Annotated in this window: 47 protein-coding genes and 4 tRNA genes (2 of these 51 running past the window's edge); 12 read left to right on the top strand and 39 right to left on the bottom strand. The window is 40.1% G+C overall.

Annotation, left to right across the window (positions count from 1 at the left end):
* The 4 genes from SC428_RS09000 to SC428_RS09015 form a co-directional block, all read right to left on the bottom strand.
* Nucleotides 1-273, bottom strand: the beginning of a protein-coding gene (locus tag SC428_RS09000) for a tetratricopeptide repeat protein (RefSeq protein ID WP_070927804.1). Its footprint begins 519 nt before the window's first position; only the first 273 of its 792 coding nucleotides appear in the window; the start codon lies at nucleotides 271-273; its stop codon lies beyond the left edge, outside the window.
* Between the two features lie 246 nt (nucleotides 274-519).
* Nucleotides 520-1,296, bottom strand: coding sequence for a helix-turn-helix transcriptional regulator (locus tag SC428_RS09005; protein ID WP_140182081.1), 777 nt, complete (start codon nucleotides 1,294-1,296; stop codon nucleotides 520-522).
* A 13-nt stretch (nucleotides 1,297-1,309) separates the two neighbouring features.
* The gene (locus SC428_RS09010; RefSeq protein ID WP_318707174.1) at nucleotides 1,310-2,503 is read right to left on the bottom strand and encodes an MFS transporter; all 1,194 of its coding nucleotides are present in this window, start codon (nucleotides 2,501-2,503) and stop codon (nucleotides 1,310-1,312) included.
* A 178-nt stretch (nucleotides 2,504-2,681) separates the two neighbouring features.
* Nucleotides 2,682-3,458 carry a helix-turn-helix transcriptional regulator gene (locus SC428_RS09015; RefSeq protein ID WP_283126628.1) on the bottom strand — a complete coding sequence of 259 codons (777 nt, stop codon included), beginning with the start codon at nucleotides 3,456-3,458 and terminating at the stop codon, nucleotides 2,682-2,684.
* Nucleotides 3,459-3,859: 401 nt separating this feature from the next.
* On the opposite strand from SC428_RS09015, the gene SC428_RS09020 reads away from it, so the two are divergent.
* Entirely contained in the window at nucleotides 3,860-4,096 is a 237-nt protein-coding gene (locus SC428_RS09020) for a helix-turn-helix transcriptional regulator (RefSeq protein WP_318707177.1), read from the top strand.
* 104 nt (nucleotides 4,097-4,200) lie between these two features.
* Here SC428_RS09020 and yigL read toward each other — a convergent pair whose 3' ends face one another.
* The 4 genes from yigL to pldA all read right to left on the bottom strand — a co-directional run bounded on the left by yigL (nucleotide 4,201) and on the right by pldA (nucleotide 8,969).
* Nucleotides 4,201-5,010: a sugar/pyridoxal phosphate phosphatase YigL gene (yigL, locus tag SC428_RS09025; RefSeq protein ID WP_070927814.1), complete on the bottom strand. Its 810-nt coding sequence runs from the start codon at nucleotides 5,008-5,010 to the stop codon at nucleotides 4,201-4,203.
* Nucleotides 5,011-5,023: 13 nt separating this feature from the next.
* Nucleotides 5,024-6,019 carry a lysophospholipase L2 gene (gene pldB / locus SC428_RS09030; protein ID WP_070927815.1) on the bottom strand — a complete coding sequence of 332 codons (996 nt, stop codon included), beginning with the start codon at nucleotides 6,017-6,019 and terminating at the stop codon, nucleotides 5,024-5,026.
* 18 nt (nucleotides 6,020-6,037) lie between these two features.
* Entirely contained in the window at nucleotides 6,038-7,864 is a 1,827-nt protein-coding gene (recQ, locus tag SC428_RS09035; protein ID WP_318707180.1) for an ATP-dependent DNA helicase RecQ, read from the bottom strand.
* 211 nt (nucleotides 7,865-8,075) lie between these two features.
* Complete coding sequence (gene pldA / locus SC428_RS09040; RefSeq protein WP_070927819.1) at nucleotides 8,076-8,969, bottom strand: phospholipase A; 894 nt, start codon at nucleotides 8,967-8,969, stop codon at nucleotides 8,076-8,078.
* A gap of 244 nt (nucleotides 8,970-9,213) precedes the next feature.
* On the opposite strand from pldA, the gene SC428_RS09045 reads away from it, so the two are divergent.
* From SC428_RS09045 to SC428_RS09060, 4 genes are all read left to right on the top strand, one after another.
* Entirely contained in the window at nucleotides 9,214-9,684 is a 471-nt protein-coding gene (locus SC428_RS09045; protein ID WP_070927821.1) for a thioesterase family protein, read from the top strand.
* 303 nt (nucleotides 9,685-9,987) lie between these two features.
* Complete coding sequence (rarD, locus tag SC428_RS09050; RefSeq protein ID WP_318707184.1) at nucleotides 9,988-10,884, top strand: EamA family transporter RarD; 897 nt, start codon at nucleotides 9,988-9,990, stop codon at nucleotides 10,882-10,884.
* A 1,026-nt stretch (nucleotides 10,885-11,910) separates the two neighbouring features.
* On the top strand, nucleotides 11,911-13,263 hold the full coding sequence (locus tag SC428_RS09055; RefSeq protein ID WP_318707186.1) for an APC family permease: 1,353 nt from the start codon (nucleotides 11,911-11,913) through the stop codon (nucleotides 13,261-13,263).
* Nucleotides 13,264-13,400: 137 nt separating this feature from the next.
* Entirely contained in the window at nucleotides 13,401-15,122 is a 1,722-nt protein-coding gene (locus tag SC428_RS09060; RefSeq protein WP_318707188.1) for an amidohydrolase, read from the top strand.
* 315 nt (nucleotides 15,123-15,437) lie between these two features.
* On the opposite strand, the gene SC428_RS09065 is transcribed toward SC428_RS09060, so the two are convergent.
* The 11 genes from SC428_RS09065 to lptM all read right to left on the bottom strand — a co-directional run bounded on the left by SC428_RS09065 (nucleotide 15,438) and on the right by lptM (nucleotide 27,069).
* On the bottom strand, nucleotides 15,438-16,256 hold the full coding sequence (locus SC428_RS09065) for a hypothetical protein (RefSeq protein ID WP_318707190.1): 819 nt from the start codon (nucleotides 16,254-16,256) through the stop codon (nucleotides 15,438-15,440).
* A 498-nt stretch (nucleotides 16,257-16,754) separates the two neighbouring features.
* On the bottom strand, nucleotides 16,755-17,537 hold the full coding sequence (locus tag SC428_RS09070; protein WP_318707192.1) for a hypothetical protein: 783 nt from the start codon (nucleotides 17,535-17,537) through the stop codon (nucleotides 16,755-16,757).
* 619 nt (nucleotides 17,538-18,156) lie between these two features.
* Nucleotides 18,157-19,029, bottom strand: a complete 873-nt coding sequence (locus SC428_RS09075; RefSeq protein WP_318707194.1) for a hypothetical protein — start codon at nucleotides 19,027-19,029, stop codon at nucleotides 18,157-18,159.
* Nucleotides 19,030-19,257: 228 nt separating this feature from the next.
* A complete protein-coding gene (locus SC428_RS09080) occupies nucleotides 19,258-19,845 on the bottom strand; it encodes a 2OG-Fe(II) oxygenase (protein WP_070927835.1) in 588 nt (195 codons plus the stop codon).
* Between the two features lie 260 nt (nucleotides 19,846-20,105).
* Nucleotides 20,106-20,972, bottom strand: a complete 867-nt coding sequence (locus SC428_RS09085) for a hypothetical protein (protein WP_318707197.1) — start codon at nucleotides 20,970-20,972, stop codon at nucleotides 20,106-20,108.
* A 483-nt stretch (nucleotides 20,973-21,455) separates the two neighbouring features.
* Nucleotides 21,456-23,618, bottom strand: coding sequence for a DNA helicase II (uvrD, locus tag SC428_RS09090; protein WP_283126635.1), 2,163 nt, complete (start codon nucleotides 23,616-23,618; stop codon nucleotides 21,456-21,458).
* 68 nt (nucleotides 23,619-23,686) lie between these two features.
* The gene (yigB, locus tag SC428_RS09095) at nucleotides 23,687-24,403 is read right to left on the bottom strand and encodes a 5-amino-6-(5-phospho-D-ribitylamino)uracil phosphatase YigB (RefSeq protein WP_070927838.1); all 717 of its coding nucleotides are present in this window, start codon (nucleotides 24,401-24,403) and stop codon (nucleotides 23,687-23,689) included.
* Complete coding sequence (gene xerC, locus SC428_RS09100) at nucleotides 24,403-25,332, bottom strand: tyrosine recombinase XerC (protein ID WP_140187573.1); 930 nt, start codon at nucleotides 25,330-25,332, stop codon at nucleotides 24,403-24,405. The genes yigB and xerC overlap by 1 nt, the downstream gene beginning before the upstream one ends.
* Complete coding sequence (locus SC428_RS09105; RefSeq protein ID WP_070927840.1) at nucleotides 25,314-26,018, bottom strand: DUF484 domain-containing protein; 705 nt, start codon at nucleotides 26,016-26,018, stop codon at nucleotides 25,314-25,316. Before SC428_RS09105 ends, xerC begins: the two co-directional genes overlap by 19 nt.
* Nucleotides 26,019-26,034: 16 nt before the next feature.
* Nucleotides 26,035-26,859, bottom strand: a complete 825-nt coding sequence (dapF, locus tag SC428_RS09110; protein WP_070927841.1) for a diaminopimelate epimerase — start codon at nucleotides 26,857-26,859, stop codon at nucleotides 26,035-26,037.
* Between the two features lie 21 nt (nucleotides 26,860-26,880).
* The gene (lptM, locus tag SC428_RS09115) at nucleotides 26,881-27,069 is read right to left on the bottom strand and encodes an LPS translocon maturation chaperone LptM (RefSeq protein ID WP_070927843.1); all 189 of its coding nucleotides are present in this window, start codon (nucleotides 27,067-27,069) and stop codon (nucleotides 26,881-26,883) included.
* Between the two features lie 296 nt (nucleotides 27,070-27,365).
* Between lptM and cyaY the strand changes: the two genes are divergently transcribed.
* Nucleotides 27,366-27,683: an iron donor protein CyaY gene (gene cyaY / locus SC428_RS09120; protein WP_070927845.1), complete on the top strand. Its 318-nt coding sequence runs from the start codon at nucleotides 27,366-27,368 to the stop codon at nucleotides 27,681-27,683.
* A 3-nt stretch (nucleotides 27,684-27,686) separates the two neighbouring features.
* Here cyaY and SC428_RS09125 read toward each other — a convergent pair whose 3' ends face one another.
* Nucleotides 27,687-30,263 (bottom strand): class I adenylate cyclase, encoded by a 2,577-nt coding sequence (locus SC428_RS09125; RefSeq protein ID WP_070927846.1) that lies wholly within the window; start codon nucleotides 30,261-30,263, stop codon nucleotides 27,687-27,689.
* A 603-nt stretch (nucleotides 30,264-30,866) separates the two neighbouring features.
* On the opposite strand from SC428_RS09125, the gene hemC reads away from it, so the two are divergent.
* From hemC to hemY, 4 genes are read left to right on the top strand one after another with little or no spacing between them, the layout of a single operon-like run.
* Nucleotides 30,867-31,811: a hydroxymethylbilane synthase gene (gene hemC, locus SC428_RS09130; RefSeq protein ID WP_318707207.1), complete on the top strand. Its 945-nt coding sequence runs from the start codon at nucleotides 30,867-30,869 to the stop codon at nucleotides 31,809-31,811.
* Nucleotides 31,808-32,563, top strand: coding sequence for a uroporphyrinogen-III synthase (locus SC428_RS09135; protein WP_070927850.1), 756 nt, complete (start codon nucleotides 31,808-31,810; stop codon nucleotides 32,561-32,563). Before hemC ends, SC428_RS09135 begins: the two co-directional genes overlap by 4 nt.
* Nucleotides 32,564-32,565: 2 nt before the next feature.
* A complete protein-coding gene (hemX, locus tag SC428_RS09140; RefSeq protein WP_070927852.1) occupies nucleotides 32,566-33,792 on the top strand; it encodes a uroporphyrinogen-III C-methyltransferase in 1,227 nt (408 codons plus the stop codon).
* A 2-nt stretch (nucleotides 33,793-33,794) separates the two neighbouring features.
* Complete coding sequence (gene hemY / locus SC428_RS09145; protein WP_070927854.1) at nucleotides 33,795-34,988, top strand: protoheme IX biogenesis protein HemY; 1,194 nt, start codon at nucleotides 33,795-33,797, stop codon at nucleotides 34,986-34,988.
* Nucleotides 34,989-36,591: 1,603 nt separating this feature from the next.
* Here hemY and SC428_RS09150 read toward each other — a convergent pair.
* From SC428_RS09150 to trxA, 19 genes are all read right to left on the bottom strand, one after another.
* Nucleotides 36,592-36,668, bottom strand: a tRNA-Pro gene (locus SC428_RS09150).
* A gap of 40 nt (nucleotides 36,669-36,708) precedes the next feature.
* Nucleotides 36,709-36,794: transfer RNA gene (locus SC428_RS09155), tRNA-Leu, on the bottom strand.
* Between the two features lie 15 nt (nucleotides 36,795-36,809).
* Nucleotides 36,810-36,885 (bottom strand) — tRNA-His (locus SC428_RS09160).
* 81 nt (nucleotides 36,886-36,966) lie between these two features.
* Nucleotides 36,967-37,043 (bottom strand) — tRNA-Arg (locus tag SC428_RS09165).
* Nucleotides 37,044-37,196: 153 nt separating this feature from the next.
* Nucleotides 37,197-38,588 carry a bifunctional threonine/serine APC transporter ThrP gene (gene thrP, locus SC428_RS09170; RefSeq protein WP_140182119.1) on the bottom strand — a complete coding sequence of 464 codons (1,392 nt, stop codon included), beginning with the start codon at nucleotides 38,586-38,588 and terminating at the stop codon, nucleotides 37,197-37,199.
* Between the two features lie 378 nt (nucleotides 38,589-38,966).
* Entirely contained in the window at nucleotides 38,967-39,704 is a 738-nt protein-coding gene (gene wecG, locus SC428_RS09175) for a lipopolysaccharide N-acetylmannosaminouronosyltransferase (RefSeq protein WP_318707211.1), read from the bottom strand.
* A gap of 9 nt (nucleotides 39,705-39,713) precedes the next feature.
* Nucleotides 39,714-41,069, bottom strand: coding sequence for an ECA oligosaccharide polymerase (gene wzyE / locus SC428_RS09180; protein ID WP_070928575.1), 1,356 nt, complete (start codon nucleotides 41,067-41,069; stop codon nucleotides 39,714-39,716).
* On the bottom strand, nucleotides 41,066-42,148 hold the full coding sequence (locus SC428_RS09185; protein ID WP_140182125.1) for a TDP-N-acetylfucosamine:lipid II N-acetylfucosaminyltransferase: 1,083 nt from the start codon (nucleotides 42,146-42,148) through the stop codon (nucleotides 41,066-41,068). The genes wzyE and SC428_RS09185 overlap by 4 nt, the downstream gene beginning before the upstream one ends.
* Complete coding sequence (wzxE, locus tag SC428_RS09190; RefSeq protein ID WP_070928571.1) at nucleotides 42,145-43,395, bottom strand: lipid III flippase WzxE; 1,251 nt, start codon at nucleotides 43,393-43,395, stop codon at nucleotides 42,145-42,147. Before wzxE ends, SC428_RS09185 begins: the two co-directional genes overlap by 4 nt.
* Nucleotides 43,395-44,525, bottom strand: coding sequence for a dTDP-4-amino-4,6-dideoxygalactose transaminase (gene rffA, locus SC428_RS09195; RefSeq protein WP_140182127.1), 1,131 nt, complete (start codon nucleotides 44,523-44,525; stop codon nucleotides 43,395-43,397). The genes wzxE and rffA overlap by 1 nt, the downstream gene beginning before the upstream one ends.
* The gene (gene rffC, locus SC428_RS09200; RefSeq protein WP_318707215.1) at nucleotides 44,512-45,252 is read right to left on the bottom strand and encodes a dTDP-4-amino-4,6-dideoxy-D-galactose acyltransferase; all 741 of its coding nucleotides are present in this window, start codon (nucleotides 45,250-45,252) and stop codon (nucleotides 44,512-44,514) included. Before rffC ends, rffA begins: the two co-directional genes overlap by 14 nt.
* Complete coding sequence (gene rfbA, locus SC428_RS09205) at nucleotides 45,230-46,111, bottom strand: glucose-1-phosphate thymidylyltransferase RfbA (RefSeq protein ID WP_070928568.1); 882 nt, start codon at nucleotides 46,109-46,111, stop codon at nucleotides 45,230-45,232. The genes rffC and rfbA overlap by 23 nt, the downstream gene beginning before the upstream one ends.
* 9 nt (nucleotides 46,112-46,120) lie before the next feature.
* Complete coding sequence (gene rffG / locus SC428_RS09210) at nucleotides 46,121-47,188, bottom strand: dTDP-glucose 4,6-dehydratase (RefSeq protein ID WP_140182131.1); 1,068 nt, start codon at nucleotides 47,186-47,188, stop codon at nucleotides 46,121-46,123.
* On the bottom strand, nucleotides 47,185-48,447 hold the full coding sequence (gene wecC, locus SC428_RS09215) for a UDP-N-acetyl-D-mannosamine dehydrogenase (RefSeq protein WP_140182133.1): 1,263 nt from the start codon (nucleotides 48,445-48,447) through the stop codon (nucleotides 47,185-47,187). Before wecC ends, rffG begins: the two co-directional genes overlap by 4 nt.
* Nucleotides 48,444-49,574, bottom strand: coding sequence for a non-hydrolyzing UDP-N-acetylglucosamine 2-epimerase (gene wecB, locus SC428_RS09220; protein ID WP_070928559.1), 1,131 nt, complete (start codon nucleotides 49,572-49,574; stop codon nucleotides 48,444-48,446). Before wecB ends, wecC begins: the two co-directional genes overlap by 4 nt.
* 96 nt (nucleotides 49,575-49,670) lie before the next feature.
* Entirely contained in the window at nucleotides 49,671-50,729 is a 1,059-nt protein-coding gene (wzzE, locus tag SC428_RS09225) for an ECA polysaccharide chain length modulation protein (RefSeq protein ID WP_140182134.1), read from the bottom strand.
* A gap of 31 nt (nucleotides 50,730-50,760) precedes the next feature.
* Nucleotides 50,761-51,846, bottom strand: coding sequence for a UDP-N-acetylglucosamine--undecaprenyl-phosphate N-acetylglucosaminephosphotransferase (wecA, locus tag SC428_RS09230; protein WP_070928557.1), 1,086 nt, complete (start codon nucleotides 51,844-51,846; stop codon nucleotides 50,761-50,763).
* 1,499 nt (nucleotides 51,847-53,345) lie between these two features.
* Nucleotides 53,346-54,605: a transcription termination factor Rho gene (gene rho / locus SC428_RS09235; RefSeq protein WP_140182136.1), complete on the bottom strand. Its 1,260-nt coding sequence runs from the start codon at nucleotides 54,603-54,605 to the stop codon at nucleotides 53,346-53,348.
* Nucleotides 54,606-55,408: 803 nt separating this feature from the next.
* Entirely contained in the window at nucleotides 55,409-55,735 is a 327-nt protein-coding gene (trxA, locus tag SC428_RS09240; protein ID WP_070928555.1) for a thioredoxin TrxA, read from the bottom strand.
* Nucleotides 55,736-55,852: 117 nt separating this feature from the next.
* Here trxA and rhlB point away from each other — a divergent pair, with 117 nt between their 5' ends.
* Together rhlB and gppA are read left to right on the top strand one after the other, a co-directional pair.
* A complete protein-coding gene (gene rhlB / locus SC428_RS09245; RefSeq protein WP_070928553.1) occupies nucleotides 55,853-57,139 on the top strand; it encodes an ATP-dependent RNA helicase RhlB in 1,287 nt (428 codons plus the stop codon).
* An 11-nt stretch (nucleotides 57,140-57,150) separates the two neighbouring features.
* Nucleotides 57,151-57,671: the 5' end (the start) of a guanosine-5'-triphosphate,3'-diphosphate diphosphatase gene (gene gppA / locus SC428_RS09250; RefSeq protein WP_070928551.1), read on the top strand. The gene runs 985 nt beyond the window's last position; only the first 521 of its 1,506 coding nucleotides appear in the window; its start codon is at nucleotides 57,151-57,153; its stop codon lies off the right edge, out of view.

Genomic DNA, 57,671 nt, shown 5'->3' on the forward strand with positions numbered 1-57,671 from the left:
CATCGTACCTAATTGGAACTGCGCATCTGAATTGCCTCGATCTCCAGCTTTGATAAACCACTGTGCGGCTATTTTGGAATCTTGTGATACGCCTTCACCTTTAAAATAGCGTTGGCCAAGTAAGTATTGAGCATCTGCATCACCTTTCTGTGCTAGCTGTGTGATCTGCTCGATTGTCTGTTGAGTCGGAGTGGAGGTGTTCGAGGTGGTGGCAAGTAATAGTGAACTATAACAAACAGAACCTAACAATAATGCTAACGCGACTTTTTTCATCCTAAACAACCCTCAACAGTGCAAAAAAACCGACTGAGAAAACAGTGTGATCCTTTGTTATCGACAACCCACGACTATGCAATAGGGGGCTTTGTAGACAACTAGCTAATAGTTTAATGCCACTTTTACCCAGAAAGAATAGGAAAAGTAGCGTAATCTTAAAAAAAGCATTTTTCGTTGATGTAACAGTGAATATGATATGGGTTAGGTAAGAAAATGTTCACCTACCCTCACCCATTAGCGCTTCTATTGTTTAGTGAAGAATAAATCTAAACATGCAGTTGTGATCCCATGCTCATTCAGTGCTTTAAATAATCCACTTGATGATGCATTGGGGCAACCCAGTTTTTCTTTGATAGTTTGTATGCGCTGATGTTCCGTCATAATAGAACAACCTTGAATATAACTAATTTCTTTTGTTCTACATTGTGATAGCAACATACGAATTGTTAGCATCTCTTTTTGCGTTAAACGAATATTGCCAAACCGCATATGATTATGAATATTGGATAAGTCACTTGGCTGTCCATCAGCAGCAACTACTGTCGTTTCAGGTGGAACAATCTTTTCTCTTAGAGGCAAATCTATATTGTCTTTTTGTTGCCAAATTTTATGTGTGAAATCAGAGATCATCGGACGTATTTTAAATAAATTTAAAATATCTTTCGCCGTCAAATCATGTTTGCTATTCAAAGAGATTAATTCATAGACATTTCCAATTCTATGGCAAATATCCACTTTCATTTTATTATTTTTTATTCTAGAAAAAGTATTCATATATGCAGGGGAATAATTACTCCAAAATTGTATGTCTGATGATATTCGTTCACTTACCATGAGATCTAAATCATCAGCCCAATTCATTAGTATCCAATCATAATTACTATTGACGCTATTAATTTTTTTATTATCGAGATCAATTCGAATAAACGCCACATCATAGTCAGTAAAATAAAATACATTATTAAACTTTCTTTTAAAATTGGAACATGCATTTTCTAAAAAATCACTTTTAATATCCATAGTATATCCTTATTTAAATAGATTGCTTTACATGATAGTTTTTAGTTAAATAACCATACATAATATATGCCAAACAAATCAATGAAATAAATAACCCTATATATGCAATACCATAGTTTTTTAGGTAATTAACCGTTAATGGTGTTAAACCACCAATACAGGTTTGTGCAATATTATTGCCTAATGCCAATACCACCACATTACCTAATGAGCCAGAGAACAATACAGAGCTTGTTGCACTTAAAATCAAAGATGAGAATATGAGTAATAAAAATTGTGCAATGAAAACAAATGTAACATTAGTGCCTTCTAATAAATAGTAGAGAGGTATTGAAAGTAACATTCCGCCCCAAACTCCAACGCTAAAAATTTTTTCTGGTGAACTGTATTTATCGGTCCACCAACCAATTATGATAATCAATGAGATTAAAATACATGTAGACACAACCATGAATAAACTTTTAAAATCACCAAGATTTAAATGGGAAATAATTATTATGGAAGATATACTCTGCATATAAAAAATAACAGCACCAGGTATAGCAATAAAAATAACAGCAATAACACTTTTTATACTCAATTTATTCTTTAAGTTATTTATTGGTTGCTCTGGTAATTTAGCTCTAAACCAAAAACTAATAATAACATTAATTAACCCAAGAAATAATGGTATACGCCAACCAATAGTTTGCATTGTTTCTTGAGGTAACACCTTATCGAGTACAAATACCATACCTAAACAAATAGCAAACCCTAATAAACCACTACAAACAATCATAGCTGAAATTTTTGCACGTTCGTTTAGGCTTGAATCTTTAAATAAATATGTAACCAATGATGGATATTCACCTGCAAAGCTAAAAGATAATGCTAATTGAATAATAAGTATGGCTACTGGTGTATATGCTCCGAGTAATTCAATGGGTAAAAATGCCATAGATAATGTGGCTAGTCCCGTAATAAAACTCGTCAATATAAGAGCTGATTTCTTACCCACTTTCTCTGCATATAGACCAATAATATAACCGCCTATTGGCCTTGATAAAAAACGTAATGCAAATATTCCCCACACCATTTCAGTCGCTTGTTCATAGCCTAATCGATTTAATTCAGCACTTAAATAAGGTGAAATTGCTGCAAAGATGGCAATTTCATAAGATTCTAGTGCATTTCCCATTACAGCACCGAAGCGATATTTCCATTTCAAAATTAACCTCCATATTGTTATATTTTAAATAATTCGATTTGCAGTTAGGCGACTAGCTGAGCCTAGCCCAACATACTGTAACTTGAAGAATTTTGGGTATATGTCGATAATCATTCTATGAATACAAATATGACCTAAACTAGATGAAATATTTATCCCATTATCATTCATAGGGCTTCTATTGTTTAGTGAAGAATAAATCTAAACACGCGGTTGTGATCCCATGCTCATTGAGTGCTTTAAATAATCCACTTGATGATGCATTGGGGCAACCCAGTTTTTCTTTGATAGTTTGTATACGTTTATGCTCTGTCATAATAGAACAACCTTGAATGTAACTAATTTCTTTTGTTCTACATTGTGATAGTAACATACGAATTGTTAGCATCTCTTTTTGCGTTAAACGAATATTGCCAAACCGCATATGATTATGAATATTGAATAAGTCACTTTGCTGTCCATCAGCAGCAACCACTGTCGTTTCAGGTGGAACAATCTTTTCTCTTAGAGGCAAATCTATATTATCTTTTTGTTGCCAAATTTTATGAGTAAAATCAGAGAGCACTGGACGCATTTTAAATAAGTTTAATATATCTTTTACTCCAATATCTTTTTTAGTATTTATTGAAATAATTTCATATACAGGTCCTGTCTTATGGCAAATATCCACTTTCATTTTATTATTTTTTATCCTAGAAAAAGTATTTGCGTATGCAGAGGAGTAATTACTCCAAAATTGTATACCTGAAGATATTCGTTCACTTACTAGCAAATCTAAGTCATCATCCCAATTCATTAGTAACCAATCATAGTGGCTAGAAATACCATTAATTTTTCCCCTCTCCAAATCAATACGAATTAAAGAAACATCTGTCACCTTTAAGTCAAAAAAACATTCTATTTTATTTGTAAATTGCCGACAAGCGCTCTCAAGAAAATCACTTTTTACATTCATAAACTCTCCTTATTTTAAAAATTAACAAACAAATAATTACCTTAATAATAAAACCGTAATTAACAACATAATAAATAGAAAGCCAATTAAAAACGTCTACAGTTTAATGTAAACTCCGCCATCTTAAAAATAGAGCATTATATTTTCGATTGTCAAATAATTTTCTCATAGCCTCAATAAGTAACTAATTAAGAAAACCATAGACTATTATCATAAAAAACAAATGTAAAATGTTTTCTATATTCAAAGAGAATTGAAATAAATTAATATAACAATAATTGTACAGAATAATATTTAGGATGATTTTATAAATAAACACCCCTTAATTTATTAACGTAGAAAGATATATCAATAACTATCATATTAAATCTTACATTATTCATATTTTTATTGGAGAAGTTATGGAAAAAGATTGGCATCCAGCAGATATCATTGCTGCTATTCGTAAAAGAGGATCGACATTATCGCAAATATCACGTTCTGCTGGTTTAAGCTCTTCGACACTTAATAATACTTTAGTACGCCGATGGCCAAAAGGAGAGCAGATCATTGCTGAGTATTTAGAGATGAAGCCCGCGGAAATTTGGCCTTCTCGTTACAAGGAGAAAAATGATAACGGAATAAGTATTATTCAATGATTTAATGACACATGAAAAGATATTTTATGTTTATTGAATTTATACGAAATCGAGATAACCTTCATAATTATCTCGATTTTTTTAAGGAAAGTTAATAGTAATAACTAGCCATTTAAATATTTATTTCTTAAATAATGGGCAACTGCATCATCAGCATTAGAGCCAATAATTTCCAGTTGCGGTAATTCATCTTTTAACATTTGGTGTGCATTAGCCATAATGCAGCCTTTGCCTGATAGAGTCAGCATCTCTTTATCATTCATGCCATCACCAAATGCGATACAATCATGGACTTGATAGCCTTGAAGTGCCGCCACTTGCTGTAATGCCTCGCCTTTAGATACAACACCTGCCATGACTTCAAGACAGCTGCGTAGCGAAAAGGTGACATTAACGCGATCTTGCCAGCGTTCACGAATACGGTTTTGTAGATCCACCAACATATCGTGATCTTCACTGGTGTAATACACTTTACAAACATCCGAAGTATCAAAGTTATTACGATCAAATAGGTTATATTGAAAAACAGACTCTTTGAAAAACTCTTTTTGCTCTGGGCTTTCACGGTTAATAAACCAGTCATCACCACCATAGTAATTGGTGACAAGATCGGGATGATCAAATTCCATTAAACACAGCTCATGAGCGATATCAGGATCCACATTATGCTTAAAAATCAGTTCACCTTTAGTGTTATGCACTCGCGCACCATTAGATGTGATCATGTAAGCATCAATACCAAGACTATCTCTAATTTGTGCCACATCAACATGGTGACGACCAGTGGCAAATACAAAGTGGATATCTTGTGTATCAACGAGTTGTTTCAATGTTTCCTTGGTGAATGCGGTTAAATCATGATTGGGAGATAAAAGTGTACCGTCCAAATCAGAGGCAACAACAGGATATTTCATACTTAATTCCTAACTAATACTGCTCAAAAAAATCACAGATAGCATTCAGAGCCATAGCTCTAAGTGCATCCACTTCAAACAGGATTTCATGGTGTGCCCCTTCGATAACGAGAGGTAATTTTTCTTCTCTTCCTGTCTGCGCTTTTTGCCGACTTTGACAAAAAGCCTGTAGCTCTCGATTGCTGACCACTTTGTCTTCGCTGGCTTCTAACAGCATCAGTGGCACATCAATTTCTCCCGCTTTAGCAATTAGCTCATCGCCAATTGCAAAACTTTCTTTTAGCCAATGGTAAGTGGGACCACCAAGGCGTAATTCAGGGTAATCAGCGTAATAGCGTAAATAACGCCGATAACGTTCTTGACTGTGTGTCAGGACATTAATTAAATAAGGTAATGGCTGCCATTTGCCTGTCGAAACGGCATAATCCGTACGTACACTAGGATGCGATTCTGCCCTTTCGACAATAAAACTTGCCAGCCAATGCGGTATTGGCAAATTAATGCCAATCATGGGTGCACACAATGCCGCTGCATCAAATGTGACCTTATCGCGCAATAAATAACCCGCAAGTATAGCACTACCCATTGAGTGAGCTAAAGCATAACATTTGAGATAATGCCGACATTGCACTTCAAGTTCAACAAACTTGGCAAAATCATCAATATAGTCAGTAAACTTTTCGACATGGCCTTTTTGGGGATCATCTAACATGCGCCCCGATCGCCCTTGGCCACGATGATCAACAATGAATACATCAAAACCTAGGTGATAGAAATCATAAGCAATTTCAGGGTATTTAACATAACTTTCGCTACGTCCAGGAGAGATAACAATGGCTTTATCATGTTGCGCTCGAGTAAAACGCACATAACGGATCGGTAAGTCATCAACCCCTAAAAACTCAGCTTCTTCTCGCTGCTGCCAAAAATCTAAAAGAGGCCCGTTGGTAAATGCAGAAAATTGCGTTTCTCGATTTAACCAACTCTCTTTTAGCTTTTCAGGGGTCATTATGTGGTTATCCTTTCGTCATTCATAACCTTCAAGATGATCTCGGATTAATGCCATAAAAGCATCTCCAAAACGTTCAAGCTTCTTCTCTCCGACACCATTAATTAATAACAATTCCACAGGAGAAGTTGGGCAATGTTCTGCCATTTCAATCAAGGTCGCATCATTAAATACAACAAATGGCGGAATATTGTCTTCATCAGCAATAGATTTACGTAGTTTGCGCAACTTAGCAAATAATTTCTTATCATAGTTGCCTCGATAAACTTTGTTTTGCTGATTACGGCTTTTTGTCACTAATACACGTGGAACAGCAAGCAATAATGTCGTTTCACCCCGTAATATTGGCCTCGCAGCTTCTGTCAGCTGTAGAGCAGAAAAATGCGCGATATTCTGTGTGATCATGCCAAGATGGATTAATTGGCGGATCACGCTCACCCAATGTTCATTACTTTGATCTTTGCCTATACCATACACGGGTAATTTATCATGGCCTAAATCACGAATACGCTGATTATTTGCGCCACGTAATACTTCAACAATATAGCCAATACCGAAACGCTGACCAACACGATAAATACAGGAAAGAGCTTTTTGCGCATCCACCAGCCCATCGTATTGTTTGGGTGGATCTAAACAGATATCACAGTTACCACATGGCGTCTGTCGATTTTCGCCGAAATAATTCAGTAACACGAGGCGACGGCAAGTTTGTGCTTCTGCGAATGCTGCAATCGCATTCAGTTTATGTCGCTCAATATCCTGTTGCATACCCGCAGGTTTTTCTTCTAGGCAACGACGCAACCATGCCATATCAGCGGGATCGTAAAACAGCACCGCCTCGGCTTCGACACCATCCCGCCCTGCTCGCCCTGTTTCTTGATAGTAGGCTTCAATATTGCGCGGAATATCAAAATGGGCAACAAAACGCACATTGGATTTGTTAATCCCCATACCAAACGCAACCGTTGCCACGACGATTTGTAAATTATCTTTCAAAAAGGCGTCTTGTACCCACTCACGTTGTTGATTATCAAGCCCCGCATGATAAGCAGCGACGCTCAAACCGCGTTTTTGCAAGCGCTCTGCGGTATCTTCCACCTTACTACGGCTATTGCAGTAAACGATGCCTGCCTTGCCTTTTTGCCCTTTAATAAAAAACCATAGCTGGTCAAGTGGCTTATATTTTTCAACTAAAGTGTAACGAATATTTGGTCGATCAAAGCTGCTAACTTGAATCAGTGGGTCATGAAGAGCCAATAAACGAACAATATCGGCACGGGTGGTTTCATCGGCGGTTGCGGTTAGCGCCATGACAGGAACATTTGGAAAATGTTGCCTTAACTGACCTAATGCACGATATTCAGGACGAAAATCATGACCCCATTGTGAAATACAATGCGCCTCATCAACCGCTAATAAACCGATTTTCCAGCTGGCTAGCTGACTGAGAAAATAATCCGTTAATAACCGCTCTGGCGCGACATACAGTAATTTAAGTTCACCCCGTGCGCATGACTCCATCACTTCCCGCTGCTCTTGAGCCGTCTGAGAGGAATTCAAGCAAGCTGCATTAATGCCATGCAAACACAATTGGTCAACCTGATCTTTCATTAATGAGATCAACGGGGAAACAACTAAAGTCACACCCTCTTTAACCAGTGCAGGCACTTGATAGCACAAAGATTTCCCGCCACCTGTTGGCATTAAAACCAAACAATCACGGTTATCTAAAATGGCACGGATCACTGCTTCCTGCCCAGGGCGGAAAGACTGATAACCGAAAGTACTGTTGAGTATGCTTTCAGCAAGTGACAATTGGGAGATCACTTCAGCAGTAGACACGCGGATCCTCAAATTACAAACAGATAGCGCCCAATCGAGCAGCAAAATAGTAGCGGGTTCTACCCGTTATACTTCAAGTTGCAGCACCTTCCGTTAAGAAATAAGAACTGCACCTTGAAAGATTTAGGGTAGCACTTTTCAAGCATTCAACTCTATTTAAAACTTATACTTGAAGCAAAGCGGTTGTATGCTAGCAAATAACCGCTAACGACTAAAGCATATCATTCAACATTACACCAATACCAAAGCGTGTTTGTCTGTAATCGTAATCAATCATGGATTCGCCATAGCCACTAAATAATTGGGTATAAAACCTCACATGCTTAGTAATTGGATAGCTCCAGCCAAGCTCTGCGGCACCATAACCACTATTCCAGTTATAACGACCAGTTGCACTGATCACACTATCACCGAGTGCATAACCCACTTTTAAGCGATAATAGCCCATATATTTAGTAATGTGTTTATTGTCATCACTGCTGTCACTTTCAGGAAGGCGATACCACGGTTTTAAGTCAACCTGCCAATTACCATTTTGTGCCATTGCTCGTGCATAAATACGGTTCCAGCTACGCGATGTGGGATCTGAACGCCCATTTGATTCATGGTTAAAACCTGTTTCAAACTCACGTAGTGTCCAGCCACCTAGCTGATAATCCGTCGCCCAACCAATGAAGATTTGCGGCTCATAGTTAGTTTCACGAAATGGCGAAGATTCTTTTTTATTACTTAATTGCCACCAAGAACGTTGAGTATAGGATGCAGCTAGCACTGAGTTATCCCCAGCAATCCCCCGCCATAAAGGAAAGGCTAAGCTCAATTGAAATTTTACTTCATCACGTAATGCATCTTTACCCCAATCATAACTTTTGATCGCATCTTTATTCATTGAGGAGGTATAAGTGTAAATAATGTAGTTTGATTCATAAGGGTAGAGGACAAAAGGGTTATCGTAATTTTGTAGTAACCCTGAAATGATACTTCCTCTGACAGGAGAGTTATGGTTGGCTTCTGTGGGTGATGCCATATCCGTATTTTCGGCCGCCATCAATGAAACAGACCAACAACAGAGTACAGCTCCAAGTAATTTGTAAAGAACGCGCATCCTATCATTCCTATTCTGAAGTATACCCTAGATCATTCGAGTTGCAGGTAGGCGACTAGCTAAGCGTAGTCAACACCTCTGCAAATTGAAGGATGACGGGTATAGACTTAAAGGTAAAGTTTGTCTCATTCTACACGCAAAATCTTAGGGTTGCTGAAAGATTATTCATTGCTTTACTAGAGACATATTTTATACATAGTGTTAACTTATTATTTACATTTTTAAAGGATGAATAGGATTAAAGATGAATGACCGTACTTACACATTAGAAGAAGCAACCAAGCTCATGAGTGATGCGTTTATCTATAAAATGCCTTTTAATCACCTTTTGGGGATCAAATTGGCCCATATGACCGATGATTTTGTTCAATTAACCATTAATAATCGACCGGAGCTGATTGGTAATTTTACCCAAAATATCCTACATGGTGGCGTGATTGCGTCTATTCTCGATGTTGCTGGTGGAATGGTTTGTATTAATCGGATCCTTCAACGCATCACCCCTCTAGTGCATCAAGACATTGCAGATAAAATGTCTAAAATGGGCACGATTGATCTACGAGTCGATTATTTGCGCCCCGGTCGCGGTGAAACCTTTACGGCAAGTGCCAGTTTATTGCGAGATGGTAATAAAATTGCCGTCACTCGCTGTGAATTGCACAATGAACGTAACCAACATATTGCTACTGCGACAGCGACTTATCTGATTGGATGAAAATAAAAAGTAAAAATTTAGTTGCTCGGTAAACTAATAACTTGTAAAAAAACCCGCACAATGTCACATTATCGAGTCATAAATCGAGCCTATTTATATTCATGCTCGATTTATACTCGTCATATTTCAAGTTGCAGCGCTTTTCGTGAAAGTATAGTAGCTACGCTCACCTGCATTAGTCACATACTTCCGAATGCTCCTAGCGGCTCATTCACTTGTCGCCTTGCTGCACCTCGAATTATTTAGGGTATAAGAACCAAATTATTTTTAGCTATTTCTTTAAATTCAAATTCAGAGTCAATAATGAGCCAGCAAAATACCACCAAAGGCGTACTATGTGCCTTGGGAGCCTATTTGATTTGGGGAGTCGCCCCCATTTATTTTAAAACGATCCAACAAGTGCCGGCAGAAGAAATCCTGACTCACCGTATTATTTGGTCATTTTTCTTTATGTTGGTTTTATTAACTGCCACAAAACACTGGAGCTACATGCGCCAAGTGTTAAAGCACCCCAAAAAAATACTCATACTGGGTGCAACAGCGGTCACCATTGCTTCCAACTGGCTAATTTATATTTGGGCCGTTAACAATGGGCACATGTTACAGGCCAGTTTAGGTTATTTTATTAACCCATTGGTTAACGTGCTGTTTGGCATGCTATTTTTGCAAGAGCGATTCCGTCGCATGCAGTGGATTGCTGTAGGATTAGCACTGACTGGTGTTTTGATCCAGTTATGGCAATTCGGCTCTGTGCCCGTGATCGGATTAAGTTTAGCCGTCACTTTTGCCACCTATGGCCTGTTACGTAAAAAATTAGGTGTTGATGCACAAATTGGGATGACCTTCGAAACATTATGGTTACTTCCTGTAGGGATCATTTTCTTACTATTCTTTGCTGATAGTCCGACAAGCAATATGATGATGAATGATTGGCATTTAAATCTTTTACTGATCCTCGCAGGGATTATCACAACTGTCCCTCTTTTGTTATTCACAGAAGCGGCGAACCACTTGCGATTATCAACACTAGGTTTCTTCCAATACCTCGGTCCAACCATTATGTTCTTGCTTGCCGTATTTATCTATGGCGAACAAATGACACCCGAGCTATTGGTAACATTTGGCTTTATTTGGGTTGCATTAATTTTGTTTACCTTAGATGCACTTTACACTCAACAAAAGCTAAGAAGAACTGCCTAATAAATCTCGTTGATTAACCAACATGGCACTTATTGTTTTAATAACGATAAGTGCCATGTTTCATTTTATGGAACAGAAGTTATTAGTTTATTTTATCTATTTTCTGAATGCATAAACTATTAGTGTTAATTAAAATAACAACTTTAAACTAAATTCATTTTAAATAACTTATTTCTGATTAAAATAAATCATTATCATTTCCCTGAGAGAAATAATCTTCTGTAATTAACCCCTATTTTAGTTCCCACCGAACAAAAAAGCAATAATCCTTTATTTATCAACTTGTTAATGATGATCTATAAGTATTGATTTAATCAAAAAATTGGTTATGATGAGTTTTATCTAAAATCCGCTTCTGATTAATATCAGAAATAAAATCAACCCGTTGAATTAGCATAATATTTTTATTTTTCAAAATAAATGATTGCGTAATAAGCGCATCATCACTATATTGTACGCCGCTTGTATTCACCCCAGCGGATGGTGATGGTCCGATTCATCACTGACGTTTCATTAAAGTGCGCACGATGACATATATTAATTAGTGTCCTGGTGCGAGGTTTTCTGAAATTGGATACAGGTCGGTTCTAAAATTTAATTTAATACAATAATGTAGCACTATGACCGATGTTATAGGCCCTTCGTTATTTTGGATACAGTAAAATAATAATACTGTGATTCAAAATATACTCTAAATAATTTGAGGTTCAGGTAGGCGACAAGCGAATGATTCGCGAGAAGCATAGAAAACTATGTGACTGGCGCAAGTGAGCGATATCCCCCCTGCCACTTGAAGTATGACGAGTATATAACGGGTCAGCTACATGCAAGGTTCACTCTTGGATATACTCTAAAGCATTCAAGATGCAGGTAGGCGACAAGTGAAGACAGGCGGGAAGCATAGATAAACTATGTGACTCGGCGAGCTGAGCGTAGTCACTTATATTTCAACGAAAGTCCTGCAACTGGAAGTATGACGAGTATAAGAGTTGATGGTTGTTAAAGGCTTTTGGGAAGGGCTTAAACATGCAACAGAATACCGTTCAAATGAAACGTGTACTGACCACACCTGCGTTAGTTTTTTTCGGGTTGGCCTATATGGTGCCTCTCGGAATTTTCACCACCTATGGGCAAGTTACAGTGTTAAGTGAAGGTCATTTACCTATTGCTTACCTTGTTACATTAGCCGCTGTTCTATTTACTGCCATGAGTTATTGCCGTATGACAAGTGCACTGCCACTTGCAGGCTCCGCCTATTCATACGTACAAAAAACGTTTGGCGGCACACTGGGTTTCTTAGTCGGTTGGGCACAATTGCTTGACTACTTATTTCTACCGATTATCAACTATATCGCGATCGGGATCTTCGTTCACGAAGCTTTCCCCAATATCCCGATGCCAGTGATTATCTGTAGTACTATTGTCGTTGTCAGCCTGATGAATATCTTAGGGATCAAATTGGTTTCTTCGATGAATATGCTGATCATCGCGATGCAACTCATCTTTATTGCCGTATTTTTATACCTGAGTTTTAAGACTAACTTCGTACTCGATACTGATGCGTTATTAGCGCCTATAACGTTAGCTTCAGACCAAATGTCTGGGTTATTTGCAGGTGCTGCGGTACTCTGCCTAGCGTTTTTAGGCTTTGATGCCATTTCAACCATGGCAGAAGAAACCAAAGATGCACGTAGTGCGCTACCAAAAGCCATTATCTATACCGTATTTATTGCTGGTACACTGTTTGTGGTTATCTCTTATAGCGCACATTTAAGCTATCCAATGTGGCAAGATTTCATCCCAAATACCGATGTAGCGAGCCTTGCTGTCATGAAACAAGTGGGCGGTGCAATGATGGCATCGAGTTTTATTACCGCTTATGTGATTGGTGTATTTGCTTCTGCAATGACCTCACAAGCCAGTATCGTGCGTATTTTCTATGCGATGGGACGTGATGGTGTGCTACCGCGCTCTATCTTTGCTTACTTACATCCAAGGCTGAATACGCCTGTGTATTCCATTATTTTTGTCGCCATCGCTTCACTGCTGTCTTTGGTTTTGTCATTGAGCATGGTGGCATCCATGATTAGCTTCGGCGCATTAATCGCCTTTACCTTTGTGAATTTGTCAGTCATTAAGCATTTCTACATTGACCGCAAAGAAACCTTAGATGGTAAAAAATTAATTACTTGCCTGATTATGCCGTCAATTGGTGTCATACTGACTTTATGGCTATGGACAAGTTTAGATAAAGAAGCCTTTACCGTCGGCCTATGTTGGTTGGCAGCCGGTGCTATTTATTTAACCTTATTGACTCATGGTTTCAAACGTCGCCCTCCAGCAATTTCGGATGATGAGACGAATATGATCATTAATTAAACTCATGGCGTTACTCTAAATAATTCGAGTTGCAGCTGGGCTTAGCCAACAACGCTGCAACTTGAAGTATGACGAGTATCCCCTTTGCTATTTTGGCTCCATACAGGTTGAGCCCCTTGATAAAGACTGTGATAGAAATGAATAATAAAGTTGCTGATGTCATTTACTTCAACGGTTATATTTACACCGCCGATCAACAAGATAGCGTTGTAGATGCCATTGCCGTACAAGATGGCTATATTATCGCGAGTGGTACTTCAGAAGCGTTGCACCAGTATGTTGGGCCAGAAACCGAAAGTATCGATTTAGAAGGCAAAATGATGATGCCTGGCATCATTGATGGCCATATGCACCCATTTTGGGGAGGCATTCAGTTATTTGGTTGCCACCTCAACTATGAGTCCCTCACTATTGATCAAATCTTGCAGCGCGTCCAAGACCATTTAGATAAAGATCCCCGTACAGGAGAAAATGACTGGCTAAAAGTTACTGCATGGCTGCGTCAAGGCATGTTACCTGCGGGTATTGATATGTACCGCGAAGACATGGATAAATTGAAAACTAACCGCCCTGTGGTACTGTTTTCCAATGACTGTCATACACTTCTTGCTAACAGCCGTGCGTTAGAGCTGTTTGGGATCACCAAAGAGACACCTGAGCCACCTGATGGCAAAATTGGTAAATACGATAATGGTGAACTGAATGGTATTTTAGAAGATGCTCCTGCAATGCGTGCAGCTGACAGCATTCCTTCAATCCGTGATGACCAAGCCGTTGAAGTCGCAGAACTGGTGCAAAAAGTGCTTAACCAACAGGGCGTTACCACAGTTATGGATGCACGAGTCTCAGAGCAGCAGCTTGAAGCTTTCGCAGAATTACAACGTCGTGACGAACTCACACTGCGTTTCCAAGCCGCGCGTGAAATCACCCCTGACGATACACCAAATGTGGCTGCCGTCGCTGCTGCTGTTGATAAAGCGGTTGCTTTTGCAAAAAAATGGCACCAAGCAAATTGGACACCCAAGCCAGGCATCGGCCTGCGTAACATAAAAATGTTTGTTGATGGTGTTTTACAGTACCCAACCATGACGGCTTCATTGTTACAACCCTATCGAATCAATCAAGGCACTGACAGTGCGCCAAACTGGGTTGAAACAGATAACTACGGTGATCTCTACTTCACCGCAGAGATCCTTGATGAATTAATGGAAAAAATTGCAGCGGCTGGCTATGACCCACATTTACATACCGTTGGTGAAGGTGCTGTATCCATTGTTCTTGATGCAATTGAAAAAATGCGGGCGGCGCATCCAGAAAAAGATATCCGTCCAGGTTTAGCGCATAACGAATTAGTACATCCAAAGGACTATGAGCGTTTTGCTCGCTTAAAAACAATTGCCTGCTTATCGTTTCAATGGGCAGCTCCAACACCTGAGCTAGCGGCTTTTGAGTGCAATATGTTAGGTGAAGAACGCTTTGAACAACTAGAGCCGATCGCTAAATTTATTGATGCTGGTGCTGTTGTCGCATTTGGTAGCGATTGGCCTATTGATGATTTTGACGAATGGTACGACTTAAAAGTTGCTGCGACGCGTCGTGGCCGTGATATTAATGGTCAACCAGCGCCGCGCTTGGATAATGACCGTGATCTGACCGTGATCGAAGTCTTACGCTCAGCGACTATTGATTCTGCATTTGCCCAACATCGTGAAGACGTCATTGGATCACTCGAAGCAGGTAAATTTGCTGATATGATCGTGCTTGATCGTAATGTGTTTGAGATCCCTGCGGACGATATCGAAAATGTAAAAGTATTACGTACCATTATTGGTGGTAAAACTGTTCATGTAGCTTCATAACTCAGTATTTCCGCTCTAGAATAGAAACGTCATGTTTTAACATGGCGTTTCTTAATAAGAGAAGAATATATCTATATTGTTTAAGTATGAATAAAAACATTCATTGAATGTATTATGTCTAACAAAAAATTAAAACACATCTATTATATTTTCACATTCGTTTTTATCATGATATTCACATGTACTCTAAATAATTCAAGATCTAGCTAGATGACAAGTGAATGAGTCACTAGACGTATATAGAAAACGATGTGACTAGCGTGAGTGAACGTAGTCAACAACGCTGCAACTTGAAGCATGACGAGTATATATGAATTAATTTGCTTCAGTGAATACAGCAACACCTACTGATAAGTTATCACTTACACGAGCCTTATAAGAAAATAGAATGCCATCATGATGAGATGTAAAAGCGTTGGTAGCGCAACATAATTTTTCACAATTTGCATTTGATGACTCATTCAATCTCTCTTGACTATCTTGTGTATTCTCTAAACATGAAATACTTATCGGCAGAGAATTATCACCTAGACAAATCGATTCCGTTGTTCTTTTTTCATTAATTTTTGCAATTTCAACATCTAATTTATTTCCAATAGTCTTGATGTATCCATCAATAATCTTACTCACTTGCCTTAGATTTATAACTAAACGATTTGTTTTAGTAGACAAGTTAAATTCACCCATAAAACCAACCACTTCTGGTTCATCAAGGATCTTTGGTGTATCACCATTACCCATATTTAATTTTAAATCAAAACCTTGCATTAACAATTCCATTTCATCATCAATTTTTGACATTTCAATATTGAATTGTTCTGTTGAATAGTCATCTACATTTGCTAAAATCTTTTCTTTTATATTGAGTAATTCAATCCTCCTATCATTTAACTTCATATTATTTTTCGCATTTTTAATGAAATTTTTCATACGAAAGATATATTCAGAGCTAAATACTAATGGAACCGTACTTATTGATGAAACATATTGAAACTCCCTTGTATTAATCACTTTTTCTAGCTGCTGATTCATTCTGTTATCCATTACGGATATAAATTGTTTTATCTCACTAATTGTATACATTTCAATAGGTTTAAGATCATTAAAGGAATCTGGCATTAGATTACTTTGCATAATATATATCCTTATATGGATTAATTAACATTTTATATATTTAAAATGAAATCAATATTAAAAATTTACATTTAAATAAAATAAATAAAAAAATCAACCTTCTTCATATTCGCAAAAATACAGATAAAACCAAATAATTTCCGAATTAAAAAACCTCATCTTAAATAAGAGTAGTATTTATATTTCCTTTACGGAACAGAGAAATAATTGATTAAATTCAATCAATAAAAACATTATATCTGACTTATGAAATATTTATTTTTATAATACCAACCACCACCAACTTTATATTTTCAATATCCCATCCAGTAGTAACATAACCTTTAATTATATTTTGCTATAAAGCAACTTCGGTAATTATTTATTGCTATACTCTAAATAATTCGAGGTGCAGCTAGGCGACCAGTAAACGAATCGCTAGGAGCATAGAAAACGATGTGACTAGCATGAGTGAACGCAGTCAACAACGCTGCAACTTGAAATATGACGAGTATATACTCACATCCATGTTCCTAATCCATCATTGATAATGAATTCTAGTTTTGGTTGTATGCTTATGCTACCATCGTCTTCAACATTAAACATTTCCTCATTTGATTCAAAACCATTAGTAGCACCTAATAATAAATCAACTAATTCCTGTTTTATTATTCCATTTGTATGATAATCAGCATGTATTTTTTGTAGCTCTTTCAAATTATTCGATACATCCTTAGAAGCTTCGGCATATGCTACTTTGCTCGCTAAATATTTACTTAAATACTCTGAAAGTACTTTGAATTCTACATAATCTTTGAAAGCAATGCCATCACGAACTAGTGTATAAACCCCATCTATGTTTTTTATATGCGTTTGAGCATATGTATCCTGACCATCGAACTTAGTACTGTTAGCTTGCAGCTTGTCAAGGTTAGATATATTCGTTTTTAATTTATCTCCGTAGCTTACGTCTAAAGATATATTGATTAAATTATCTCTAATCATATCAATATCTGATATGATACTTTTCGATTTATTAATGTCATCACTTATGTTAACCATATGATAAATAACAGCACACTTGTTTCTAAAGTTAAAATTTTCAAATAGCTTGACTAGGTCATTTGTTGTAGGAGAAACGGGGGCAAGGGTTTTCAAAGGTACATTACTTACTACATAAACAAGCTTATCTATTTTTACTTTTAACGTTTCGCCCGCCATTAAAAAATCATTTAACGCCTCTCTTAATTTATCGATTGATTTAGTAAAATTATCAAAATGATTAATCCTTTTACTTTCCATATATCATGTTTCCCTTGAATAAATATTAATACACCAATGTAATCTTAACTATATATATCTATAGCTAATCAGACTCAAATAATATCGATTATCCTATAACTAATTTAATACAATAAAAATAAAACAACAAGTCTAGTTTTTCATTTAACTTATAAAGTTATTCCTATAAAAATATTTTTTCGCTTAACAATATAATTGAATCATAAATTAATAAAGACAAATATTTTACATTTATATGCTTATATTTTAAAAATTTAATTAATGTATAGATACTAAATTATAAAAATATTAAAATTTCCCAAAGTTTCATGTCAGGTATATAAATTTATTTATCCTCATGGAAAGCTTGATACCCCCCCATAGAAGACATCACCATTTTATAAATCCCAAAAAATAACTCATAGTAATTGATTCATCTTGCTATCATACGCTCGTTTTTTATTTATCAATATAAACCATAGCAAGAAGAGACATCAAGATAAAGTTGTTCAAGAACTCAGTCGACAAATGGAGTTACTAGATGATTAATAAAGAATATAGCCCACTTATAGTGGGCTATATTTAAAACCACTTATTTTAGAGGTGGTATTTTACTTAAGTATAAATAAATATTTAAATATCAAATAACAGGTACTGCTATTATTGATAATAGATTAATGTCTTTATCATACATGGTCATGTTATTCATATTAGTTTCAAAGCCAACCTCTTTTGTTCCAAAACATGATGCTGCATCAATAACTTGACTTTCGGCTCTAGAAGTTGATTCTATGTCAAATGGTTGTGGAGCTTCCTCTGAAATAGGGTCAGACCAGTATTGTATATCTTCTAAAGTATTCTCTATTCTCTGAGCAAACATCATAGATATAGAAACTAAATTACCAGAAACTAGATCATTAATTAAAGAACTCGAATCGTTAATTAACTTTGGTTCTATATGAGATTTATATAAAGACGAAATTTCAGGAGCAACCTTATTCACAGTATCACTGACTTTACGAAAAGCTGAGAGCAGTTCATGGGTTTTTTGAATTAATTCATGGCGTAATGGTCCTGTGTAATTATGATTCTCTACAGGACCATAAGATTTCTGATTTTCTGCTAATAGCTGTTTTTCTAATGTATAAATATTACCGCTAATATCCCCAAAAATCGGAAGCATTGAATCTAAAACCTCCCTATATGAGAACATAACAGAGTTCATAGAGTCATAAATGTTATCATAACTCTGAGTGGCGTCATTGAATATGTCATTAAGCGTATACAAATAATTATCAATCGATGAATTATTATTATCTTCATCTAATATTTTATTACCTAACTCAATCCATTGATTATAAATCTCTTTCATATGATCAATACTGTATCTAAAAGTATCAACTGAATCCCAAGCTTTCCTCATTACTTGTTCTTCTGAAATAGCATCAATATCATCACTGATAAGTTGAATTACTTTATCATCTAATACTGGTTTGATTTCTTTATTCACCATAGGTTTAATATCCTTATTATTTATAAAATTAATCAATTCATAATAGATAAAAACATCATTATTAAACTAGAGGTTATCAACAATAGTAAAATAATTAACCTCGAGTTCAAACTAATACGGTATAAAGAAAATAACAAACTAATAATTTGTCTAATACTTATAATAATATTTACAAAGTGAATATTAAAACAGCCCACCCCTATTCGGGGCGGCTTAATGGAATAAGGGTTAAAGTATTTTCTCAGTTAAAAACCAACCAGCAATACTTTCACGCTTTTTTTGAGTAGGCAAAACTTCATGAGGAAAGTTTTCGGACATAAACACAATCATCCGTCCAGCCAATGGCTCTAGCCGAAATAGTTCTTGATCTTGTAAATCATACACGACCAACTCCCCACCATCACCTGATTGCCATTCTTCATTTAAATAAATCACAGTGGTGACTTTACGAATGCCTTGTCCTTGGAAATTATCAATATGTTTTTTGTAAAATGCACCGTTAGGGTAACGACAAAAATGGGTTTCAAAATCACGCAGCCCCATATAACACTGACGATTTAACTCTTCACGGATAGTATCCATTTTATCCATATACTGCGTAATAGGCACACCCATTTCAGGTTCTAGCCATACCGTTTGATCACCACGAATGGTTTTATTGCCTTGTAATGACGCTTTATTGCCAATACGCGCATCTTTCAAAGCAATATCCGGGATGCAATCCTTGATTGCCTGACGTTGTTCAGGGGTCACAAAGTCATCCCACACATACCAACCATTGGTGGCGAGAGAATCAATTAAGTTATTTAATGACATGATAAATACGAGAAAGGTTTTTCGGTGTGATTTTATACTTCACTGTGTGGAAAATTCAAAATTAAAAACTTGAATCATGAGGATTAGAATTGCAAATCAATCTAACATTCTAAGCCTTATAAGAAAATAACTAGCTCTTCTATATTCAACGATTTTAACTTAAGTATTGATATCAATTAATTAAAAGTGCTCACTATTACAGTAAGCACTTCATTCTTTTTATAACCTAATAGAGATTGCTTTATAATCAAAAAGAGCTATCAAGCAAACGTAATTCCACCACCACAAGTAGGATTAATCCCACATCTTAATGTTTTACCAGGACAATATCCTACTGGTGAGGATTGTTTTATTTGTTCATCAATTGATGTAATTGAGCCATCAGACTGACTTTCAAAAGCAGACATTTGTTGATTGAGAATATCAGTTTGTTCTAAACCAATATTTGGTTCAGTGAGTTGAGTTTGTGATGCTGTTACTTCAGGGACATTATCATAAAACTTTACAATTGCTATATACTGATCAATACGTTCATTAAATGATGCTATAGAGTCTTGATATAATGCACTTATTTTTGCACCATACTCATTAAACTCTTGAAGTCCAGAGGCAGCCTTACCACCAATTAATTCATTGACTTTTTTATATGGCAGCAACCTATTCACTTCGACTATAATACTATCTTTCAAATTATTTAGTTCAGACTGCATTTTATCTAAACTAATATTACCATTAGAAAATTCAGTAAAGATATTATTTATACTTTCATCTGCCCTCTCCATCGATTTTCTAAATAAATTAACTCTCGCTATTTGTGCAAGGTTAACAATACCCATTTCTTTTTCGGTATTTTTTAGCTCAGTTAATACTGAGTTAGTTTTATTAAGACGAGATGCATATTTTTTATATTTTGCAGAAGATTGGTCTACCCTCTCCATTTTCCAGTTCAAAATACGAATATCACGTTCAGCCCTTCTTATCGTACCCAATATCTCTGACTGCAAAGCTTCCATATTATCATATGGTTCTCTAATTAATTTGATTGTTTCATTTTTAAAGTATGTAATATCTAAACGATTGAATTCAATAGTACTATTTATCATATCCATTCTATTTGTTGTATTCATCTAATTATTCCCTTTATAGACTATATTAATATAATACAATGAGACATATAATGTCACATCAATAAAACAGTAATAAATGCTAATCTAACTTCCGGTTAGATACAAATTTTCATTTTATATTTTTATTTAAAAAACAAGCAAACAAATATATTAATCTGCAAATTAATATATTTAAAATAATAGTTATTATCTTTCAATAAAAATACAAAAAATCACCTTCAACCCCTTGAATAAATAAAAATGTTTTTTAAATATATAATATTATTTATGTGGCCGATATTTGATTTCTATAATCATGTTTTACTTTATAAAAGTAATAGAATAACCTGCCACTATATACTCTAAATAATTAAGATTACAATTAGGCGACAAGTAAGTGAGCCACAGAGGACCTACATAAATAGGGTGCTAGTGTGAATAGACTAAGTCACCATACCTTAACTAAAGGTACGGCAACTTCAAATATGAAGAGTATATAATGACTTACACATTCTCTAGCCGCGCATACGATGCCACCAGCCATTTAATGCCTTGCCCTTGGAAGGCTATCTGCAAACGACAATGTTCGCCACTTCCTTCCAAGTTTATAATCGTACCTTCACCAAATTTAGGATGAACGACACGTTGACCTAATGCATAGCCTGAGTCATTCTGAATGATTGGTGTACCAAGGCGCTGATGATTAACAGGACGTGAAACGGTTGCACGTAAACGGACTTCTTCCACACACTCTGTGGGTAGCTCAGCAATAAAACGAGACGGCCGGTGGTAAACTTCTTTGCCATATAAACGGCGGCTTTCAGCGTATGTGATCGTGAGTTTTTGCATTGCCCGCGTAATCCCCACATAAGCTAAGCGACGCTCTTCTTCTAAACGACCACTTTCATCCATCGACATTTGGCTTGGGAACATGCCTTCTTCCATGCCAACAATAAATACGATTGGGAATTCCAGACCTTTTGCTGAGTGCAGTGTCATTAGCTGAACCGCATCTTGATGCACATCTGCCTGACCATCACCCGATTCTAAGGCCGCATGAGAAAGGAATGCCTGTAATGGCATTAAATCTTGATCTTCGTCTTGATAGCTAAAGTCACGCGTTGCGTTGACAAGCTCTTCCAAGTTTTCGATACGCGCCTGTGCTTTCTCACCTTTTTCTTGTTCATACATTGCGCGCAAACCAGAGTCATTAATTACCCTATCCGCTTGTACATGCAATGGCATTTCTTGCGTTTCTTTGGCTAAAGCATCAACTAGCTCTAAAAAGCGCTCAATCGCAGCTGCCGCACGTCCGCCCAGAACTTGCTCACGCAATAAGTATTCACAACTTTCCCATAGGGTCAGTTGCTGATCTCGGGCGGTTTGGCGCACGGTATCTAAGGTGCGATCGCCGATACCACGCGTTGGTGTGTTGACGACGCGCTCAAAAGAAGCATCATCATTACGGTTAGCAATGAGTCTTAAATACGATAAAGCATCTTTGATCTCTTGGCGTTCGAAGAAGCGTTGCCCGCCATAAATACGGTATGGCATCGCACTCTGAATAAGCGCTTCTTCCAATACCCGTGACTGTGCGTTACTACGATATAACATGGCACAATCTTGCAATGCACCACCATTTTCTTGCCACTGTTTAATACGGCTCACTACGTAGCGTGCTTCATCTAATTCATTGAAGGCACAATAGAGAGAAATTGGCTCACCATCGCCGCCTTCTGTCCATAAATTTTTACCTAACCGATCGCTGTTATTAGCAATCAAGGCGTTAGCCGCCTTCAAGATATTATTGGTTGAGCGATAATTTTGCTCAAGACGAATGGTTTCTGCTCCAGGGAAATCGTTTAAAAAGCGCTGAATATTTTCAACTTGTGCGCCACGCCAACCATAAATTGACTGATCATCATCACCAACGATCATCACTTTGCCTGTTTCACCAGCCAAAACGCGGATCCACGCATACTGAATACTGTTGGTATCCTGAAACTCATCCACTAAGATATTGGTAAAACGTTCGCGATAATGCTGTAAGACATGCGGTTTATTTAACCACAATTCATGAGCTCGTAAGAGTAATTCAGCAAAATCCACCAGCCCAGCACGATCACATGCTTCTTGATAGGCTTGATAGACCTTCAGCCATGTGCTTTCAACTGGATTACCATAGCTTTCAATATGTTGAGGACGCAGCCCCTCATCTTTTTTACCGTTGATGTACCACATGCCTTGACGTGGAGGCCATTGCTTTTCATCGAGATTCATCGCTTTAAGCAAACGACGAATTAAGCGGTATTGGTCATCGCTATCTAAAATTTGAAAATCCTGTGGTAGCCCCGCATCTAAATAATGTTGACGTAATAAACGATGCGCCAGCCCGTGGAAAGTGCCAATCCACATGCCACCTTCGCTTGAACCAATCAATTGATTGATACGATGGCGCATTTCTGCCGCAGCTTTGTTGGTAAAAGTAACCGCCATGATAGAGAACGGCGATGCATGTTCAACGGCCATCAACCAAGCAATTCGGTGAACTAGCACACGTGTTTTTCCGCTCCCTGCACCTGCAAGAACCAAGAGATTAGTACGTGGAGCTGCAACCGCTTCACGCTGTTTATCATTAAGACCTTCGAGCAGATTAGAGACGTCCATAATTACCATCAAAGCAAGACAGTGGTGGTATATTTATACCACCACTGTGTTTATATACAGAAAAATGATTATACCAGTGACAATAAAGAAGCCAACCGACAAATTTCAACATGTGGCAATAAACGCACATCTTTTTCTTCCATCAATGTTCTATTGTCACTGTTGATCCAGCAAGCTTGCATACCGCTACGAATAGCCCCTTCAACATCTGTCAGTAAATTATCGCCAACATGAAGGATAGCGTGCGGCTCTAACTCTAACTTTTGTGCTGCCAACCGATACATATCACAATAAGGTTTCGAACGACCATCGGGACCAGCCTTTAAGACAAATTGGAAATATTGTCCTAGCCCGCATGCATCTGGCTCTGCATTACCATTGGTGATCGCTACCAGCGGTAATTTTTCAGCCAGCTGCGTCAATATTTGGTGAGTTTCCAGAGGAACGTCGATTTGGTTTCGCCAATAAGTAAAATGCGCCATGATGTCATCAGCCCCTTTTTGGGCATCTTCACGGCTATAGCCATAATGGCAAAACATCATTTTCGATGATAACCAACGCCAGCGCGTTATATCATGGCAAATATCAGGCTCTTGATCGGCAACAATATTACGGAATGTATATAAGTCATCATTGGTAAAATGATTAAATCGCAGATCATATTCGCGGACAAAACGTAATACCTCTTCTTCCGTTTTATCAATGACTGGATGGTTATCATATAAAGTATCATCCAAGTCAAAAGTCATCGCTTGGATCGGTGATAACGGTCGGTAAAAATGCATTAGGGTTTCTCCCTTTTTGCTCTGGGATGAGCTACATCATAAACGTTTGCCAGATGCTGAAAATCAAGGTGTGTATAGATTTGTGTTGTGGATAAATTTGCATGACCGAGTAGCTCTTGCACACCGCGTAAATTACCACTTGATTCAAGAATATGTGTTGCAAACGAGTGTCGCAACTTATGGGGGTTGATATGGCTATTCACCCCTTGTTTGATGCCCCACTGTTCAAAACGCTTTTGTACATTACGATTCGAAATACGTTTACCGCTTTGTGTAGAGATAAAGACTGCATCATCTTCTGGATCATACAGTTCACGCATTTCCAGCCAACGTTCTAGCCAGCTGACTGCGGTTTTGCCCATTGGGATCTTACGCTCTTTGCTACCTTTACCCATCACTCGCACTTCACCGGTAGCCATATCCAAATGACGAACATCTAGACCTACCAGTTCAGATAAGCGCAACCCTGCACCATACATCACCTCAAGCATTGTGCGGTCACGAACGACCAACGGATCACCACTTTCCATATTCAGAAGCTGTGACACTTCATCGACATCCATATTCTTTGGTAGCCGTTTTTTGGCTTTGGGGGCATGTACAGACTTAACTGGATTAGCAGGGAGCTCCCCTTGTTGAACCATCCAATCGCAAAAACTACGCAAAGCAGATAAACGTAACGCCATACTTGCCGCCTGTAACCCTGCTCGACGGCTTTTGGCTGCAACATTACGCGCCTTCACCGTATCTAATTGCTGCCACTGCGCCATTTTCATGTCATTAAGCATCTCAACAACGGTAGTTAATTGGCGGCGATAATTAGTAATAGTGACAGGGCTTAGCCGACGCTCAACATGTAAATAGCGTAGAAAGGATTCGACTTGGATCATCAGCCCCTGTGGCTGAGCAGTTAGAGGCGTTCTATCCATCGACATAGTAACCTCGGCAAGATTTGTGCGACTTTCTCTAACATCACTGTGCCCATGCCTGACTGGTAATGGTCACGATCGCGGCTAGTAAAAATAACCATACCTGACTCGCCATGATGCCCAAACAGAGAGACAGCAACTGAACCAACATTTAGTGCATCAGGTAACAAAAGTTGTATTTCTGGGCCATTTAAACGGCCTAAGTAATTGGTTCTATCACCAAAACGTTGAATACGAATAGATTCGAATGCGCTGCGTGATACTACCAGTGCCTGTGCATCCAAAGGGGCAGAAAGCCGCCAGCATTCACTAAATAAACGCACTGAAGCCCCCGATAAGCCTAACCTTTTCGCCCAACGATTGAGCGCTGTGAGCATCCCATTAAGGCTTTCGGCCATCGACATTTCAATCACTAAGTATAAAAGCTCATCAAATAACTGGCCATTTTCATGCGCCTGTTCGACCATAAAACGAATATCTTGTTCCAGTTGTTTGATTTTTAAACGTTGGCGGTTCATTACCGCTTCAGGGAGCGAAATCGCCCCCTGTATAGCATGTGGGATCAAAAGGTGTTCAACGAGCGAAGCATTACGGATAAAAAAATCAGGTTGTTCCTGTAAGTACTGCACCACTTGGCGCTCATCTAATTGATGACAGCTTTCTGATGCAATTTTCGTTTTATCCATCATAACCTCTTAATAACTAAAGCTGTAAAACTCCATCATAGACATGGCTAGTTGGCCCAGTCATATACAACGGTGTACCCGGTCCTTCCCAACTGATATCGAGTGAGCCCCCCGGTAAATCAACTTTAACCCGACTTGCCAACACTCCTTGCTGAATACCAATCGCAACCGCGGCACAAGCGCCACTACCACATGCCTGCGTTTCACCGGCGCCACGTTCATAAACACGTAAACGGATGTGGTTTGCACTCACTACTTCCATAAAACCAACATTGACCCGCTCAGGGAAGCGCTCATGGCTTTCCAATACCGGCCCTAATATTTCGACTTCTGCGGTGTGCACACTTTCAACTTGGATCACACAGTGGGGATTTCCCATTGAAACAACACCACATAACACTGTACGTTCTAGCGCACGAATAATATAAGTTTTTTCCGCTTTAATGGCACGAAATGGCACTTTCTGTGGCTCAAATTCAGGCTCTCCCATGTTGACACACACGTCATCGTTATCATTCACAGTAAGAACCATACGGCCCGCTTGAGTACTCACTTTAATTTTTTGTTTATTGGTGAGCCCTTTAAGACGTACAAAACGAGCAAAACAACGAGCACCATTGCCACATTGAGCAACTTCGCTACCATCTGCATTAAAGATACGATAATGGAAATCTAAGTCGGGATCATAAGGCGCTTCAACCAATAACAATTGGTCGAAACCAACACCTGTATGCCTATCCGCGAGACGGCTGATTAATTCAGGCGAAAAATAGACGTTTTGTGTAACGCCATCTACCACCATAAAATCATTACCTAAGCCATGCATTTTAGAAAATTGCATATTCCGCTCCATCGCAGCAGCTTATTGGGGATTTGATACTGATGTAGGCGATTGTGCCGCCGTACTGTCCGCTGCTTTAGGCTCTACATCTGATGCTTTTGCAGGAGTCGCCTGTTCTTCAGGTGGAAAATAAAGAGGCCCTTTTAAACCGCAGCCTGAAAGTGACAATAAAATAATCAATGCAGATAGCCCAACTAAACTTTTTTTCATGATGTTTCGCCTGTAACACTAACTTTTGACGTCTGAATATAGCTAACAGATTAACAGGTGTGCTTGTGCAAATCACTATTGTTAATCAATTGAAATGCGATTTTCTTCCCTATCCACAATATGATAACCACCTGAAAACGGGTTAATTGACCCTTATCCACATTCGCCTCTATAATTTCTATACTCGTCATACTTCAAATTGCAGCGTTGTTGACTACGTTCACTTGTCGCCTAGCTGCACCTCGAATTATTTAGAGTATATGTAGCAAATTATTTGAGCAAATAGGAATTTAACCGTGAATGACAGTGAATTTCACCAACTTGCAGACACAATGATGGCATCCATTGAAGAGCATTTGGATAACTATGATGGCGACGCTGATATTGATTGCGAGACAAATGGCGGTGTAATGACGCTCAGTTTCGAAGATGGCAGTAAAATCATTATCAACAGACAAGAACCTTTCCATCAAATATGGCTAGCGACCAAGCAAGGTGGTTACCATTATGATTATAAAGATAATAATTGGGTCTGTGACCGTTCAGGAGGGCTATTTACGGACATGTTAGCGCAAGCCATCGCCTTTCAAAGCGGTGAACCGTTCACCTTTTAACTATTAATAGTAGTGCGCTTGATGTTGAGGTGATGGCTCAATCGATTTTACATCCACTAAGTCATCATCCTTTTCGATATCAAAAGGCCAAGTTCCCCCTGAAAAGGGTATCACTTGGTTTTTGCCTTGCTGGTTCACAATTTGGTAGAACTGAGGCAAGTTAAAGTTGATAAAATTAGCGCCATAAGTAAAGCGGTCATGAGACGATGAGTAAAAACGGCTAACATCCCGCACCAGCTCTTCTTTTGAACCTTCGCAATGTGAATATATTTCAACGCGATTCGCTTCATCTAACACATAAATATTGAACCCTGTGTTATCCGCTGTATTTTCAAAGAAAAACTGTACGATCCCCTCACTTGCATAACCATCAACGACAGCAGGTAAGTGGTGCTCTTCTTTTGCATTCAGTTTCACAGGCCAGCCATGCAGTTTGTTATGAGAAATCGCCCCATAAAACTCAACCGCATTTTCTAATTTCTGTACCGAGACGTTTAAACGCTCAAAGAACAGACCCCATGTTTGCCCTGCAATGCGTAATGCCTTAAAGCGCCCAGGGTCGTGACGATTACTGGATAAACGTAACTCAATACATTCGGAAACCAATTGTTGTACCCGAGTTCTGACTAAGCCACGTAAGTGCTCGCTATAACAAAATACTTCAACCGCATCGGGTGGCGCGGCGTCCTGATGCATCTTACCTAGAATGGTTTTTAATGCCTCCAACATACATTGCTCGCCGCTAAAATGCAGCGTTCTCACTTCATTCCATGAGTTACGATACAAAAGATCGATACTGCCAATTAAGCAACGTTGGTCTTCACCAAAACTAAAGACGTCCAACTTTCTGAAGTCAAAATGGACAACTTGATCAGAATAGATTTGGGTTGGATCATTCTCTAAATTAACAATGATCGCCAAATGACGAATTTCACAAGGGCTATATAAGGCTTTTGGCGTTGGTGCAGGTAAACGGATTGGGAAATGCCCTGATACATCGTGCATTAACTCAAGCAATTTTTTCTCATCACATTGAGATTTGCCATGATGCATATACACTTGGGTATTTTCAGTTAACAACCCATTAAAATACGCCCAAGCAACCAATTTGTTTAAGTAACGGTTATATTCTAACGGCTGATGACCAATAATCGTTTCGATATGCGGTGCTTGGTTATAAAGATACCAACCGCTACGATTAGCACGACCCGCTGGCACATAAATAAAGGTAAGATGTTGCTCGCTCAGATCCGGTGTTATTTGGGGATTCACTAAGGTTACTTTACCCGGCAAGGCCTCAAATGCAGCATATAACTTACGGGTCAACACCCCAATATCTTGTGGGCTAGCGCTGACACTTAAATTATTACGACGAGCAAAACGAATTAAATTACGATAACTTTGCATCATCGTATCGAGTAACTCATTATGCGCTTCACGAACTCGTTCAATCTTCCATTGGTTACGTGAATCCAGCATTGCTAAGCGTTCTGCTCCCCAGCCCCATGATTCTACTAATTGAGAAAGCACATCACGACGCCAGCCCGAGCAGGTGTTTGCATCATCATCTTCAGAGAGTTTTTCACAGACTTTAAGATAAAAACAGCGACGAATTAAATCTAGGCGGGTGGTATCATTGATTTCAATTAAATAACGGGTAACGCGCTCTAACATTAAACAATAGGAATCTAAACCGTAACAGACGATCTCACCTGCATGTAAATGGCGCTTAAATTCTAAAGCCAACAACTTACCTTTCGGATAATCCCATGAATAAGATTCGAGCAATAAGCTTTTCAAAACGGCTTTATACGGTGAGTCGACACTTTTATACAGTTGCCATAAACTCGCCCCGAAATATTCTGCTGCGGAGAGTTCGCCCAAGCCACCAAGGTCGAGCCACTCATTAGGTGTTAATACACCCTGAGCATAAAGTGCCATGACATATTCATCATAGTGTTGCTCTTCTTCAACCGGTACCATGGCCCACAGCAATCTTTTACCTGCCATACGTACCGCGGTACGGTAAAATTCATCAAGTAATAAGATGTGCTGCGTTGAACCGCAATCTTCACCGCCAATATGACCACTGGCATGATGACGAAAACGATTTTCATCAATTAAAAAAACAGTGACATCAATGCCTAATGAGGCCGCCCACTGTTCTATTAGGGTGCACTTTTTCTGTAATAAGCGTTTTTCTTCATGATCCAGCCATGCAGGGTGGCAGACCCAAATATCAATATCTGAGCATTGGCTTTGCCCTACTGAGGAAGTACTTCCCATCGAGTAAATACCTGTAATAGGTAATTCACCATTCGCTTTATCTGCTTGTGAAAGATATTTTTCAAATTGAGATAACCAAACTTGCTGGTCATTATCAGGGGTAAAGAAACAAACGCCGTGAGGAACATTACCTTCTATATAGCCAGGTATCATTGGGTGATGATAATGAAACAAGACAGGCAGCAGGCTATAAACCTTACAAAAGGTTTCACTCATTGACGCTGTTGCGCGATCTAACCGAAGTTGGTTTATCGCATCAAGTCTCTGTTTTAAAGTTTCAATATAGAGATACAAGGGATACGCCTGGCTTGAATGACTAAACGACACATCTGGGAAACCCCAGCACCCACTAGCAATAGATAGAGATATATTTAAATTTTTTTTCAAATGAATTGTTGGAAACGTGATCAATTTAACACCTTGGCGCAAAAGGGTAAAGTAGATCACATAATTTTCTCTGTGTATTTTTGATACAAATTAATTTTCAACATATTGTATAAAAAGACTTTTTATTTTTTATACCCTGAAAATATCCCTTGTTTATCAATGGAATAATAACAAATTACTTCCAGACTCAAAAAAGGCGCTTATTGCACTCATTATAGACGTAATTCGCATTGCACCTAAGCTTGCACGCTTCACCATAAAACGGTCATAGCATGATCTTTTTTTACTCACAAAATAGCACAATTAGCTAAATTAATTTTAGCGACCTACTCTGTTTTTGATGATTTTACCTCTCATTCATTCCTCATAAAAAGATGCTATCTATCAATAATCGTCTCAATGATTAGCAAGCTTTAACGGTGTTAACTGGAAAACTAGGCGCTAAAATGTTAAAACTAGGAATAATTGTATGGTTAATCTATGGCATTGAATGCCTGAGAAAGCAGCGAAATGACAGCAACGAATATCGTCCGTATTGCGACACGTAAAAGCCCTTTAGCCATGTGGCAAGCTCACTTTGTCAAAGAAAAGCTAGAGCAACTCCATCCAGGTTTACAGGTTGAACTGGTGCCTATGGTGACTAAAGGCGATATCATTTTAGACACTCCGTTAGCAAAAGTCGGCGGTAAAGGCCTTTTCGTTAAAGAGCTCGAATTAGCATTACTTGAAAAACGTGCAGATATTGCGGTGCACTCAATGAAAGATGTCCCGGTTGAGTTCCCTGAAGGGCTCGGATTAGTCACCATTTGTGAACGTGAAGATCCCCGTGATGCATTTGTTTCAAACCACTTTGCTAACCTTGACGCACTCCCTGCTGGGAGTATCGTCGGGACTTCCAGTCTACGCCGTCAATGTCAAATCAGAGAGTTACGCCCTGATCTGATTATCCGTGATCTGCGTGGCAACGTTGGAACTCGTCTTTCAAAATTGGATAACGGCGAATATGATGCCATCATATTGGCTGTTGCAGGTTTAAAGCGCTTAGGTTTAGAAGACAGAATTCGTACTGCTCTTACACCTGAACAATCACTACCTGCCGTTGGCCAAGGAGCAGTCGGTATTGAGTGCCGTTTAGATGACCAATACACTCGTAGCCTGTTGGAAAAACTCAATCACCAGAACACTTCAGTATGTGTTCTTGCTGAACGTGCGATGAATATGCGTCTTGAAGGGGGCTGCCAAGTTCCTATCGGTAGCTACGCGATTTGGCAAGCAGATCAAATTTGGTTACGTGCTCTCGTCGGTGCCCCAGATGGTAGCCAAGTTGTTCGAGGAGAACGTTTAATTGCCCCTGAACAAGCAACGCAGGCAGGTATTTCACTTGCCGAAGAGCTGCTCGATAAAGGCGCTCGTGAAATTCTAGCCAAAGTGTATGCAGGAAATGCACCTGAATGAGAGTACTCATCACTCGGCCCGAGCCATCAGGCGCAGAACTGATCGCCGCCATTCATGCAAAAGGGGGCGAAGCCTTTGCTGCCCCCCTCATTGAAATTGGACCGGGGGCTGAGCTTGATGTATTAGGATCAAGGCTTCATCAGCTCGATGAAAACGATTTAGTGTTTCTTTTATCTAAAAATGCGGTCTGGTATGCAGATTTAACCCTTAAGCGCGCGGGACTCAACTGGTCAGATAAGTTATCCTATTATGGTATTGGCCGCTCAACAGGCCAATATTTTGAAGAAATCACAGGGTCGACTATTCGTTGGCCTGAACATGGCGAAACGAGCGAAGCACTGCTCAGCCTTCCTGAATTACAGTTTCTTGAAGGTAAACGAGCCCTATTATTACGAGGCAATGGCGGAAGAGAGCTACTTGCTTCGACACTAAGGTCTCGCGGCGCACAAGTTGAGTATTGTGAATGTTATACCAGATACCCTGTGAAATACGATAAAGCAGAGTTTAATCAAAAATGGGTTAACGCCGACATTACCGATATTGTGATTAGTAGTGGTCAAATGTTAGCCTTACTAAATGAATTAATTGCTGAGAATACAAAAGAGTGGTGGTTTAAGCGCCGCTTATTGGTTGTCAGCGAACGGATTGCAGACCAAGCTCGCCAAGATGGCTGGCAAAAGGTCTGTGTGGCAAATAGCGCAGATAATAATGCTTTATTGGAAGCATTAATTTCAACCGACATGGGATGCTAATTATGACGGAACAAGATAAATCCACCGAGGCGGTTAATCATGAAACGGTAGCGGATACACCAAAAAACCGCCAAACAACACCGTCTTCGGAAAAAAAACGTTCAGGTCTCATCGGTAGTGCTATCGCTATCGCTATTATCATTGCTATTGGTGGTGGTATCTATTACTTCACTCAACAAAGCAATGCTCAACTTGTTAATGAAAACAATGAATTGAAGCAACAGTTAAGTGATTTAGCTGAACAACAAAAAGCAGATAGGCAGCGTTTGGACTCATTGATTGCCTCACAGTCAGAAATTAAATCACGCGCTACTGAATATGAAGCTCAGCTTAATCGCCGTATGCAAGAGCTGCAAGCGCATGTCAATGCCCTGTCCAGCTCTGATGTCAAAAATTGGTTATTAGCCCAAGCAGACTTCATGGTCAAAATGGCAGGTAGAAAACTGTGGAATGATCACGATCCTGTTACTGCGGCTGTTTTACTGAAAAGTGCAGATTCCAGCCTCGCTGAAATGAACGATCCAAGTCTACTCGACATTCGTAAAGCGATCGGTAATGACATCGCGAGCCTAGCAGCAATCAATCAAGTCGACTACGACGGTATTATTTTACGTTTAAATCAACTCAGTAATGAAGTCGACAATTTACGCCTAGATGATATCAATAGTGGTGACGCTAAGGTTGATGATGAGGAAGTTTCTAGTGATATCGCCGATTGGAAAGATAATTTAGCCCGCAGTTGGAAAAGTTTTACCAACGACTTTATTACAGTCCGTGCCCGTGATGGTTCAGAGGCTCCGCTACTCGCACCGAATCAAGATATCTACCTACGTGAAAATATTCGCTCACAACTACTGATCGCCGCACAAGCAGTACCGCGCTATCAAGAAGAGACCTATAAACAATCTCTGGAGCAAGTTTCAACATGGGTTCGCGCCTATTTTGATGTGAATGCACCGGCCACCAAAGCCTTCTTAACCGAAGTTGACGAGCTGATAAACCAGCCAATTGATGCAGAAATGCCTGACGCGTTGGAAAGCCAACCGAAATTGGAAAAGGTGATGCAAGCACGGGTGCGTAACTTACTATCACAGTCTGATGAAAATACATCAACGCCTGTCGCTGAAGCACCCGCTCAAGCGACTGAAAATGAAACGCCGCCCGCCGAGCCTGAAGCTAAACCAGAAGCTCAACCCGCGGAAACAACAACCAATGAGCAGAAGGGGTAACTATGATTAAGATACTCATACTGTTTATCGTTCTCATTGCTGGCGTTATTTTAGGGCCACTATTAGCTGGACACCAAGGTTATGTTTTTATTCGTACAGATAATTACGACATTACCACGAGTGTGACTAGCCTAGTATTGTGCTTTATTTTACTGCAATTTATTTTGCTGTTCCTTGGCTGGTGCTATCGCCGTTTCATGAGCACAACCTCAAGAACTAAAGGCTGGGTCAGTGGTCGTAAATACCACAAAGCACATTCACAAACACAAAAAGCATTTCTCAAACTGGCTGAAGGTGACTTCGATCAGGTTGAAAAGCTGATGAGTAAGCATGCTGACTTCTCCCAGCAACCTGTGATCAACTACCTGCTGGCTGCTGAAGCTGCGCAACAACGTGGCGATGAGCATCGTACCCATCAATACCTCAATAGAGCCGCAGAAGTTGCAGGAAGCGATCAACTTCCTGTTGATATCACTCGTGTTCGTATCCAATTAGCAGAAGATGAAGTGTATGCGGCACGCACAGGTATTGATAAGCTACTTGATCAAGCTCCTAGACACCCTGAAGTTTTACGCCTTGCAGAACAAGCTTATCTACGCTCAGGTGCCTATCAAGCACTGATTGAGTTATTGCCTGTAATGGCCAAGGTGCAACTGCACAATGAAGATGAACTAGAAGCCTTAAAACTCAAAGCCTACAAAGGATTAATGAATCAATGTATCGCGGAGAATGGCAGTGAAGGGTTAAAAAATTGGTGGAAGATGCAACCACGCAAAGTTCGCCATGAAACTGCTTTACAGTCTTTCTTAGCTGAACATCTGATTGAATGTGACGATATGGCAAGCGCCGAAAAAATCATTATTGATGGCTTGAAACAACAATATGATGAACGTCTACTGCTCTTGGCACCAAGACTACGTACTGATAAACCTGAATCACTAGAGAAGGTATTAAAACACCTGATTAAACAATCAGGTGCGACACCTCTATTAAACAGTACGATGGGGCAAATAGCGCTACAACATGCGCAATGGGAGTCTGCGGAAGCATATTTTAAAGCGGCGCTGGCTCAACGTTTCGATGCCCATGATGCAGCTTGGTTAGCGGATGCATTAGACAAGCTTCATAAGGCTGAAGATGCTGCCAAAATCCGCCAAGAGGCGTTATTGCATTCGTTGAAGCAAGATCGCTCTTAACTCCACCAATAAAAATTGATTTTGTTATATTGAAAACTCCATTTTAATCGTGGAGTTTTTTTTTCGCTTATCATTTATCGTTATCAACACGACTAAATGACTCACTTTTTAAATTATAAAAAATAACAATTACTGCCATTAATAATTCAAAAAAAGAATAATTAACTCAATAATGATTTTACCTGTTTATTTTTAATAACAATACTTTGTTGTCTAGCTTCAAACAAAACCGCTCTAACTCTGTAATATAATATTCACATAGTGTATAAATAATAATATATGCATTAACTAGGATCAGGATTTCTATATGAATGTAATTAAAACTATTTGGCGTTGGATAATTTCCACACCAAATCGCCTGCAAGTATTTTTCGATCTACTATTGTTGATTTGTTCTCCCTTTGTTTTTATCAGTATTATAGGTTTTAACACTGTTGACCTAAACAAAGACGTTTTCATCATTACATTCATTATTCTTTGCTACGCCTACATCACTCGCTGGTTCAGCAAATGGTTTTGTAGTAGAAACCGTTAATGAATAGGAAACCTCTTCATGCACTATTGAAGAGGTTGATTAAAGAATTAAATATTGCGAGCTGTCGCTAGGAGCATACAAAAGTATGTGACTGGCACGAATGAGTAGTCACCATACCTTAACGAAAGGCGCTGCAACTTGAAGTATGACGAGTATACAGACGAAAAAAAACACCTGCCAATACTAGCAGGTGTGTAAATATACAATCAGGTCTACAGACAGATGGTGCCTCACTCAACGTTACGTCCATGGGTTGATGAGAAGAGGATTAGCTCTTGTTCATCTAAATTGGACAATAGGCACCAGTAATCGGCTTGCGTCATTCCTTGGTTTATGAAGCATTGCTATCATAAGAAGTGGAATGAGCATCTACACAATAAATAATGCAGGATGCGTGCCAACTTTTTTAAAAGTGCTATTCCGCTTTATCTACCCACAGTTACTCTGAAAATACACGTCTCTCGCGCTGTTCACATCGTTTTTTACCACCACATCTTTGCTATATGTGAGATGATTTCTGATCACCCTAATTTTCTTTAGCAAAGCTGTCTCAATTAAGAGACATCAAAAATAACTTAAAAAATTATTCTTATAAATCATACAGTAAAATGTCTCCATTTAGAGACACCAATATAGTAATTTGTATCTATTTTACGACACAAACCAATCACACCACCAAATTACAAATAAAAACAAGCAATTAATAGCCTTTCATTATAAATTGAGTATCCTTAAAGCTACCTTCCCCTCCCTCTTAGGATCATCATTTATCACCACCCGATAAGGCAGGTTATGCAGGTTGGGTTAGTTAATTTGATTTGATTTGATTTGATTTGATTTGATTATTGTAAAAGGGTTTTAACTGAAGAAACAACACTGGCTATACTCTAAACAAGTCGAGTTGTAGCTAGGCGGCAAGGCGAAGATATCTCGATGAGCATACATAAGTATGTGATTTGGGTAGCAGAGGCAGCCACCATACTTAATGAAAAGTGCTACGGATCGAAGTGTGATGAGCAAAGCGGGGATAGCAAGAAGCCCGTCTTAACAGACGGGCTTCTTTAAATTTGGTCGGCGAGAGAGGATTCGAACCTCCGACCCACTGGTCCCAAACCAGTTGCGCTACCAAGCTGCGCTACTCGCCGAAATTGTTACTGCTTTACTCTTACTGACTGCATCTTTTCGTGGTGCGAAAGGGGGGACTTGAACCCCCACGTCCTGAGGACACTAACACCTGAAGCTAGCGCGTCTACCAATTCCGCCACCCTCGCAATGTCACAAAAAAATGGGGTGGCTAATGGGACTCGAACCCACGACAACTGGAATCACAATCCAGGGCTCTACCAACTGAGCTATAGCCACCATAACTTCACTTTATTCAAAGTGTTGCTATCATACTACATACAACTTTGTTTTGCCAACCGTAGCAGCACGCTAATTAAATGGCGCGCCCGACAGGATTCGAACCTGAGACCTCTGCCTCCGGAGGGCAGCGCTCTATCCAGCTGAGCTACGGGCGCTTAACGCCGTTGCGGGTGTGGATAGTACGGATTTAATCACTCTCTGTCTAGTCCTTTTTTAAATAAAAATATCGATTGCTTGCCTTTTGTTCATTTCGTCGATAAAGAGAGCATATTTCCTCTCTTTATCACGAAAATGTTAAATAACTAACCTTATTTTGAGTGGTTTATACTTTGACTTCCACCACGGTTAATGGCGCGGATCAGAAAATAAAGTGCAGAGACCGCCAATAAAAATATCGCACCGACAATCAAAGATAAACGCGTATCGGGGTTAATTGCCATCCCGATAATCACACAAGCTAAAAACAGCAAAGTCGCATAATTCACCCAAGGAAATAGGATTGATTTGAATGGGTGCTCAGCAAGCTTGTCTTTGTTCTGCTGACGAAAACGTAATTGACTCGTCAAAATCACGATCCAAGGCACCATACCGGGTAACACGCTAGCACTATAGACATAAACAAACACTTTCTCAGGATTCGGGATAATATAATTCAGACTCGAACCTGCCAATAGACAGAGAATAGTAAAGCCAACACAGCGTGCAGGAACCCCACTACGCGTCAGTTTTAATAGTGATTGAGGCAACTGCTTATTATGCGCTAAAGCGTATAGCATACGCCCTCCGCTATACATTCCGCTATTACAGCCCGACAGTGCAGCAGTCAATACCACAAAGTTAATCACCGCAGCCGCAGAGACAATACCGACTTTTGCAAAGGTCAGTACAAATGGGCTACCTTGTTGACCCACTTCCGTCCACGGAAACAACGTCACCACAATAAAAATTGCCCCGACGTAGAAAATCAATATTCGCCATAAAATATTATTAATGGCTTTTTTTAATGTTACCTGTGGATTTTTCGCCTCGCCAGCTGTGATACCGACTAGCTCAACACCTTGATAGGATGCAACGACGATACACAAAGCAAATAAAAAGCCCTTCCAGCCACCAGCAAAGAAACCACCGTGCTCGGTGAGATTTCCAAGGCCAATTGGTTCAAAGTTATTACCGATACCAAAGAAAATCAGGCTCAAACCAATCAAAATCATCACTACAATCGTGGTGACTTTGATCATCGCAAACCAAAACTCGAGTTCGCCATATAGCCTTACCGCAGCAAGATTCGCTAAAGCGACAGAAGCCACTGCTATCAAAGCAAATACCCATTGCGGGATATCAGGGAACCAATATTCTGCATAGACGCCGATGGCAGTGATCTCCGAAATCCCCACGGCAACCCACATAAACCAATAGCCCCATGCGGTTAAGCAGCCCCAAAAAGGACTTAAATATTTATAGCCAAACGAAGCAAAGGAGCCTGTAACCGGCTCAACATAAAGCATTTCGCCCATTGAGCGCATAATAAAAAATACAAAGATCCCAGCAATAATATAAGCCAATAAAACCGACGGCCCTGCCCATTTTAATGTACTCGCTGAGCCCATAAATAGACCAACGCCGATCGTTCCACCAAGAGCGATTAGCTCAATATGACGAGCCTCTAGCCCACGCTGAAGTCCTTGTTTAGAACTCTCCATAAATTCCCCTGTCGTTACTTTAAAAATCAATTATGACTTATATATACTCCAAATAATTCGAGTTGCAGTTAGGCGACAAGTGAAGATAGTCGGGGAGTATAGATAAACTCTGTGACTCGGCTAGCTGAACGTAGTCAACAACACTGCAACTTGAAAGATTTCGGGTATATTTGTAGTAATAAGCATGATAACCATTCATATAATGACTATTATACTAGTCGAAAAAAATGCCATAAGCCTGAATTTGAGCCAAAAGCATATATCTTGCATATAATTTTGAAGGATTATAGAAATAATTGAGGTAGGAGGCCAGAAATGAAGAGATTTTATTGTCACGACGCAGAGATACTCATACATCGTGACATGTCACGCAATAAATTATAGCTTGCCACCATAGTAGTAAGCTAAAAATTTAAGTAACTTAAATTGCCTTTTAATACGAGTCGGTTGCGATAACAAACGATACAACCATTCTAAGCCTAAATTTTGCCAAATTTTCGGCGCACGTTTCACATGGCCTGTAAAGACATCATAAGTACCGCCAACACCCATATACAGCGCATCAGGGTGTACTTTACGGCAATCACGCATCAAGATTTCTTGCTTTGGTGAACCCATCGCAACTGTAACAATTTTAGCGCCGCTCTCACGAATACGTTCAAACAGTGCCTCACGATCTTCCGCTGTGAAATAACCGTTTTGTGAACCAACAATATTCACATTCCATTGGGCACGTAGCTTGTTCTCGGTTTGTTCGAGAATTTCAGGCTTACCACCCACTAAAAAGACGGGGGTACCTTCTTTCCCTGCCCGTTCCATGAGTGCTTCCCACAAATCGGCTCCTGCAACACGCGAAACTTGTGCTTGTGGGTATTTACGACGGATCGCGCGCACAATACTGATACCATCTGCATAGAGGTACTCGGCTTGTCCAAGCAATGTATTTAATGCCTCGTCATTTTCTGCGGTCATCACTTTTTCAGCATTAATTGCCACAAGTGTGCCAGACTGGGTTTCGCCATCAGCAAACAGATGATCCAAAAAATGCGCCATATCTCTGAAGCCCCAGATTTGGTGACCTCTGATGCTATATTGTGGAATAGATTGCTGTTCCATAAAGCTCCTCTAGCGGTCGTCGCGACGTTGGTTTTTTAAATAAAAAACGGCTCTATCACGAATAAGCCCCGCACTTTCAAATAACCAGTACAGTAATTTCGCCAAAATCAAACAAAACCCAAAAATTAGGCAGAAAAAGACGACACGTGACACGAAAGAATCCACCCCTTCGCGGGCTAGCACTATCATGTTAAAAATGGCGCCAAAGCAGAATGCTTGCATGATCGCTGCTTTATAACGATTTGATTCTTTTAAACTCATACCATAGATCCAATCGAACCATTTGATAATCAAACCGACAACGATGGCACCAAGTGGGATAAATACCACGCCTCCCATGACTACTAATGAGCCAATTAAGGTAGGTGATATCGCTAAACCTGAATGGTTGTTAAGCACTTCCCATGTGAAGTAATTAGCTGAGTTTAAGACCGTATCCGGTCTATCAGGCCACAACCACGATGGGATAAAGACATAGAAATCACGCGCAATCGGCGCCAGTCCTTGGAACTCTATCTTATCGTAGTTGCTTAACAGTAACGCAAGGTTCTCCCACGGTGAAAAGGTATCGCGAGTCAAATACAAGAACGTATAGAATGCTTCTGCCCCACTCACGTCTAATCCATAGCGTTTAAGCGCGAGCCAGAACATCCCGACAATGCTTGCAACCCCCGCCGCAGCCAACATCCATAACGTGATCCAGCCTCTGACGATACCAATAAACAAAAAGAGTGCGAATGCAATAATAATGTTTGCTCGTGTACCACCGACGATAACATAGGTTAGAAAACCAAAAGCGACCGTACTCACTAGGAATAAAATCCAGCGCTTTTGCGTTGGTCGTAAAAAGTAAACGATCAGCATCGCAGGGATGAAAAAATAGAAAAAGCGTTTTAACGCCACCCCTGAAACTTGGCTGGAAAATATTTGGCTGTAAGTTTTTAGCTTAAATAGCAAAAAACCATTTTGCAGGAAGAAGATCCCAACAGTTACCACTGCCACCGCAACCAGCAATAAACAAGTGAGATTAGTTTCTACTTTATTCATGGTAAATAGCGGACGCTTTGCCACAGTAGGCGCTTTGGTTAGCCGTGTTTTGTACGTAACATAATAAATGGCGTAAAAACTGGTTGCCGCGAGTTGGGCGTATAGCAAGTATTCCGCAGGTACAACGGCCACATCAAATTGAAAGACCAGTGCACAAGTCAGCGGGAAACCAAAGTAAAACGTTAGTAAATACAGTAATGAAAAAAAGATATTAAAATTGAAACGTACGCGTCGGAACTCTTTATACAGCAACGTTCCCATAAAAATAATGGAGATCAGATAAACAAGCGATAAGCCTCCCAACTCGGCTAAGGTCATGCTTGATCCTCCGCAACGGCTAAGATTGCATGCCAGCCATCAGTAAAATTCGGTGCGAAGAAATCAATGTGCTGCTTATCTAATAGCGCCATTTGGCGTTGTGCTTCTTCAACCAAACCCACAGAGAGTTCATCACCATAGAAGAACACCGGAACATTTTGTGCAGTCAGATCCTGCCAAAATGTATTTTGTCGGCTGATAACAAAAGGAATACCGAACTGGATCAGCAAACACACTGTTCCCACGCCCTGCTGACGATTAAAAATAAAATAACCGAGATCACAGGTTTTCAGTAAATTCAGATAATCACTAAATTCCATGCGTTCTTTCAGGATGTTGACTTGACCCGATGTAAACAGTGATTGCGCAGTTTGTTCAACCTGCTGGATGTACGTTTGGTTATTAGCTGGGTAGCCCATAGGCACAATCACGTTAACCTGTTCACCAAACTGCTGTTTAATCGCTCCCAGCGCCTCTATGTGGCGATTTGAGCGATCACCTGAGTTACCCAGTAAGATAGTTAAACTCTCGCCCTGACGTACTGGAGGCGTATTAACGGTCAAGCTTGGATCCATACGTGTAGGAAAATACAGGACTGATGCAGGGACTCGTGGGTTTGATTGCTGAAAATAGCACAAATCCCCCCGTGTCGCGCAAACATGTCCCACTTTCTTTTGTGCCAATCGGCGTAAGATATAAAACAATTTAAATTTTAGGGAAGTGGACTCTTCATACAGATCTGCCCCCCAAATGTGCCACCAAAATTGATGTGACTTAATTTTACCAAATAGCAGCGCCAACCAAATAGGCGCATTAAATTGCCCATGGAAGAAAAAACGCTCCCGACGGTCAGCCATTGCACGACGGATCACGGCATCAGCAATCAATTTTTTACTTTCGAAGACCTCAATATCCAACTGTGGATAGGCATCCGCCAACTGTGTATCAAGGCTAACCACCATAAAATGCGGCTTTGGTGACTCTGCATTTTCTTTGCAGATCACATTATTAAAGAATGTCAGCACCGTTTGATTATGGTGGGGGAGGTCAGATCCCAGTACATGTATTAAGGTTGTCATACTCGCCTACGGTAGATCAAAAATACACAACAACAGAGGAGAAAATACACGATATAGGTCGCCATATAAGCCTGCGTTGCCCCTACAGCACCGTGTGCAGGTATCAGCCAATGGGAAAAGCCCATCAAGAGGATAAACTGACTCACCTCAGTCAAAATATAAAAACGTAAAGCCGCCTTTGCAATGACCAAATAGCCAAAGACATAGGCTCCAACTTTCAAAACATCACCCACTAATTGCCATGCAAACAAATCACGCATGCCATAAAATTTATCGGAAAACAGTAACCAAATCGCAAAATCACGCAGTAACCACACCATAAAGCTGGCGACAGCAACGGCGGGCAAGACAAATTTTAAGGTTTTAATGATCTCTGCTGAGATTTCATGTTTATGTTGTAGCCGAGACAACGTAGGTAGCAAATACACAGAAAATGTTGCCGTAATAAATTGCAGATAAGCATCAGAAATGGTGCTCACCCCAGTCCACAGGCCGACATCATCCCAACTGTATTTTGCAGCTAATAGATTTCGCATCATGATGTATGCGACAGGTAACGTCACCGACGTAATTAACGCCATGACGGTAAACTTACCTAAATTTGTCGCGATCGCTTTATCCCAAGCGGGTTTTAACATGGATAATGCAAATCGCTTACGGCGTACAATCATCAAAGCCGCTGGTAGCACGACAAGTGCCGGTACCAATGCTAATCCTGCTAAGGCGCCATCATAGCCCCCCATGGTATAGCATAAATAATAAGCAACAACGCCAATTATGCTACCGAAAATAATAGACTGAGCATTGCCAGAAGCGTCTCGATAGCCTTTTAAGATTGCTAAAAAGTAATTGGCATACGCAATCCCCATCTGAATGAAAGCCACCGCTTGGATAACTCGCTGGTAATCTTTACTGTCAAACAGTCCTTCACTAATCGAGCCACTAAATAGTAAGAAAATCAACGCGAGTAGTGTCGAAAATGCAAGGATCAGGGTGGATGACGTTCCTAATACGGCGCGTAGCTTTTCAGGATTTTCATGGTGTTCAGCAACATATTTAGTGACTCCATTAAAAATCCCTGCCCCTGATAGCACACCAAGAACAGTGATAAGTTGGCGAAAGTTTCCCGCCAACCCGACACCACTAGGGCCAAAAGAGACCGCTAATAGTTTTACAATCAGTAGGCCCGCCCCAATTTTTATCAGGGTAGACCCAGCTGTCCAAATAGAAGCTCTTGCTAATGACATTAGGCAAAAAACGCTTTAATCGTATCAATAACGGTTTGCTGTTCTTCATCAGTCATATTGTAGAACATCGGCAAACGGACTAAACGGTCACTTTCGCTAGTCGTGTAGCGATCTTCACCGTCAAAACGACCGAACTCTTCACCCGCAGGGCTGGTATGCAGTGCAACATAGTGGAACACTGTCAAAATACCGTGGGATTTCATATAGTCATTAAACTCAGTGCGTTGTTCGACATCTTTTAACTTAATGTAGAACATGTGTGCATTGTGTTTTAAACCTTCCGGCACGATAGGCAATGCAAGTTTACCCGCTTGCGCTAAAGGCGTTAATGCATCGTAATAGCGCTGCCACAATAGCAAACGGCGTTCATTAATTTTTTCCGCTTCTTCTAGCTGCGCCCATAGATAAGCTGCTTGTAAGTCAGACATCAAATAACTTGAACCAATGTCACGCCATGTGTACTTATCAACTTGGCCACGGAAAAATTGACTGCGATTGGTACCTTTTTCACGGATCACTTCCGCACGATTAATCAGTGACTTGTCATTGACCAATGTTGCGCCACCTTCACCGCCTGAAGAGTAGTTTTTGGTTTCGTGAAAGCTGTATGCACCAATATGACCAATCGTTCCCAAAGCACGACCTTTATAGGTAGACATGACCCCTTGTGCCGCATCTTCAATGACAAACAGATTATGCTTTTCAGCAATTGCCATAATCGTGTCCATTTCACAAGCGACGCCTGCGTAATGAACTGGGACAATCGCACGAGTGCGCTCTGTGATCGCCGCTTCGATTTTTGTTTCATCAATGTTCATGGTATCAGGACGGATATCCACAAATACAATGGTCGCGCCTCTGAGCACAAACGCATTAGATGTTGAAACAAAGGTAAAGCTAGGCATGATCACTTCATCGCCTGGCTTAATGTTAATGAGGATCGCCGCCATTTCTAATGATGCTGTACAAGAAGGCGTCAATTGGACTTTAGGGCAATCAAAACGCTTTTCCATCCACTCTTCACAGCGTTTGGTAAAACCACCATCACCACACAGCTTGCCGCTATCCATGGCTTGCTTCATATACGCTAATTCAGTTCCTACAACGGGTGGCTTATTAAATGGAATCATGTTGTCCCCTATATAACCAATACGCAGTGCTAGCAACCGCAGCACCGCTACGTGAATAAAGATTCAATGCAGCAACATTGCTGATTTGCGTGGCAACATTTAGCTGTCTTTTTTGGTGTTGCTTACACCATACCCACGCTGCTGACATCAATTTACGGCCAATCCCTCGCCCGTTCGCTCCAGGCATCACAGCCAGAAGGCCAATACGTGCTGTGTCATCATCAAGGTGCCTTAAACTCACAAAGCCTAAAATCGCCCCTGATGCCTCTTTAACTAACAAACATGTGTGGTCAAACGTGCCTAAAACCGCTTTTTCTATCCACAATGCATAAAAACGCCCACTGTCACCGTTACAGTACCAAGGGGCACGAAAACGGCTTTGACTAAACACCTGTTCAGCCGCCTGACGCAATACAGGGATTTCATCGGCAACAGCAATATCAACTCGCTCTGTTACCAATAAGCCACTGTTCAAATAAGCATTTTCTGTGCCAATAGTCAGGGCAAAATCCACTTCACCTTCAACTAAGGAAAAACCAAGTTGAGATAAACCATCAAGGCGTTCAATATCACCCGCTGAGATTTTCGCTTGAACAATAGCATAGTCATCTAATTGGCTCTCAAGGATAATCTCAGCTTGTTGCGCTGCGAAGTCTAACTTGGCAGTAGAAAGTCCGAAAAAATCAGACTCCCATTGCTGGTGATCAATATTGGCGCGGACGGACACGAAGTAAATCCTCTAAATACTGGCCATAACCTGTTTTACTGAGTTGCTTCGCTGACTTCTGGACCTGTTCATCGGTCAACCAGCCATTACGCCATGCAATCTCTTCCAAACAAGCAACCTTAAAACCTTGGCGTTTTTCAACGGTTTGTACAAAAGTGCCTGCTTCAATCAAGCTATCGTGAGTCCCTGTATCCAACCAAGCAAAACCACGACCTAACAGCTCAACATTCAATTCACCACGCTCTAAATACATTTGATTGATTGAGGTGATTTCGAGTTCGCCACGTTCTGATGGTTTAACTTGCTTGGCAAATTCAACCACTTGATTGTCATAGAAATACAGACCTGTTACCGCCCAATTTGATAGCGGTTTCTTGGGTTTTTCTTCGATGGACAGTACTTTAAAGTCATCATCAAACTCAACCACACCAAAACGCTCAGGATCCATCACTTGATAGCCAAACACAGTGGCACCTTTGGTTCTCGCTGCAACCGATTTCAGTTTAGGGCTAAATGAATGACCGAAAAAGATATTATCGCCCAATACTAAGCAACACGCGTCATTACCGATAAATTCTTCACCAATAATAAAGGCTTGTGCGAGGCCATCAGGAGAAGCTTGTTCTGCGTAGTTCAATTCAATACCAAACTCATGACCATCACCTAACAACCGCTTAAACATAGGTAAATCATCAGGTGTAGAAATGATTAAAATTTCGCGGATCCCCGCAAGCATGAGTACTGATAGCGGATAATAGATCATCGGCTTATCGTAGATGGGTAATAACTGCTTCGAGATACCTCGTGTAATCGGGTGCAAACGCGTTCCCGACCCACCAGCAAGTATTATACCTTTCATGATCCCTCCTTAACGGCTCAGACCTAGACGTTCCCCCGAATAGGAACCATCTTGAACACGACGCCACCATGTTTCATTATTCAAATACCACAACACCGTTTTACGAATACCAGACTCAAATGTTTCCTGTGGTGTCCATCCTAATTCATTGGCAATCTTATCTGCATCAATAGCATAGCGCATGTCATGACCGGGTCTGTCAGTTACATAAGTAATCAAATCACGATAATGTGCAACACCTTGTGGCTTTTGTGGACATAGCTCTTCAAGCAATCCACAAATCGTTTCAACGACATCAATATTACGTCGTTCATTATGACCACCGATATTATAGGTACTACCCGGTAGTGCTGTTGTAGCTACCAAGTGCAACGCACGTGCGTGATCTTCAACAAATAACCAATCACGGATCTGCTCGCCTTTGCCATAAACAGGAAGAGGCTTGCCTGCTAACGCATTCAAAATAATCAGCGGGATCAGTTTCTCAGGAAAATGATAAGGACCATAATTATTTGAACAGTTGGTGATCATGGTTGGCAAACCATAGGTACGCTGCCACGCTCGCACTAAATGGTCACTGGATGCTTTAGAAGCCGAATAAGGGCTGCTTGGCGCATATGGTGTTGTTTCAGTAAAGAATCCATCTGGCCCTTCCAAATCACCATACACTTCATCAGTTGAAATATGGTGGAAACGAAATTGGCCTTTTTTCGATTCGTCTAGCGCCATCCAATAACTGCGAGCAGCCTCTAACAAGGTGTAAGTACCGACAATATTCGTTTCAATAAAGGCAGCTGGCCCATCAATAGAGCGGTCAACATGGCTTTCTGCTGCCAAGTGCATCACTACATCAGGTTGATATTTAGTAAAGACGCGGTCTAACTCCGCACGGTCGCAAATATTGACTTGCTCAAAAGCATAGCGCTCACTGCCTGAAACTTCGCTTAATGACTCTAAGTTTCCTGCATAGGTCAAACAATCCACAACAATTGCGCTATCGCTGGTGTTTTCAATAATATGACGAACGACCGCAGAGCCGATAAAACCGGCTCCGCCTGTAATTAAAATGCGTTTCAACGCCAAACTCCTTTGGTATCAACAACCCATTTTTGTTTAATTAATGAACCTTGAATCGCTTTGAATTGGTTATGATCAACAAGCATTAAAATGATGTCTGCATCTGTCACCGCATCTTCAATTGAAGCGAGCTCAACGATACCTTTTAATGATGTTGGTAATTCATGAATGTGAGGCTCAACCGCATAGGTTTTACCTTTGTTCCAGTTAGCGATCATCTTAGTGATATGCATCGCTGGGCTTTCACGTAGGTCATCAATGTTTGGTTTAAATGACAAGCCGAAGCAAGCAATTGTTACTTCGCTGGCAGTTTTACCTGTTTCAGCTAAGCAATCTGCAACTGCCGCTTTAACTTGATCAACCACCCAAATTGGTTTGCCATCATTGACTAAGCGTGCAGTGTGGATCAAACGTGATTGTTGTGGATTTTGTGCCACAATAAACCATGGGTCAACGGCAATACAGTGTCCACCAACACCTGGACCTGGTTGCAAGATATTGACGCGAGGATGGCGGTTTGCCAAGCTGATCAGCTCCCAAACATTAATATTTTGTTCGGCACAGATCAGGGATAATTCGTTAGCGAAGGCAATGTTCACATCACGGAAGCTATTTTCAGTCAGCTTACACATTTCTGCGGTTCTTGAGTTAGTAATAACACATTCACCTTCAAGGAAAATATTATATAGCTCACTCGCACGTAATGACGATTTCGGGTTCATACCACCAACAACACGGTCATTTTTAATCAACTCGACCATCACCTGACCCGGCAATACACGCTCAGGGCAGTACGCCACATCAATATCAGCTTGCTCGCCTGTTTGGTGCGGGAACGTTAAGTCAGGGCGCGCTTGTGCCATCCACTCTGACATTTGCTCAGTGGTACCGACAGGCGAGGTGGATTCTAAAATCACCAAATCCCCCTTTTTCAACACAGGGGCAATCGACTCGGCAGCAGCCTTCACATAAGTCAGATCAGGCTCATGTTCCCCTTTAAACGGTGTTGGTACCGCGATCAAATAAGCATCTGCCGGTTGCGGCTTAGTAAAGGCTTTCAGATGACCTGCTTCAACAGCCGCTTTAACGACGTTGTCGAGTTCTGGCTCAACAATATGGATTTTACCCTGATTAATGGTATCAACCGCATGTTGGTTGACATCAACGCCAACAACTTGCTTTTTGCGCGAGGCAAATGCCGCTGCTGTTGGTAAACCAATATAACCAAGGCCGATAACAGAAATAGTTTCAAAACTCATAATTTCACCTGATTGCTTTTTAGTGCTTCAAGAATACGCTGACAAGCATGACCATCCCCATATGGGTTATGAGCGCGGCTCATTGCATGATATTCCGCTTCATCTGTCAGTAACCGGTTAACTTCTGCAACAATTTTTTGTGTGTCTGTACCAACAAGGCGTACGGTGCCTGCATCGACAGCTTCTGGGCGTTCAGTTGTGTCCCTCATGACTAAAACTGGCTTGCCTAGTGATGGCGCTTCTTCTTGGATCCCACCTGAATCCGTCAAAATCAAGTAAGAATGATTCATCAAATAGACAAAAGGCAAATACTCTTGAGGGCTAATAAGAATAATATTATCAATACCATGCAAAATACGTTTGACAGGCTCACTGACATTTGGATTCAAATGCACAGGATAAACTACCTGAACATCAGGGTGGCTTTGGGCAATTTCAGCCAATGCATGGCAAATACGTTCGAAACCACCGCCAAAACTTTCTCGACGATGGCCCGTCACTAAAACCATTTTTTTGTTTGCATCTATGAATGGGTAATTTGCAGCCAATTTTTCGACCATATATTGGTCACTCATCACCTTATCTCGCACCCACAACAGCGCATCAATAACCGTATTACCCGTTACAAAAATATGGTTATCTGGGAGTGACTCTTTCAGTAGATTTTGGCGAGAATTTTCCGTTGGTGCGAAATGGTACATTGCCAAATGCCCCGCAATTTTGCGGTTTGCTTCTTCCGGCCAAGGGGAATACAGGTTGCCGGTACGCAGCCCTGCTTCGACATGCCCAACAGGAATGCGATGATAAAATGCAGCGAGGCTAGTAGCCATCGTGGTTGCGGTATCACCATGCACTAACACAACATCAGGCTGAAAATCAGCAAATACGCTTTTTAGCCCTTCTAGGATACGACAGGTAATATCGGTTAAATCTTGCCCCGGCTTCATAATATTGAGATCATAATCAGGTGTGATCTCAAATAGCTTCAGTACCTGATCGAGCATTTCTCGGTGCTGGGCCGTTACACATACTTTAGCTTCAAAAGCCGTATCATTAGCAAGTGCATGCACCAGTGGAGCCATCTTAATGGCTTCCGGTCGAGTGCCGAATACAGTCAATACTTTCACAGTGACTCTCTTATATTTATCTATGCAGTTAGCTGCTTTTATTTAATTATAATGACTTAATGCAGTGGCTGACCTGATGCCAGCCACTTATACAAATCAGGATGGACGACGGCGAGCAAGCACAACGCCTGCACCAACCAACGCACCAATAGCACCCCATAGAACCATCATAAAGGCTCTGCGTGGGCTATCACGTTTGACAGGATCTTCAGGTGTCCGTAGGTAACGGTAAGCCTGAAAATGGTCTTGGAGAGTTGGCCCTACACTCAATGTCGATAACATTGCGATGTTTTGATCATAATCAGTATCATGATCAGGCCCTGTCGCTTTCAGCGTTTCAATCTGAGCTTCCAGTAGTGGAACCCCTAGCATAAACATTTTTGAATCTGGGATTTCATCAACTGGTGCAGTACTTTGATTACGTGAAATACCTTGTTTTTCTGCGACTTTCAGTGCTTGCTGAAGAACATTTAAACGTCTTTCATAAGCGGATTCAGCAACCATATCTTCACGTTTTACTAACGCTTTCATAGACTGCAATTTAGTCGCCCAAGTCCCTTTGATTTCATCATTCAGATTTGCCGTTGCGCGTTGATTAGCAAACTGAACATATTCACGTAATAACTGGTTAGCATCTTTCGAGGTTTCAGCAATTAACTTAATGCTGTCATTCGTATTTTTAAGTTTATCGGATGGCGTAAATTGAATATTGTCGATCAACTCATCCAAAAGTGCGGCATCTGCCTTCTGATCATTCTCTAAGCGCTGCTTATAATAATCCGTTGTTAACCAAAATTGACGTCGAGTATCATAAGCACCTACCTGCTTAATAAACTCTTGGTATGCTTCATTGGCAATCGTGGGTAGTTGACCTTCTTGACCCGTCGAATTGATTCGAGAATCCAGATTACGTAAAAACTGTTGTTGCGAATAGTAACTACCCAAATTATTCACGGTTGGCAAGTCAGTGATCGCCGTTGAGCTCCATTTCTGCTGCATAAAATAGGAGGCTCCCAATGCAATTGCTGCGAATAACACAGCAATTGCCACGATCCAAATTTTACCTTGCCATAAAGAACGGCACAAACCACGGATATCCAATTCCGGTTCTATCGGCGGCTGATACTGATTAGGTTGTGTTTCTGAGTTTTTCACTGCACAGAACCTCTATTATTTCCGTTTGTCGTTACCGTACTGCACCTCTACGCATACGACGTCTGACGCGTTTAATAAAACGAGCCACTTTCCACGCTCGTTTGATGCAGTAACCATACATAAAGAAGACAAGCAAAAAGAGTGCCAACATTACCCATTCAGGTATAAATGTTAGACGTTCACCAATAATTCCTACGCATGCTAAAAACGCGGCCGACAATGTGATCAGCACAAAAGCCCCTCTTGGGGTAAAACCTGAACGCATAATCAAATGGTGAATATGTTGGCGGTCAGGTGAAAATGGGCTCATACCTTTGCGAATACGACGATACATAATCGCTACCATGTCCATTAGTGGAATTGCAATAATCCATAATGCAGTGACAGGGTTAATTGGATGTATCGTTTCTTGGGTCGATTCCACAAGGATCCAAATAATGGTAAAACCGATCAAGGTACTTCCCGCATCCCCCATAAATACTTTAAAGCGGCGGCCCAATATGCCTAAGTTTAAGAAGATATAAGGAAGAATAGCTGCAATAAAGGCAAAACACCAAAATGCTAACGCGTAGTTACCACTTTGATATAACAAAAAGCCTAGCGCCCCGAACGAAACACAAGATAGCCCACCTAAAAGCCCATCAATACCATCAACCATATTAAAGGCATTGATCGCAGCCCAGACAGCAAATAGAGTGACAATATAACCGAATGGCCCAAGGACTAATTCCCATGGTCCAAATGCATGACCTAACGATTCTAATTTAAGATCAGCAATCATCATCATGGCAACAGCAACCATTGCCTGCACGCCCGCCCTTAATTTAACGCTAATATCGAATCGATCATCTAAAGCACCGATAAATACCAGCAAGCCGGCACAAACAAGGTATAACCATTTATGAGGAATATATTCCTCAGTAATGACAAACGCAAAACAGATACCAAAAAAGACCGTTATCCCCCCAACTAAAGGGACCAATCCTACGTGTTTTTTTCTAAAGTTAGGTTTATCTACCAGCCCGATTTTGGTTGCTACAACACGAGCGATAAAAATAAATACTAACGTGAACAAAAAAACGTAAAACAGACTAGCAAAAAATTGTGCGGTGTCCACGAGTCACTCTCTTATCTTTTTATCTAACTAACCTAAAACTAAAATATTTGTTCCCATACAAAGCCACGGGCGACAGCACATGCATTATCATCTCAAAATAGATAAGCGCTATAAGACGAGTCTTTAATAACTATACTCTAAGTAATTCGAGTTGTAGGTAGGCGACAAGCGAAGATAGACGGGGAGCATAGACAAACTCTATGACTCGGCTAGCTGAACGTAGTCAACGCTCCTACAACTTGAAAGATGACGAGTATATATTAAAAATTAGTCCCATAAGGTTATTACCGTATCCCTATTATACTTCAAATAGCAGCATCACTTTCAATCACACTCATCATACAGGCTTACCCACCCAATGATTGATATTATTGCTACCCAGCTGCACTTCAAACTATTTTGTAGATAACAAGGATACGACAACATCCTATTTATGTATCTTATGCCAAATAAAGCAATATACATGCCATAAAAACCAGTCACTCTTTAGCATTATAATTTTAGGCTTTTTTTTGTTTAATTATTGCACCTTTTTTGATAAATCAAAAAAAGACAATTCGCAAATGATATTCTCTGTTAATAAATACACCAATAGCATGTATCATATACAATTAATCAGCATACAAATAAAACAAAAATTATTTTACTTAACAAATCGATTCTCCGTTTTATGATAGAAAAAATCCAATACAATAATTATTATTTTATTGATAACCATCATGTCTATACGCTTGTATGATGTTTTCCTTACTTTTCAGTTCTCAACTTTCCGTTGCTCGCCTTCATTCGCAGTGCTAAACATGGATTTTTAGTATCCCTACATAAAAATGCCCCTGTCTTTCACAAAACTAATTTAAACAAACAGAAAGATTAAAGTAGTATCTCAAATCATTCATATAATACACAAGAAAAATACTGTTAATAGATAATGTTATACACTTTCACACGAGCTAAACGTGTACTTATTGATTTTGTATGATAATAAATCATCTGAGCCATTTATGACCATTACATTAGAATAAATCTGATGAAATTATTCACTTCAATATACTTAACAACAAATAATCCTGCTAACAGGAAATATATTTGTGTTTCGTATCAAAACTCACTAATTTTAAGCGATTATTATTGGCGTTTTTACAAAATACATTTTAGTTTGGGTACTCGCGGTAAACATAATATTTAATCATCGATATTTTATTTTAGAAGGATAAAATTGAAACTCGTATAGATCCCATAGTTTAAAATGCCATTTAACACGCAAAATCAATAAATGAATAAATCGAATATTTTACAAACGTTACATACTTCTTTCTTTCAAATTTGTTTTAACTATTGATATACCATAGTAGAACAGTCCTAGTCCTGATAGGCCTTATACGATTTTATAAATCAATATCACCTGTATGCACAATCGAAAAATAAGCAATAAACTGATATAAAAAAAGCGCTGTTATCAACAGCGCTTATGCGAACCAGCAATACTGAAAGTTTATCGACTATGAACGTTTCATAAAATCGAAAAACTCTTCGTTAGTTTTCGTCATTGCTAATTTACTGATAAGGAATTCCATCGCATCAATTTCGCCCATCGGGTGAATAATCTTACGGAGGATCCACATTTTCTGTAATTCTTCTTGCGAAGTAAGCAGCTCTTCTTTACGTGTACCTGAACGGTTATAGTCGATAGCTGGGAAGACACGTTTTTCTGCGATCTTACGAGACAGGTGTAATTCCATATTACCTGTACCTTTAAACTCTTCGTAAATAACTTCGTCCATTTTAGAACCAGTATCTACAAGAGCAGTTGCAATAATGGTTAAACTACCACCTTCTTCAACGTTACGTGCAGCACCAAAGAAACGCTTAGGACGATGTAATGCGTTTGCATCCACACCACCCGTTAAAACTTTACCTGATGAAGGTACAACGGTGTTGTATGCACGCGCAAGACGTGTAATCGAATCAAGTAAAATAATAACGTCTTTTTTATGCTCAACGAGGCGTTTTGCTTTTTCGATAACCATTTCAGCAACCTGAACGTGACGCGCAGCAGGCTCATCAAAAGTTGAAGCAATTACTTCCCCTTTAACCAAACGTTGCATCTCTGTCACTTCTTCAGGACGTTCATCAATCAGCAGAACCATCAAAACGCAGTCTGGATAATTGTGAGCAATATTCGCCGCGATATTTTGCAGCAACATTGTTTTACCTGCTTTTGGCGGAGCGACAATCAGACCACGTTGACCACGACCAATTGGCGCTGCCAGATCCAATACACGCGCGGTCAAATCTTCAGTTGAACCGTTACCACGTTCCATACGAAGGCGATTATTTGCATGTAATGGGGTTAAGTTTTCAAAGAGGATTTTGCTGCGGGCGTTTTCAGGTTTATCAAAGTTAACTTCATTAACTTTTAATAACGCAAAATAGCGTTCACCTTCTTTAGGAGGACGAATTTTTCCTGAAATGGTATCGCCAGTGCGAAGGTTGAAGCGGCGGATTTGGCTAGGAGAAACGTAGATATCATCGGGACCTGCGAGGTAAGAACTGTCTGCGGAACGGAGGAAACCAAACCCATCCTGCAATATCTCCAGTACGCCATCGCCGAAGATATCTTCCCCGCTTTTCGCATGCTGCTTCAAAATCGAGAAGATAATATCCTGTTTTCTCATACGGGCTAAATTTTCTAGCCCCATGTTTTCGCCTAACGTAATCAGTTCTGATACCGGCGTATTTTTTAATTCGGTAAGATTCATAATGGTGGGTTCTTTAACTCGGGGTATTTCTCGAACTATGAACGTAAATTGAAGACAACTATATATATTATACTCGCCTATTCCAAGCCACCGCATTGTTGGTTATGTTCACGGGTATTAGAGACATAGATTTCTATGCAACTATCAACTCGCTCACTCGCCACCTAGCTGTACTCTCGAATTATTAGAGTATACATAGTGTCAGTTTAACTTTATAACGCCCTGTTAATAACTACAAACTACAAGATTAACAATGCGTAAAAATTCTTGCGCTTGTTACTGCTAAGACTGCACTAACATTTAGCGTCGAATCATCAGAATGATGCGCGACCTATTATTAGAAACACAAACAATATTAGCAATAGTTTTTTTGTGCATTTAAGACAACATTGATCCCAATATAGCAAATTTGCCGCACCCAAAGCACTAAAACACAAATTAAAGACTCATTCCGCAACTGTGACTTGAATTACTACCAACAACATACTTCAACATAACTATCTTAAATTGATATAACAAAACATCACAAATGAGATGACTGAATATTGCAAGCGCGAGCAATCAGTATGCAAATTAATAATTTTTTGAAATCAATACACTATCAGCCCTAGATCACAATAGATGAACCACAACTGAACTGATAAACCAGATATTTATGATAAGAACAACGGATTATAAAGCAAGCCATACGGATACTATACGAGGATGCAGATAACTTATCATGCTTCAGAGAGGACGTCTAGCGGTCCTCTATATAAAATAGATATACCGCTAAACGTTTTGACTTAAATATCAGCTATAACTTACAGATTTTCGTCTAGAAAATCTTTTAACTGAGATTTAGATAATGCACCCACTTTTGTTGCCGCTACTTCACCATTTTTGAATAGTAGAAGCGTTGGGATACCACGAATACCATATTTTGGTGCCGTTGCTGGGTTATCATCAATATTCAGTTTTGCGATGGTCAGTTTGCCTGTATATTCTTCAGAAACTTCATCAAGAATTGGCGCGATCATTTTACAAGGACCACACCATGCAGCCCAGAAATCGACGAGAACAGGTGAACTTGCTTTTAGTACTGCGGTCTCAAAGCTTGCATCAGTTATATGTATAATTTTGTCGCTCATGTTGTACTCCAATGGATCATTTTTACCGTCTTAGTGTAACATTAATTGGCATCAGTATGCTTTATTTCAAAAGATACACTTTCGTAAACCAACCGTTAACTGATATTCTACCATACTATGAGTAAAGCACACTTGACAGAAAAGAAGTTTTCCGACTTCGCCTTGCACCCAAAAGTCATTGAAGCACTTAATAAAAAAGGCTTCAATTTTTGTACGCCAATCCAGGCGTCAACCTTGCCTTTCACTGTCGAAGGCAAAGATGTTGCGGGGCAAGCGCAAACTGGTACAGGTAAAACGTTAGCTTTTTTAACGTCGACATTCCATTACTTACTAACACATCCCGCTATTGAAGGGAAAAAAGCCAATCAACCACGCGCATTGCTCATGGCTCCAACACGTGAACTTGCCGTGCAAATCTACTCTGATGCAAAAGAGCTGGCTGAGTATACTGGCTTAAAAATGGGGCTTGCTTATGGTGGCGATGGCTATGATGAGCAATTAAAAGTACTGCAAAATGGCGTTGATATCCTTATCGGTACAACTGGCCGTTTAATTGACTATGCGAAACAAGGTCATGTTGATCTCGGCGCTATCCAAGTTGTCGTACTTGATGAAGCTGATCGCATGTATGATCTTGGCTTTATTAAAGATATTCGCTGGTTATTCCGCCGTATGCCTGCGGTCACTGAGAGACTAAACCTACTCTTCTCCGCAACACTTTCTTATCGTGTAAGAGAGCTGGCATTTGAGCAAATGAATAACCCTGAATATATCGAAGTAGAGCCTTTGCAAAGAACAGGTCATCGTATTAAAGAGGAGCTGTTCTACCCATCAAATGAAGAAAAGATGCGTTTATTGCAGACATTACTCGAAGAAGAGTGGCCTGAACGCTGCATTATTTTCGCTAATACCAAACATCGTTGTGATGATATTTGGGCGCACCTCGCTGCCGATGGGCATCGTGTCGGATTATTAACAGGTGATGTTGCACAAAAGAAACGTTTACGCATTTTAGAGGAATTCACTCAAGGTAATCTTGATATTTTAGTTGCAACCGATGTCGCGGCTCGTGGGTTACATATCCCATCAGTAACGCATGTGTTTAACTATGACTTACCTGATGATTGTGAAGACTATGTGCACCGTATCGGCCGTACTGGACGAGCAGGTGAAAGTGGTAATTCAATCAGTCTCGCTTGTGAAGAGTATGCATTGAATTTACCTGCTATTGAGGAATACATTCAACATTCTATTCCTGTCAGTAAATATAATAGCGAAGCACTGCTAACTGATCTCCCTGCGCCAAAACGTCGCCATCGTCCGCGCCCCGGAGGGCCTCGTCGTAATTCAAATTCGCCACGTCGCCATAATGGCCCACGTAATAACCATAAACGTTCAGGCTGAGTGATAACGATATGCTGAAATCCTCTTCTCTCTATGCAGCAATTGATTTAGGCTCGAACAGCTTTCATATGTTGGTCGTGCGTGAGGTTGCTGGTAGCATTCAGATTATTTCTAGAGTGAAACGTAAAGTGCGCCTTGCTGCGGGTTTAGATAGCAATAACATGCTGTCAGAGCAAGCAATGGAGCGTGGATGGCAATGTCTACGTCTCTTCTCAGAACACTTACAAGACATACCAAATAATCAGATACGTGTAGTTGCTACTGCAACGCTGCGTCTGGCTAAAAATGCGGATATTTTCGTGCAAAAAGCCAGTGAGATCCTCGGCAATACCGTCAAGGTTATTCAGGGGGAAGAAGAAGCTCGATTGATCTACCAAGGTGTTGCCCACACAACTGGCGGCCCAGATCAACGCCTAGTCGTTGATATTGGTGGGGGCAGTACAGAACTCGTCACAGGTACTGGAGCAAAAGCAGAACAATTGTTTAGCCTAGAAATGGGCTGTGTGACTTGGCTTGAAAGATATTTCAGTGA

Source organism: Providencia sp. 2023EL-00965 (genome assembly GCF_033550225.1).
GTDB classification, from domain to species: Bacteria; Pseudomonadota; Gammaproteobacteria; order Enterobacterales; family Enterobacteriaceae; genus Providencia; species Providencia manganoxydans.

Coding starts and splice junctions, on each gene's coding strand:
- SC428_RS09005 (WP_140182081.1), bottom strand. CDS start 1,296: ATGGATATTAAAAGTGATTTTTTAGAAAATGCATGTTCCAATTTTAAA.
- SC428_RS09015 (WP_283126628.1), bottom strand. CDS start 3,458: ATGAATGTAAAAAGTGATTTTCTTGAGAGCGCTTGTCGGCAATTTACA.
- SC428_RS09020 (WP_318707177.1), top strand. CDS start 3,860: ATGGAAAAAGATTGGCATCCAGCAGATATCATTGCTGCTATTCGTAAA.
- yigL (WP_070927814.1), bottom strand. CDS start 5,010: ATGAAATATCCTGTTGTTGCCTCTGATTTGGACGGTACACTTTTATCT.
- pldB (WP_070927815.1), bottom strand. CDS start 6,019: ATGACCCCTGAAAAGCTAAAAGAGAGTTGGTTAAATCGAGAAACGCAA.
- pldA (WP_070927819.1), bottom strand. CDS start 8,969: ATGCGCGTTCTTTACAAATTACTTGGAGCTGTACTCTGTTGTTGGTCT.
- SC428_RS09045 (WP_070927821.1), top strand. CDS start 9,214: ATGAATGACCGTACTTACACATTAGAAGAAGCAACCAAGCTCATGAGT.
- rarD (WP_318707184.1), top strand. CDS start 9,988: ATGAGCCAGCAAAATACCACCAAAGGCGTACTATGTGCCTTGGGAGCC.
- SC428_RS09055 (WP_318707186.1), top strand. CDS start 11,911: ATGCAACAGAATACCGTTCAAATGAAACGTGTACTGACCACACCTGCG.
- SC428_RS09060 (WP_318707188.1), top strand. CDS start 13,401: ATGAATAATAAAGTTGCTGATGTCATTTACTTCAACGGTTATATTTAC.
- SC428_RS09065 (WP_318707190.1), bottom strand. CDS start 16,256: ATGCAAAGTAATCTAATGCCAGATTCCTTTAATGATCTTAAACCTATT.
- SC428_RS09070 (WP_318707192.1), bottom strand. CDS start 17,537: ATGGAAAGTAAAAGGATTAATCATTTTGATAATTTTACTAAATCAATC.
- SC428_RS09075 (WP_318707194.1), bottom strand. CDS start 19,029: ATGGTGAATAAAGAAATCAAACCAGTATTAGATGATAAAGTAATTCAA.
- SC428_RS09080 (WP_070927835.1), bottom strand. CDS start 19,845: ATGTCATTAAATAACTTAATTGATTCTCTCGCCACCAATGGTTGGTAT.
- SC428_RS09085 (WP_318707197.1), bottom strand. CDS start 20,972: ATGAATACAACAAATAGAATGGATATGATAAATAGTACTATTGAATTC.
- uvrD (WP_283126635.1), bottom strand. CDS start 23,618: ATGGACGTCTCTAATCTGCTCGAAGGTCTTAATGATAAACAGCGTGAA.
- yigB (WP_070927838.1), bottom strand. CDS start 24,403: ATGCATTTTTACCGACCGTTATCACCGATCCAAGCGATGACTTTTGAC.
- xerC (WP_140187573.1), bottom strand. CDS start 25,332: ATGGATAGAACGCCTCTAACTGCTCAGCCACAGGGGCTGATGATCCAA.
- SC428_RS09105 (WP_070927840.1), bottom strand. CDS start 26,018: ATGGATAAAACGAAAATTGCATCAGAAAGCTGTCATCAATTAGATGAG.
- dapF (WP_070927841.1), bottom strand. CDS start 26,859: ATGCAATTTTCTAAAATGCATGGCTTAGGTAATGATTTTATGGTGGTA.
- lptM (WP_070927843.1), bottom strand. CDS start 27,069: ATGAAAAAAAGTTTAGTTGGGCTATCTGCATTGATTATTTTATTGTCA.
- hemC (WP_318707207.1), top strand. CDS start 30,867: ATGACAGCAACGAATATCGTCCGTATTGCGACACGTAAAAGCCCTTTA.
- SC428_RS09135 (WP_070927850.1), top strand. CDS start 31,808: ATGAGAGTACTCATCACTCGGCCCGAGCCATCAGGCGCAGAACTGATC.
- hemX (WP_070927852.1), top strand. CDS start 32,566: ATGACGGAACAAGATAAATCCACCGAGGCGGTTAATCATGAAACGGTA.
- hemY (WP_070927854.1), top strand. CDS start 33,795: ATGATTAAGATACTCATACTGTTTATCGTTCTCATTGCTGGCGTTATT.
- thrP (WP_140182119.1), bottom strand. CDS start 38,588: ATGGAGAGTTCTAAACAAGGACTTCAGCGTGGGCTAGAGGCTCGTCAT.
- wecG (WP_318707211.1), bottom strand. CDS start 39,704: ATGGAACAGCAATCTATTCCACAATATAGCATCAGAGGTCACCAAATC.
- wzyE (WP_070928575.1), bottom strand. CDS start 41,069: ATGACCTTAGCCGAGTTGGGAGGCTTATCGCTTGTTTATCTGATCTCC.
- SC428_RS09185 (WP_140182125.1), bottom strand. CDS start 42,148: ATGACAACCTTAATACATGTACTGGGATCTGACCTCCCCCACCATAAT.
- wzxE (WP_070928571.1), bottom strand. CDS start 43,395: ATGTCATTAGCAAGAGCTTCTATTTGGACAGCTGGGTCTACCCTGATA.
- rffA (WP_140182127.1), bottom strand. CDS start 44,525: ATGATTCCATTTAATAAGCCACCCGTTGTAGGAACTGAATTAGCGTAT.
- rfbA (WP_070928568.1), bottom strand. CDS start 46,111: ATGAAAGGTATAATACTTGCTGGTGGGTCGGGAACGCGTTTGCACCCG.
- wecC (WP_140182133.1), bottom strand. CDS start 48,447: ATGAGTTTTGAAACTATTTCTGTTATCGGCCTTGGTTATATTGGTTTA.
- rho (WP_140182136.1), bottom strand. CDS start 54,605: ATGAATCTTACCGAATTAAAAAATACGCCGGTATCAGAACTGATTACG.
- trxA (WP_070928555.1), bottom strand. CDS start 55,735: ATGAGCGACAAAATTATACATATAACTGATGCAAGCTTTGAGACCGCA.
- rhlB (WP_070928553.1), top strand. CDS start 55,853: ATGAGTAAAGCACACTTGACAGAAAAGAAGTTTTCCGACTTCGCCTTG.